General features: G+C 48.9%; 54 protein-coding genes and 4 tRNA genes (2 of these 58 cut by a window edge). 16 read left to right on the plus strand and 42 right to left on the minus strand.

All coding sequences use genetic code 11. The features are described from left to right. The 15 genes from ACTHTY_RS07715 to ACTHTY_RS07785 all read right to left on the minus strand — a co-directional run. Positions 1–281, minus strand: the 5' portion of a protein-coding gene (locus tag ACTHTY_RS07715) for a polysaccharide export protein (protein ID WP_440367105.1). Its footprint begins 847 nt before the window's first position; only the first 281 of its 1,128 coding nucleotides appear in the window; the start codon lies at positions 279–281; its stop codon lies off the left edge, out of view. 43 nt (positions 282–324) lie between these two features. Then, positions 325–2,226 (minus strand): polysaccharide biosynthesis protein, encoded by a 1,902-nt coding sequence (locus ACTHTY_RS07720; protein WP_070749491.1) that lies wholly within the window; start codon positions 2,224–2,226, stop codon positions 325–327. Between the two features lie 108 nt (positions 2,227–2,334). After that, positions 2,335–3,510, minus strand: coding sequence for a DegT/DnrJ/EryC1/StrS family aminotransferase (locus ACTHTY_RS07725; RefSeq protein ID WP_440367107.1), 1,176 nt, complete (start codon positions 3,508–3,510; stop codon positions 2,335–2,337). Further along, positions 3,503–4,282, minus strand: coding sequence for a methionyl-tRNA formyltransferase (locus ACTHTY_RS07730; RefSeq protein ID WP_440367108.1), 780 nt, complete (start codon positions 4,280–4,282; stop codon positions 3,503–3,505). The genes ACTHTY_RS07725 and ACTHTY_RS07730 overlap by 8 nt, the downstream gene beginning before the upstream one ends. A 13-nt stretch (positions 4,283–4,295) precedes the next feature. Further along, positions 4,296–4,988: an HAD family hydrolase gene (locus ACTHTY_RS07735; RefSeq protein ID WP_440367109.1), complete on the minus strand. Its 693-nt coding sequence runs from the start codon at positions 4,986–4,988 to the stop codon at positions 4,296–4,298. Further along, positions 4,981–5,955: an ATP-grasp domain-containing protein gene (locus tag ACTHTY_RS07740; protein WP_263338384.1), complete on the minus strand. Its 975-nt coding sequence runs from the start codon at positions 5,953–5,955 to the stop codon at positions 4,981–4,983. The genes ACTHTY_RS07735 and ACTHTY_RS07740 overlap by 8 nt, the downstream gene beginning before the upstream one ends. Then, complete coding sequence (locus tag ACTHTY_RS07745) at positions 5,942–6,559, minus strand: sugar transferase (RefSeq protein ID WP_036492790.1); 618 nt, start codon at positions 6,557–6,559, stop codon at positions 5,942–5,944. The genes ACTHTY_RS07740 and ACTHTY_RS07745 overlap by 14 nt, the downstream gene beginning before the upstream one ends. Continuing rightward, entirely contained in the window at positions 6,552–7,724 is a 1,173-nt protein-coding gene (locus ACTHTY_RS07750) for a glycosyltransferase (protein WP_440367111.1), read from the minus strand. Before ACTHTY_RS07750 ends, ACTHTY_RS07745 begins: the two co-directional genes overlap by 8 nt. Positions 7,725–7,737: 13 nt before the next feature. Further along, positions 7,738–8,808, minus strand: coding sequence for a glycosyltransferase family 4 protein (locus tag ACTHTY_RS07755; RefSeq protein ID WP_440367113.1), 1,071 nt, complete (start codon positions 8,806–8,808; stop codon positions 7,738–7,740). Then, the gene (locus tag ACTHTY_RS07760) at positions 8,805–10,115 is read right to left on the minus strand and encodes an O-antigen ligase family protein (protein WP_440367115.1); all 1,311 of its coding nucleotides are present in this window, start codon (positions 10,113–10,115) and stop codon (positions 8,805–8,807) included. Before ACTHTY_RS07760 ends, ACTHTY_RS07755 begins: the two co-directional genes overlap by 4 nt. Before the next feature lie 42 nt (positions 10,116–10,157). Then, the gene (locus ACTHTY_RS07765; RefSeq protein WP_440367117.1) at positions 10,158–11,585 is read right to left on the minus strand and encodes an oligosaccharide flippase family protein; all 1,428 of its coding nucleotides are present in this window, start codon (positions 11,583–11,585) and stop codon (positions 10,158–10,160) included. Positions 11,586–11,753: 168 nt separating this feature from the next. Continuing rightward, positions 11,754–13,061 carry a nucleotide sugar dehydrogenase gene (locus tag ACTHTY_RS07770; protein ID WP_036492804.1) on the minus strand — a complete coding sequence of 436 codons (1,308 nt, stop codon included), beginning with the start codon at positions 13,059–13,061 and terminating at the stop codon, positions 11,754–11,756. A 574-nt stretch (positions 13,062–13,635) separates the two neighbouring features. Continuing rightward, entirely contained in the window at positions 13,636–14,739 is a 1,104-nt protein-coding gene (ribD, locus tag ACTHTY_RS07775) for a bifunctional diaminohydroxyphosphoribosylaminopyrimidine deaminase/5-amino-6-(5-phosphoribosylamino)uracil reductase RibD (RefSeq protein ID WP_440367119.1), read from the minus strand. 14 nt (positions 14,740–14,753) lie between these two features. Further along, entirely contained in the window at positions 14,754–15,206 is a 453-nt protein-coding gene (gene nrdR, locus ACTHTY_RS07780; RefSeq protein ID WP_150540629.1) for a transcriptional regulator NrdR, read from the minus strand. Positions 15,207–15,406: 200 nt separating this feature from the next. Then, positions 15,407–16,249, minus strand: a complete 843-nt coding sequence (locus ACTHTY_RS07785) for a class II glutamine amidotransferase (RefSeq protein WP_070645319.1) — start codon at positions 16,247–16,249, stop codon at positions 15,407–15,409. A 283-nt stretch (positions 16,250–16,532) separates the two neighbouring features. Between ACTHTY_RS07785 and ACTHTY_RS07790 the strand changes: the two genes are divergently transcribed. The 3 genes from ACTHTY_RS07790 to ACTHTY_RS07800 all read left to right on the plus strand — a co-directional run bounded on the left by ACTHTY_RS07790 (position 16,533) and on the right by ACTHTY_RS07800 (position 19,827). Beyond that, positions 16,533–17,273, plus strand: coding sequence for a Slam-dependent surface lipoprotein (locus ACTHTY_RS07790; RefSeq protein WP_440367120.1), 741 nt, complete (start codon positions 16,533–16,535; stop codon positions 17,271–17,273). A gap of 107 nt (positions 17,274–17,380) precedes the next feature. Continuing rightward, a complete protein-coding gene (locus ACTHTY_RS07795) occupies positions 17,381–18,820 on the plus strand; it encodes a surface lipoprotein assembly modifier (RefSeq protein ID WP_440367122.1) in 1,440 nt (479 codons plus the stop codon). Between the two features lie 236 nt (positions 18,821–19,056). After that, a complete protein-coding gene (locus tag ACTHTY_RS07800) occupies positions 19,057–19,827 on the plus strand; it encodes a DUF6236 family protein (protein ID WP_440367124.1) in 771 nt (256 codons plus the stop codon). 235 nt (positions 19,828–20,062) lie between these two features. Here the strand turns inward: ACTHTY_RS07800 and ACTHTY_RS07805 are convergent, their stop codons facing one another. Continuing rightward, positions 20,063–20,899 (minus strand): PHP domain-containing protein, encoded by an 837-nt coding sequence (locus ACTHTY_RS07805; RefSeq protein WP_440367126.1) that lies wholly within the window; start codon positions 20,897–20,899, stop codon positions 20,063–20,065. A gap of 65 nt (positions 20,900–20,964) precedes the next feature. Beyond that, positions 20,965–23,361 (minus strand): penicillin-binding protein 1A, encoded by a 2,397-nt coding sequence (locus tag ACTHTY_RS07810; RefSeq protein ID WP_440367128.1) that lies wholly within the window; start codon positions 23,359–23,361, stop codon positions 20,965–20,967. 153 nt (positions 23,362–23,514) lie between these two features. On the opposite strand from ACTHTY_RS07810, the gene pilM reads away from it, so the two are divergent. The 7 genes from pilM (at position 23,515) to aroB (ending at position 30,362) form a co-directional block, all read left to right on the plus strand. Beyond that, positions 23,515–24,606: a type IV pilus assembly protein PilM gene (pilM, locus tag ACTHTY_RS07815; RefSeq protein ID WP_440367129.1), complete on the plus strand. Its 1,092-nt coding sequence runs from the start codon at positions 23,515–23,517 to the stop codon at positions 24,604–24,606. Between the two features lie 4 nt (positions 24,607–24,610). Then, positions 24,611–25,234: a PilN domain-containing protein gene (locus ACTHTY_RS07820; protein ID WP_440367130.1), complete on the plus strand. Its 624-nt coding sequence runs from the start codon at positions 24,611–24,613 to the stop codon at positions 25,232–25,234. Continuing rightward, entirely contained in the window at positions 25,234–25,905 is a 672-nt protein-coding gene (locus tag ACTHTY_RS07825) for a type 4a pilus biogenesis protein PilO (RefSeq protein WP_004520855.1), read from the plus strand. Before ACTHTY_RS07820 ends, ACTHTY_RS07825 begins: the two co-directional genes overlap by 1 nt. Positions 25,906–25,920: 15 nt before the next feature. Next, a complete protein-coding gene (locus ACTHTY_RS07830; RefSeq protein ID WP_003684527.1) occupies positions 25,921–26,463 on the plus strand; it encodes a pilus assembly protein PilP in 543 nt (180 codons plus the stop codon). Between the two features lie 20 nt (positions 26,464–26,483). Beyond that, positions 26,484–28,616 carry a type IV pilus secretin PilQ gene (gene pilQ / locus ACTHTY_RS07835; protein ID WP_440367132.1) on the plus strand — a complete coding sequence of 711 codons (2,133 nt, stop codon included), beginning with the start codon at positions 26,484–26,486 and terminating at the stop codon, positions 28,614–28,616. 122 nt (positions 28,617–28,738) lie between these two features. Then, entirely contained in the window at positions 28,739–29,260 is a 522-nt protein-coding gene (locus ACTHTY_RS07840; RefSeq protein ID WP_440367241.1) for a shikimate kinase, read from the plus strand. Between the two features lie 22 nt (positions 29,261–29,282). Then, on the plus strand, positions 29,283–30,362 hold the full coding sequence (gene aroB, locus ACTHTY_RS07845) for a 3-dehydroquinate synthase (protein ID WP_440367134.1): 1,080 nt from the start codon (positions 29,283–29,285) through the stop codon (positions 30,360–30,362). A gap of 130 nt (positions 30,363–30,492) precedes the next feature. Here the strand turns inward: aroB and ACTHTY_RS07850 are convergent, their stop codons facing one another. From ACTHTY_RS07850 to ACTHTY_RS07860, 3 genes are all read right to left on the minus strand, one after another. Next, positions 30,493–31,806, minus strand: coding sequence for an ATP-binding protein (locus tag ACTHTY_RS07850; protein WP_440367136.1), 1,314 nt, complete (start codon positions 31,804–31,806; stop codon positions 30,493–30,495). Between the two features lie 29 nt (positions 31,807–31,835). After that, positions 31,836–32,513 carry a response regulator gene (locus ACTHTY_RS07855; protein WP_440367137.1) on the minus strand — a complete coding sequence of 226 codons (678 nt, stop codon included), beginning with the start codon at positions 32,511–32,513 and terminating at the stop codon, positions 31,836–31,838. Positions 32,514–32,659: 146 nt separating this feature from the next. Beyond that, positions 32,660–33,226: an NADPH-dependent FMN reductase gene (locus tag ACTHTY_RS07860; RefSeq protein ID WP_440367139.1), complete on the minus strand. Its 567-nt coding sequence runs from the start codon at positions 33,224–33,226 to the stop codon at positions 32,660–32,662. Positions 33,227–33,362: 136 nt separating this feature from the next. Between ACTHTY_RS07860 and ACTHTY_RS07865 the strand changes: the two genes are divergently transcribed. Together ACTHTY_RS07865 and dacB are read left to right on the plus strand one after the other, a co-directional pair. Then, positions 33,363–34,790 carry an MFS transporter gene (locus ACTHTY_RS07865; protein ID WP_440367140.1) on the plus strand — a complete coding sequence of 476 codons (1,428 nt, stop codon included), beginning with the start codon at positions 33,363–33,365 and terminating at the stop codon, positions 34,788–34,790. Between the two features lie 70 nt (positions 34,791–34,860). Further along, entirely contained in the window at positions 34,861–36,273 is a 1,413-nt protein-coding gene (gene dacB, locus ACTHTY_RS07870; RefSeq protein WP_440367141.1) for a D-alanyl-D-alanine carboxypeptidase/D-alanyl-D-alanine endopeptidase, read from the plus strand. A 289-nt stretch (positions 36,274–36,562) separates the two neighbouring features. Here the strand turns inward: dacB and ACTHTY_RS07875 are convergent. The 16 genes from ACTHTY_RS07875 to ACTHTY_RS07950 form a co-directional block, all read right to left on the minus strand. Continuing rightward, a tRNA-Asp gene (locus ACTHTY_RS07875) sits at positions 36,563–36,639 on the minus strand. Between the two features lie 32 nt (positions 36,640–36,671). Next, positions 36,672–36,747: transfer RNA gene (locus ACTHTY_RS07880), tRNA-Val, on the minus strand. 39 nt (positions 36,748–36,786) lie between these two features. After that, a tRNA-Asp gene (locus tag ACTHTY_RS07885) sits at positions 36,787–36,863 on the minus strand. 33 nt (positions 36,864–36,896) lie between these two features. Further along, positions 36,897–36,972: transfer RNA gene (locus ACTHTY_RS07890), tRNA-Val, on the minus strand. Positions 36,973–37,041: 69 nt separating this feature from the next. Beyond that, on the minus strand, positions 37,042–39,024 hold the full coding sequence (locus ACTHTY_RS07895) for a cation:proton antiporter domain-containing protein (protein WP_440367142.1): 1,983 nt from the start codon (positions 39,022–39,024) through the stop codon (positions 37,042–37,044). 268 nt (positions 39,025–39,292) lie between these two features. Further along, the gene (gene fabG / locus ACTHTY_RS07900; protein ID WP_107857372.1) at positions 39,293–40,039 is read right to left on the minus strand and encodes a 3-oxoacyl-ACP reductase FabG; all 747 of its coding nucleotides are present in this window, start codon (positions 40,037–40,039) and stop codon (positions 39,293–39,295) included. 80 nt (positions 40,040–40,119) lie between these two features. Further along, positions 40,120–40,944, minus strand: a complete 825-nt coding sequence (locus tag ACTHTY_RS07905; protein ID WP_371509988.1) for a capsular polysaccharide synthesis protein — start codon at positions 40,942–40,944, stop codon at positions 40,120–40,122. Between the two features lie 6 nt (positions 40,945–40,950). Beyond that, positions 40,951–41,799 (minus strand): glycosyltransferase family 2 protein, encoded by an 849-nt coding sequence (locus ACTHTY_RS07910; protein WP_440367144.1) that lies wholly within the window; start codon positions 41,797–41,799, stop codon positions 40,951–40,953. 121 nt (positions 41,800–41,920) lie between these two features. Further along, positions 41,921–42,970 (minus strand): hypothetical protein, encoded by a 1,050-nt coding sequence (locus tag ACTHTY_RS07915; RefSeq protein WP_440367146.1) that lies wholly within the window; start codon positions 42,968–42,970, stop codon positions 41,921–41,923. Positions 42,971–43,318: 348 nt separating this feature from the next. Continuing rightward, on the minus strand, positions 43,319–44,245 hold the full coding sequence (gene fabD, locus ACTHTY_RS07920; protein ID WP_440367147.1) for an ACP S-malonyltransferase: 927 nt from the start codon (positions 44,243–44,245) through the stop codon (positions 43,319–43,321). 9 nt (positions 44,246–44,254) lie between these two features. Then, positions 44,255–44,602, minus strand: a complete 348-nt coding sequence (locus ACTHTY_RS07925; RefSeq protein ID WP_440367149.1) for a DUF1294 domain-containing protein — start codon at positions 44,600–44,602, stop codon at positions 44,255–44,257. Between the two features lie 51 nt (positions 44,603–44,653). Then, the gene (locus ACTHTY_RS07930) at positions 44,654–45,616 is read right to left on the minus strand and encodes a beta-ketoacyl-ACP synthase III (RefSeq protein ID WP_440367150.1); all 963 of its coding nucleotides are present in this window, start codon (positions 45,614–45,616) and stop codon (positions 44,654–44,656) included. A 152-nt stretch (positions 45,617–45,768) separates the two neighbouring features. Continuing rightward, complete coding sequence (plsX, locus tag ACTHTY_RS07935) at positions 45,769–46,839, minus strand: phosphate acyltransferase PlsX (RefSeq protein WP_440367152.1); 1,071 nt, start codon at positions 46,837–46,839, stop codon at positions 45,769–45,771. A 122-nt stretch (positions 46,840–46,961) separates the two neighbouring features. Further along, a complete protein-coding gene (locus ACTHTY_RS07940; RefSeq protein ID WP_440367154.1) occupies positions 46,962–47,486 on the minus strand; it encodes a phosphoribosyltransferase in 525 nt (174 codons plus the stop codon). A gap of 92 nt (positions 47,487–47,578) precedes the next feature. Continuing rightward, complete coding sequence (gene rpmF / locus ACTHTY_RS07945; protein WP_002240035.1) at positions 47,579–47,758, minus strand: 50S ribosomal protein L32; 180 nt, start codon at positions 47,756–47,758, stop codon at positions 47,579–47,581. A gap of 33 nt (positions 47,759–47,791) precedes the next feature. After that, entirely contained in the window at positions 47,792–48,295 is a 504-nt protein-coding gene (locus ACTHTY_RS07950; RefSeq protein WP_070836800.1) for a YceD family protein, read from the minus strand. A 55-nt stretch (positions 48,296–48,350) separates the two neighbouring features. Here ACTHTY_RS07950 and ACTHTY_RS07955 point away from each other — a divergent pair, with 55 nt between their 5' ends. Together ACTHTY_RS07955 and ACTHTY_RS07960 are read left to right on the plus strand one after the other, a co-directional pair. Continuing rightward, positions 48,351–48,941 (plus strand): Maf family protein, encoded by a 591-nt coding sequence (locus ACTHTY_RS07955; RefSeq protein WP_440367157.1) that lies wholly within the window; start codon positions 48,351–48,353, stop codon positions 48,939–48,941. A gap of 54 nt (positions 48,942–48,995) precedes the next feature. Next, positions 48,996–49,706 (plus strand): SAM-dependent methyltransferase, encoded by a 711-nt coding sequence (locus ACTHTY_RS07960; protein ID WP_440367158.1) that lies wholly within the window; start codon positions 48,996–48,998, stop codon positions 49,704–49,706. Positions 49,707–49,802: 96 nt separating this feature from the next. Here the strand turns inward: ACTHTY_RS07960 and yidC are convergent, their stop codons facing one another. From yidC to rpmH, 4 genes are all read right to left on the minus strand, one after another. After that, positions 49,803–51,449 (minus strand): membrane protein insertase YidC, encoded by a 1,647-nt coding sequence (yidC, locus tag ACTHTY_RS07965; protein ID WP_315115621.1) that lies wholly within the window; start codon positions 51,447–51,449, stop codon positions 49,803–49,805. A 118-nt stretch (positions 51,450–51,567) separates the two neighbouring features. Further along, a complete protein-coding gene (gene yidD / locus ACTHTY_RS07970) occupies positions 51,568–51,789 on the minus strand; it encodes a membrane protein insertion efficiency factor YidD (RefSeq protein WP_440367159.1) in 222 nt (73 codons plus the stop codon). Next, entirely contained in the window at positions 51,786–52,127 is a 342-nt protein-coding gene (gene rnpA, locus ACTHTY_RS07975; RefSeq protein ID WP_003748912.1) for a ribonuclease P protein component, read from the minus strand. The genes yidD and rnpA overlap by 4 nt, the downstream gene beginning before the upstream one ends. Positions 52,128–52,129: 2 nt before the next feature. Continuing rightward, positions 52,130–52,264: a 50S ribosomal protein L34 gene (gene rpmH / locus ACTHTY_RS07980; protein ID WP_002214728.1), complete on the minus strand. Its 135-nt coding sequence runs from the start codon at positions 52,262–52,264 to the stop codon at positions 52,130–52,132. A gap of 319 nt (positions 52,265–52,583) precedes the next feature. Here rpmH and dnaA point away from each other — a divergent pair, with 319 nt between their 5' ends. Together dnaA and dnaN are read left to right on the plus strand one after the other, a co-directional pair. Continuing rightward, entirely contained in the window at positions 52,584–54,152 is a 1,569-nt protein-coding gene (gene dnaA, locus ACTHTY_RS07985; protein ID WP_440367161.1) for a chromosomal replication initiator protein DnaA, read from the plus strand. Between the two features lie 105 nt (positions 54,153–54,257). After that, positions 54,258–55,361 (plus strand): DNA polymerase III subunit beta, encoded by a 1,104-nt coding sequence (dnaN, locus tag ACTHTY_RS07990; protein WP_004520410.1) that lies wholly within the window; start codon positions 54,258–54,260, stop codon positions 55,359–55,361. A 140-nt stretch (positions 55,362–55,501) separates the two neighbouring features. Here the strand turns inward: dnaN and ACTHTY_RS07995 are convergent, their stop codons facing one another. Further along, positions 55,502–55,864 (minus strand): ACP-like domain-containing protein, encoded by a 363-nt coding sequence (locus tag ACTHTY_RS07995; protein ID WP_003748906.1) that lies wholly within the window; start codon positions 55,862–55,864, stop codon positions 55,502–55,504. Between the two features lie 298 nt (positions 55,865–56,162). After that, on the minus strand, positions 56,163–56,981 hold the 3' portion of the coding sequence (locus ACTHTY_RS08000) for an L-lactate permease (RefSeq protein ID WP_049332627.1). 768 nt of this gene lie beyond the right edge of the window; the window shows 819 of its 1,587 coding nt (coding positions 769–1,587); the start codon falls outside the window, past its right edge; it ends in the stop codon at positions 56,163–56,165.

Consider the following 56,981-nt stretch of genomic DNA (forward strand, 5'->3'; position numbering starts at 1 on the left):
AGGACGTCGCCGCTGCCGATGCGGTAGCGGTAAGCGCTTTTGCTTTGCTCCAAGCCTTGGTTGGATTGGGAAAGTACGGGCGGCGTACGCATTTTTTCAATCAGGTTGGGCGTGATGGGGTAAACGGCAACGCGGCTGTCGAGGTTGGTATCGGCGGCGGTGTCGGTATCGGTGTAAACAATGGTTTTGGTTCTGGTTTTGATGGTTGAACCAGGAATGACTGTTGTGCTGTTACAGGCAGTCAGTGCGAATAGAGTAAGCAGGGAGAGCGTTTTTTTCATGTAGTAGTCCTTGCGGGATGGTGTCCGGGCCGTCTGAAAATGTTCAGACGGCCTTGTTGTTTTGTTGCCAAACCAAGTCGCAGATACCGTCTTTGGGTACAAAGCCTGTCGGTGCGCGCAACAGAAGCTGGCGCAGGCTGTTTTGGTCACTTTGGAGACAAGCGGTTTGGAGTTCCGACAGTATGTCAGATAATTGCGTCCATGGAAGCATTACTTCACTGGCGGTCATAATCCGGGGATGAGTGGTTTTTTGCACCTCGTCGCCGATGAGCAGTTCTTCATAAAGTTTCTCGCCCGGGCGCAGGCCGGTAATCTTGATTTCGATGTCGCCGTGCGGGTGTTGCTCGTCTTTGACTTTGAGTCCGCTGAGGACAATCATTTGACGGGCAAGGTCGATGATTTTGACGGATTCGCCCATATCGAGGACGAATACGTCGCCGCCTTTACCCATTGCACCGGCTTGGATAACCAGTTGCGCTGCTTCGGGAATGGTCATGAAGTAGCGGGTAATGTCTTGGTGGGTCAGGGTAATCGGGCCGCCTTCGGCAATTTGTTTTTCAAATACAGGGACAACGGAGCCGGACGAACCCAATACGTTGCCGAAACGCACCATGCAGAAGCGTGTTTTTTGTTCCGGCTCGGCGGCAAGGGCTTGTAGGCAGAGTTCGGCCATGCGTTTGCTGGCGCCCATGGTGTTGGTCGGACGGACGGCTTTGTCGGTGGAAATCAAAACAAAGGTGGAAACGCCTGCATCTACGGCAGCCTGCGCGCAGCAGAGTGTGCCGAACACGTTGTTTTGAATGCCTTCGATAGTGTTGAACTCTACCATTGGAACGTGTTTATAGGCTGCGGCATGATAGACGGTGTCGACGTGATAGGCCTTCATGATGCTGCTAAGGCGTTCTTTGTTTTGAACCGAGCCCAAAAGCGGTACGACTTCGACTTGGCTGCCTTGCGCGGCTTGGGTTTCGCGCAATTCTTTGTCTATGCTGTATAGGGCAAATTCGGACAATTCAAACAACAGCAGTTTGGTCGGACGGCAGTTGAGAATTTGACGGCAAAGTTCGGAGCCGATAGAGCCGCCTGCGCCGGTCACCATCACGACTTTGTCGCTGATGTCGGCACTCATTAATTCAGGGCGCGGTGCCACAGGGGCGCGGCCGAGCAAATCGACCACAGAGATTTTTTTCAATGAGCTGACGTTGATTTTGCCGTCGACCAAATCTTTCATGCCCGGAATGGTCAGGACTTCGCATTTGTATGCTTCGAGGCGGCGGATGATGTCTTTGCGTTCTTCCGGCGTAGAACTTGGAATCGCCAGCAGAATTTTGCGGACGCCGTAGCGGCTGATCAGCATCGGGATTTCGTTGGGGTTGTAGACGGCAAGGTCATAGATGACGGTGCGTTGGATTTTCGGGTTGTCATCGACAAAGGCGATGGCCGAATATTCGTTAACCTGTTTGATGGCTTCCAGTAACTGGCGGCCGGATTGGCCTGCACCGTAGATGATGACGGGCGTCATCTGTTTGCGGTGATGGTCGGTCAGGATCGCGCGCAGGATCATGCGTGAGCTGGTCACGCCGACCACCAAGACCAAGAAATAGACGATGGGCAGGGCAAGGTGTAGTTTTTGTTCAAAAATCAGGGTGGTCAGGCAGAACAAGACCGCTGAAATGATGCTGCCGAATGCGGCGGCGGTCAGGACGCGGATGCTGACGAAGCGCGTTACGGCGCGATAGAGGCCGATACGGATGAAAAGGATGATGGTCAGCACAGCGGTGCTGCCGAAAGCCAGCCAGTTGGCGATACTCAACCATTCGTCGGAATATTGTACTTTGAGGCTTTGGGCAAACCAAAACGCCACGAATATCATCAAGATATCGTGGATGACGAAGAAGGTTTTTTTTAGATTGCGCGGCAGAGCCAGCAGGGTTTCCAAGTTCATTTTATATTTCTTGTGTCTGAGTGTTGTAATGTGGCTTGGTACGGATTGTTTGAAGCAGGCTGTTTTATTTTTTCAGACGGCCTGAAGTTGCAGGCCGTCTGAAAATGATTATACCGTGGCTTCAGTCAATACGGCTTCGATGTTTTCTTTGCAGAACGCAATTTCTTCATCAGTCAGGGTTGGGTGCACCAAGAACATCAGGCTGGTGTCGCCCAACTCGACAGCGTTTTTCAAACGCTCTTTCGGACGCCAAGGCGTGTTGTCGAAGGCTTTTTCCAAATACACTTCGGAGCAGCTGCCTTGATAGCATGGGACTTTGCGCGCGTTCAGTTCATTGACGATGCGGTCGCGTGTCCAGCCGTCTTTCAGGTGTTCGGGTTTGACGAAAACGTAGAACTTGTATTGCGCGTGTTCGATGTAGTCGGCCACTTCAACCAAACGGATGCTGGCGAATTTGCCCAAGCTTTCAGCCAGTTTGGCGGCGTTTTCTTGGCGGCGCGCCGTCCATCCGGGCATGCGTTTGAGCTGGATGCGGCCGATGACCGCCTGCATTTCCAACATGCGCCAGTTGGTACCGAAGCTTTCGTGCAGCCAGCGGAAACCGGGTGCGTGTTCGCGGTGGTACACGGCATCGTAGCTTTTGCCGTGGTCTTTGTACGACCACATTTTGCTCCACAGCTCTTTGTCGTTGGTGGTCACCATGCCGCCTTCGCCGCCGGTGGTCATGATTTTGTCTTGGCAGAACGACCAAGCGCCGACGTGGCCGATAGAGCCGACGGATTTGCCTTTGTATTTCGCACCGTGCGCTTGGGCGCAGTCTTCGATAACCCACAAGTTATGTTCTTTGGTCAAAGCCATGATGTCGTCCATTTCGGCAGGCATGCCGGCAAGGTGAACCACGATGATGGCTTTAGTGTTTGGTGTCAGCGCGGCTTTGATGGTTTCGGCGCTGATGTTTTGGCTGTTTAAATCGACATCGGCGAAAACCGGATTGGCACCGGCGGTCACGATGCAGGACGCTGAAGCCAAGAAGGTGCGTGAAGTGACAATCACATCATCGCCTTGGCCGATGCCCATTGCTTTTAGGGCTACGTCCAAAGCCAACGTACCGTTGGAAAGGGCGACGGCGTATTGCGTGCCGACAAAGGCAGCAAATTCTTTTTCAAATTCGCGACATTCCGTACCTGTCCAGTAGTTGACTTTGTTGGACAGCAGGACTTTGGAAACGGCATTGGCTTCTTCTTGAGTAAAGCTTGGCCATGGGGAGAGTGATGTATTAAGCATTTGTTTTTCCTGCGAAAAGACTGGTTGAGCCTTTGGGGGCGATTTCTTCCAGCAGTTGGCGGTTGATCAGGGTGTATTTCTGACCGTTGATTTCGACGTATGCGCCGTCGTAAGGAGGGAACCAGAAGGCGCGGATTTTTTTCTCCACATCGTCGCCGTCGCGGATTTGCTTCATGGCTTCCATTTCGTCACGGCTGACGTAGCGGCCACCGATGTTTGGCGTGGTCGGCAATTTGGTTTTCGACTCGATGGCGCGGGTGATGATGCGTCGTGCGAAATCTTCCAATGCCTGCATGGTTTTGCGTTCGAGCGATTGGGCGGTTTCTGTTTCGGCGTCGATAGGGAAACGGTCCACTTCGATAATTTCACCGGTATCGATGGAAGCGTCGACGTAGTGGGCAGTATTGCCCCATTCGTTCAGCTCGTCCATGATGGCCAGGTTGTAGCCGCCCGTGCCTTTGTATTCGGGCAACAGCGCAGGGTGGAAGTTGATCGTGCCTAAAGTCGGAATGCTCAGGAATTCATCACGCAGCTTGCGCCAGTAAAGGACGGACAAGCCCAAATCGTATTTCAGACGGCCTTCTCGCATTGCTTCCAAAGCCGTATCGAAGGTGTACAGGGGCAAGCCCAATTCCTGCGCGGCGGCCGTAGTCGGCGAGCCTTGCAGATGGCTGTCGGTCAAGACACCGATGATTTCGATATGGTCTTGTTTGGTCAAAAAACGAAGCAGGTTGGCGGAAACCTGTTTACGACCCATAAATAAGATTTTCATGGAGAAATGTCCCTTATGCATTTGCTTTTTCGGTGGCGGAAGTTGTCAGTGTAGTCAGTTCTTCCAGGGTGTTTATCCAAAGGGTGGGCTGGTATTCACGACCGTATTGCTCGGGCTCGGCTTGATGAATATTGTGCGGCTTAGGCATAATGCCTATGGAGAGCCAACCCAGTTTGTTGGGTGCGACAAAATCTTTTTTGATGTTGTCGCCGATGTAGATGAAACGTTTTGCAGCCGGATATTTGTTTTGCAGGAAGACAAAACGCTTATCGTCGGGTTTTTCCGATTGCATGGCTTCTGAAATCAAAATGTCGTCAAACAAATCGGTCAACCCCAAGGCCTGTATTTTCAAACGCTGTGTCAGACTGCGGCCGTCTGTAATCAGGGCGCATGCGGCAAAAGGGCGCATCAGCTTCCGTAAAAAAGACGGTTCGACATAAGGTCGGATAACAGGCCTGTGTAGTCGATATTGCCACAAAAGTGATTGTTTCTCTAGTTCGTTTAATTTGCAATGATGACACAAATTGTCGAGCCAGTCTTTACTTTTATTGTCTGCAATTTCATTTAGTACGTCGGCATCGTGTTGTGGATAAAACGACGTAATTATCCCTACAACTGCCTGTATTCCGGAGCATTTGTAGTCGTACTCAGAGTAAAGCGTATCGTCAAGATCGAAGACGATGACGGATTCTTCCGGCTTAATCATGTTCTCTTACCAAAACTTTAGCATCGTAACGAAGCATGATTAAATTGTTTTCCCAGTCGTCGGAGAACGGGACGTCTTGGCTGCCGATATATTCTTGAATCAGCCAGCCCGGATAGTTGCCGCCTGCGGCGTAAGTCAGTGGAAAACCGCCGCCGAAGCGCGGGTTGATTTCCACACCGTAGGTTGTGCTGTCGGTTTTGCTGACGAAGAATTGCGCGGTAATGCAGCCGCGTGCGCCTTCCAATACGGCCATTTTTTCAACCAGCTCTTCATACAGGGCATTGCGTCGGGTTGCGCCTTTGCTGACTTCGCCGGTGCGCACTTCCAAACGTTCGCGAGGGATGGCGCATTTCAGACGGCCTTGACGGTCGTAATACATATCGACGGTAAACTCGGAGAAAGTATTCTCAATATCGATGTATTGGGCGAACATCATTTTCGGGTCTTCGGTAATGTCGACAGTCAAATCAGCCGGTGTGTTGATTTTTTTCGCACCGATGGCGCGGCTGCCGTCATAAGGCTTGGCAAAACATGGGAAAACCAAGCGGTCACGTTCGTAAATTTCAGGCGAACGGATGCCGTATTGTGCAAACAGGCCAGCGGTCAGGCGCTTGTCGCGGCACAGGGTAATCAGTTTTGCATCGGAAATGACAATATGTATTCCTTCAGCTTCAAAACGGTCACGTGCTTCGGCCAGTTTGAGCAGCTCGGTATCGATGGTTGGCACAATCAGACCGATGTCGTGTTGTTTGGCCAGCTCTAAAATGCTGTCAATGTATTCGGCTGCATCGATGCGCGGCACGCTGAAAGCGCGGTCGGCAACATGGCAGGCAGAAGACATGTGGGGGTTGAGGTCAGTGGCAAAAACGCCGATGCCGTCTGAAAAACGTGCGGCTTCGGTTTGGAAGTCCTGCACCAATTCGACACGGCGACCTGCCGACAGAATCAGTATGTTATTTTTTTTCATCAGTTTTATTACCCGTGAAATAAGGCATAGTGGCTTCTCCTTCGGCTGAGATGCCTTCTTTGACGAAGACTTTTTTAACCGTCAGGAACAAAATTTTAATATCCAGCCAGAAGCTGAAGTGGTCGATGTACCAAACATCGTGGGCGAACTTTTCGTCCCATGAAATAGCGTTGCGGCCATTGACTTGCGCCCAACCGGTTACGCCCGGTTTCATTTCGTGGCGGCGGTTTTGGAAGTCGTTGTACAACGGCAGGTAGTGCATCAGCAGCGGACGAGGGCCAACCAGACTCATCTCGCCTTTTAAGACATTCCATAATTCAGGAAGTTCGTCCAAACTGGTAGCACGTAATTTTTTGCCGAAATCGGTCAGGCGTTCGCTGTCCGGTAGCGGGTTGCCGTCTTTATCGATTGCATCGCGCATGGAGCGGAATTTAATCATTTTAAACGGCTTGCCATCCTTGCCCGGCCGCTCTTGGATGAAGAACACGGGCGAGCCTAGGTTTTTGCGGATGAGGTACACCAAAATCAAAAACACAGGCGACAGGATAATCAGCCCTGAGGCGGAGGCAACAATGTCAAACAGGCGTTTGAAAAATTTATTCATGAGCTAATCTTTCAATCAGGTTGACAATTTTTTGATAGGCAACGTCGCGTTTGAAGCGGCGGACGATTTCTTCGGACTGAACAGGATCGTTTTTGCGCTTCAGAATATCTTTGGCGGCTTGAACGAAACCGTCCACATCGCCGGAACGGTAGTTCGCATGCGGCAGCAGGGTAAGGACTTCGGCAACTTCGTCGTTGACCTGGCTGTTCAGAATCGGTTTTTGCAAAGCCATATAGTCGGACAGTTTGTTGGTAATCGACTGCATGGCGTAAGAGTGGATGGCGTTGACGGAAATATCGCAGCCTTTGGCGACCGACATCATTTCGGCGTAAGGAATGTAGCCGTAAAACTTGATGCCGTCGCAGGCATATTGTTTGAGCCTGTCCAAATCGGGGCCGCCGCCCATGATGTGCAATTCGACGTTTTCGCCGGCGTCCAACAGTTTGCGAACGCCTTTGCACACGGTTTCCACGTCATAGCTGTAACTGAGTGTGCCCAAGTAGAAAAAGCGGGTTTTATCGTCGCCAAAATCTTTGGCAGGTGCGGCATCGAGTTTGGGAAAATCCGCGCCAATATAAACGACTTCGCCAGGTACGTTCGGATTGGCTTCTTTGGCGCGGTCGAGATAAGTCTGCGATACGGCAACCAGCGCATCGGCGTAGCGGTAGGCTTGGTTGGCGCGTGAAGCAAAGGGCAGCAGGTTGTGCGGTACTTTTTTCAAAAAAGGTACGACTGAGGAGAAAGACTCCGGCCATACGTCCTGCACGTCGACAATCAGTTTGTAGCCCAAACGCGCTTTGTGTTTGCCCAACAGCAGGTTAGTGGCAATCAGCGGATAGGCGGAAAAGACGACATCTTGTTCGCTCGGACGGCAGTTTTCCAACCATTTTTCAAAATGTTTGACGAAGCGGTGATGGCTGGTCACGCGTCCCAAAGACACGTTTTTGCTGTATCCGCTTTCTTCCAACAGCATGACTTTCAGACGGCCTTGTGAGGCGGCCTCGGCATCTTCAGGCCGTCTGAAAGATTTGTCGTAGTGCTTGAAGTTGCTAGTAATCAGCAACACGTCATGCGACTGCGACAACAGCTCGGCCAGATACCAGAAGCGGTTGAAATGCGGCTCGGACGGCAGCGAGCAATAAGGGGCGACGATGGTAATGTTCATGTTTCAGACGGCCTTACATTTCGTACGCAGCCATGGTGGTGCGGTAGATTTCGTCGTCGGAGCATAAAGTTTCGACGTGTTTGTGCAGGGCTTTGCCCATTTGACCGCGCAACTCTGGATGCTTGATGAGTGTATCGACGGCTTCGATAAACGCTTCGTCATCGCCGAAAGGAATGCAGTAGCCGGTTTGGCCGGTGATGACCATTTCGGAAATGCCCGCCATGTTGTAGGTCACGACAGGTGTGTCGTAAAGGCCGGCTTCCAAAATATTGTTGCCGACACCTGCGCCGTGGTCGCCTACGCAACGCGGCGTGTTCACCAAAATATCGACTTCTTTGAAGTAGCCGGTCAAGTCGCGGACACCGCCGAGGAAGGTGACTTTGTCTTCAATGCCCAAACGTTTGGCTTGGGCTTTGAGGTTGTCCATTTCTTCGCCGATACCTGCAACGTTGAGGCGTACAGGCATGCCGCGGTCAACCATTTTCTTCAAAATATCCAACATCAGGTGTACGGCGCGGACGGTGTCCAAACGGGAAAGCGTGCCCAGTTGGACATAGTCTTTGACCGTTTTTTCAGGAACGAAATCTGCTTTGTGCAGGGCGTTGTAAGTGTAGGTGATGCGGTTGGCAGGGAAACCGTAACGGATGAGTTTTTCGCGTTCGTGTTTGCAGTTGCCGATGATGTACACGCCCAGCTTGTCGAAAAGCTTGGCAATTTTCGGATAAGTTTCCGGATCAAGGCCGCGCGCGTGGTAGAACACTTTGGTTTTCGGCGAGGCAAACTTGGCCGCAATGGCGCAGGCCGGAACGATACGCGCCATTTGGCAGTGAATCACATCAGGTTTCTCTTTTTTCAGCAGTTTCATATAGGCAAACATGCCTTTGACGTAACCCAATAATCCGCCTTGGTAAAAATCGATCGGCTGCCAACGGATGCCCAATGCTTGCGCTTCCTGAATCAAAGGGCCGTCTGAAGAGGCCAATACGATATCGTGTCCGCGTTGTTTGAGCAGGCGGCCGAGGCGGAAAGTGGCGTTTTCAGTGCCACCGAGGCCAGACATGGAGGTAGTCAGGATGATTTTCATGATGGTTTCTTCGTATCGTATAGTGTTTCGTTGTATGCGTAAGCGGCCATATCTTTCAGCTTGGGCGCAACAAATATGCTGTAAATAAAAATCAGCAGGCAGGGCAGCCAGATAAACGGCATACGCAAAATGGTGGACGGAATAAAACCGGCCAGCAGGAAAATGCCTAAGGCAACCCAAGCCAAAACGCGCGATTTGCCGGTTACTGCGCGGTTTGAGGCGGTGTAGAGGAAATAACACGCCACAAAGGCAATAAAGCCGAGTAAGGAAATCATGCCGAAACCCAGATACAGCTCGATGATGAAGCTGTGCGGGTTTTCAAAGCCCAAGCTGCCGCTCAAATGTCCGCCGAAATATTCGCGGAAGTTTTTAGGACCGTAGCCGGTCAGCAGCAGGGGCGGATTATTCCAGAAGTAGTTGTAAATCTCCTGACGGTAGGACACGGAATTGTCGCTGCCCAAGTCGTACAGGAAGAGGTACACGCGGCTGGAAAAGCGTTCCAAAAACTGGTTGCCGTTGAGTGAGAGCAAAAATTCCGCAATCGCGCGTGATGGAATCATCGACAACACCAACGCCAGCAAACCTGCGACGCCGACCGTAATAAAACCGTTTTTGCGATAGGCTGTATAAACCAACAAAATCAACAAGTAACAGCCGATGGCGGTACGCGATACGCTGGCGAAAATGGCCATGCCCAACAGCAGGAACAAGCCCCAGCCAAGTAGTTTTTCTTTGTGTTTTCGTCCTTGGAGTTGGAAGAAAAACAAAATGGCAGGCGCAAGGCAGACCGCGGTGGCGGCAAGGTTGTTCGGATTAAAGAACAAGCCTTTGAGCGAGCCTTCGTCAATAGCCAATTCATCGCTGGCACTCACAAACTGAATACCGGTGGCCAGCTCTGCAAAAGGCGGTACGGCGATAAACAGCGTAAATACGATGAGGAACTTCTGAATCGTTCCCAAAGGGTCGTCGGCGCGCTTCAATACTTGGTAAAACAAGTAGAAGAAAGCCGGAACAGCCATAAAAAACAAAATATCCATGTACTGCGTCGGCGTCAGCGACGTAATGCCCATGTGGATGGCAGGCCAGATGCACATGGCGGTCAGAGCGCAGAGCATGGCAAAAATCTTGCGCGGAATACGCTTGCTTTCCAGAAAAAATACGACAAAACCAAGCAGTACAAATATCAGGGTCAGCGGGTTGTCGATACGTGGCACGCCAACCTTAAAGGACAGCGCGGGCCCCAGCATATAGGCTGCGAGCATGATGTAGAGGATGTAAGTGTATAAGTTCAGACGTTTTATTTTCATAGTAGTGCTGTTGTTATCGTAGAGACGTGAATCTCAGGTTGGCTATTTTGCCGAACGGTTTAATTTGGCTTTGATTTTTTCGGTCGCGGCAAATAGTGCGTGTTTGTATTTTAGGAACAGGGAACCCAGTCCGACTGCCCATGCCAGCGCAAACCAAATATAGTTGTCGCGCGTACCCAGCCAAGTGTAGGCAAGGCAGATCATCAGGCAGAGCGTTGAGTTGGTATAAATCTTCAGGCGCGGCAAAGGTTGCCACAGGCGTGAAGAGAATTCGGTTTTCAAGATGAAAAACAGCCAAAAAGCTGTTGCGCTGGCCATAGCCGCACCTTTTGCACCGAATTTCGGCACCATCAGATAGAGCAGGGCGGTATTGGCGATAAAGGCAACGATGTTGATGGCGGTAATCAGCCAAGTCGAGCGGACGACGTTCAAACCGATGCCGCTGACTTCGGTCAGCGTGTAAAACAGGGGGAAGAGCATACACGAGAGCAGGATAAATTGAACCTGCGTGTATTTTTCCGGCAGTATCCAAGTCGCCATCGGCGAGAAAATCCCGATAAGGCAAATCATTGCGCTGATGAGGACGGTCATGGAAAGCGTGATGTCGCCGATTTTATCCAGATTGTTTTTTTCTTCTACCCATTTAAACACCAAAGGCGCCCAAATGGTGGAGAACACGCTTTGGAAAATCAGGGCGACGGCGCCAAAGCTGACCGCCATCGAATAAATACCCAACTCGTCCAAGCCCGAGATGTTTTTGAGGACAAAGCGGTCAATCGAAGTCAGACCCCAATAGGCCAAGTTGCCGAATGCCAGCGGCAGGCCGTAGCGCAGGCCGTCCCGATGCAGCTCTGACGACCATTTCGCATGGGAAACGGCTTGCAGGTCTTGGCGCAGTTGATAGATCAACAGCGCAACGGTCAGCACTTGGGCGGCGGTGTAGGCAAAAACCAGTGAAGTGGTATTGGCGGGCAGGCCGGAAGCGATCACGGCAAAAACCAACAACAAAATCAAGAATTTCGGCGCAAGCTGGCTGACGGAAAAAGCCAATGCCTGCTCTTTCATCCGCAAAATCAAGGCTAAAAAACGGATAATCAGCGTGGTGGCTAAGAAAATCAGGAAGAGAATCCCCAAATTCGCACTAGGGATGTCGAAAATGATTTCAGACGGCCATGATGCGTTTATCAGCAACACTAAAACCACAACCGCCACAGTCAGAATCAATGGCGATAAAAAAACGGATTTGAACAGCGCGGCCTTGTCTTTAACGGCGTAATAGTCGCGAATATAGGATTGGTCCAGCCCCAAGCCCAGCAACAGGATGCTCAATCCGGCAATGGTCTGCAAGAGTACGATACGGCCGATGTCTTCCGCAGGGAAGTACCATGAGATGAGCGGCAGGGAAAGCAGGCCGAAAGCAGCGCTTCCTATCGGGCCCAATGCGTAGCCGAGGATTTTTTTCGCGTTCATATTATTTGTTTTCAGACGGCCAGAAGTTCGAGCTGAGCGTTTTTCGTAAGAGATGCGTTGTTACCGTTGCCGGTTTGCCAAGGCCGTCTGAAAAACAAATGGCCTTGGGAAACCGGCCGCCGTCCCGATTGGGGAAACCGGAGGCAGCCGGATGCGTCTGAAGCAAGATTATGCTTTGATGACTTTAGGATTTTTCACTGGGAATTTGCCGCGTGTATCGACAATCAGCTTGGCATGTTCGGTGATCATGTCATAGTCGAATTTATCGTGATCGGTGGTCAGAACCACGCAGTCGTATTGGGCGACAGTTTCAGGGGTCAGCGCTTCACTCTTCAAGTCGAAGTAGTGGTGGCCGGGGATGTGTGGGAACTCTGGAACGTGCGGGTCGGAGTAGGAAACCACTGCGCCCAGTTTGTGCAGGCGGTCCATCACTTCCACAGACGGGCTTTCACGCATATCGTCTACGTTTTTCTTATAGGCGATACCCAATACCAAGATTTTGCTGTCTTTGATGGAACGGTTGTGGTCGTTCAAAGCCAGGCCGACTTTTTCGATAACGTAGTCGGGCATGTGGGAGTTCACTTCACCGGCCAGCTCGATGAAACGGGTGTTTACACCGTATTCTCGTGCTTTCCAAGTCAGGTAGAACGGGTCGATAGGGATACAGTGGCCGCCCAAGCCAGGGCCCGGGTAATAAGCGACGAAGCCGAACGGTTTGGTTGCAGCGGCATTGATGACTTCGTGAATGTCGATGCCCATTTTGTCGGCAACGATTTTCATCTCGTTCACCAGGCCGATGTTTACGGCGCGGTGGATGTTTTCCAAAAGTTTGGTCAGCTCGGCCGCTTTGGTGGAGCTTACTGGAACAACTTTATCGATGGCAGGTTGGTACAGCGCAAGGCCGACTTCCAGACACGCAGGGGTATGGCCGCCGATGACTTTTGGAATGGTACGGGTTTCAAAGTTAGGGTTGCCCGGGTCTTCACGCTCAGGAGAGTAAACCAAGAACACGTCTTGACCGACTTTCAAGCCGCCTTCTTCCATGCGTGGCAGCAATTCTTCTTCGGTAGTGCCGGGGTATGTGGTGGATTCCAAAGACAGCACTTGACCGGCGCGCAGGTAAGGTTTTACCGCATCGGTAGTGTCGATAACGAAGCTCATGTCCGGCTCACGGTATTTGTTCAGCGGAGTCGGTACGCACAAAATGACGGCTTCTACTTCGCCGATGCGGGAGAAGTCGGTCGTTGCTTCAAACAGGCTGTTGGAAGCGGCGGCAATTTTGTCGGAAGGAATATGCTCGATGTAGCTTTCGCCTTTGTTGAGCTTGTCAACTTTGGTTTTGTCGATGTCGAAACCCAAAACTTGGTAACCGATGTCCACATAGCGCAGCATCAGTGGTAAACCAACGTAGCCTAAGCCGACGATGCCGATTTTTGCGGTCTTATCGGCAAATTTTTGTATCGTAATGTTTTTCATGATGTCTTTCGTGTAATGAATGAGTAAATCGGGAGTGTTTGCCCGATGCCTGAGTTGTTTGCTGCAACCGCATAGCCATAGTCGGCTGCCGTATCGTGTGAAGCCTTAAAACCATACTTATAATTACATTAGACAAAATCATAAGCACTTATCTGATTCGTCTCAATCAAAAAAGTTTAACGGTCGTTCAGGCTGCCTATAAGGTATGAAAACGGTATTTTTGAATATTTAATTTTCAGAAGTTACGTTCAACTACATGTTTTGATTTTAGATATTGTTTTGTCAAATTCATGGTTCATGAAATGAAACTACCGTTTATGCCGTTTAAAACCCTTCTAGAATAAAAACTTTTAATAAATTTTCGTGGCTTAACTTATCTTAATAATCCATTATTTCGTGATGAAAAAAAGGAAAATCTGTCGACAATTCGCTTGAGGATAGTTAACTTAAGTCAAAGTTTTAAATTGGAATACGCTAAAGTCATTATAATATATTGACGAAAAAATTACATTTATTGCTATATAAATGATAGATATATTCTATTTACAATGGTTTAATTATTAAGTTGAGGCAATTAGACGGATTTTTTTCGGAGAACCCATTTAATGTCCTGCCCGATGATTTCTACCGATTGACTTTGCCAAAGGCCGTCTGAAAGTAGGGCGGCCGGATTTTCAGGGAGGGAGAAAAGAGGTTTGCCTGCGCCTAACAGTTTCGGTGCTTGGTAGAGGACGATTTCATCCACCAAGTCATCCTTCAGGAAGGCTGAAGCAAGTGTTGAGCCGGCTTCTACTAGAACTTCGCCAAAGCCAAGTTCTGCCAGTTGCGGCATGAGTGAAAGAAGATTGATGCGGCCGTTGATGTGTTCAGACGGCCTGATGATGCGGATATGTTCAAATGCACTTAGAACCTGTAAACGTTGTTCGTCTGAGGAAAGGGTAACGATAACGGTCGGGCTGTCGGTATCGGTAACGAGGTGGCAGTCCAAAGGGATTTGCAGTCGGCTGTCTAAGACGATGCGCGCAGGCTGGTGCAGGGTGGGGAAGCTGCGGACGTTGAGTTTCGGGTTGTCGGCAAGTACGGTACCGATACCGGTCAAAACGGCGCAACTTTCGGCACGGAGAATTTGTACGTCTTCGCGCGCCGCTTCGCCGGTAATCCAAAAGCTGCGGCCGTCTGAAAGGGCGGTTTTGCCGTCCAAACTGGCGGCGCATTTGAGGCGGATAAACGGTCTGCCGCGTTCGATACGCGACAGAAAGCCACGGTTGAGCTCGCGCGCCTGCGCTTCCAGTAAACCGCTCTCGGTACGGATTCCGGCGGCTTCCAGCATGGACAAACCTTTGCCTGCGACCAACGGGTTGGGGTCGGTCATGGCGGCGACCACGCGTGTTACGCCGGAATGAACGAGCGCTTCGGCACATGGCGGCGTGCGGCCGTAATGGCTGCAAGGTTCCAGCGTGACATAGGCTGTTGCGCCTTTTGCCGCCGCTCCGGCCTGCCTTAATGCGTGAACTTCAGCGTGCGGTTCGCCTGCTTTGACGTGGAAACCTTGTCCGACGATTTGGGCGCCGTGTGCAATTACGCAGCCGACGCGGGGATTGGGGGAAGTAGAAAACCGCCCAAGCTTGGCCAGCTCGAGGGCGGTTTGCATCATTTGGGTATCAAGTTCGGAAAACATGGTTTCAGACGGCCTTATTTGGCTTTGCATTCGGCGATGACTTGGGTGAATTCGGAAACGTCTTTAAAGCTTTTATAGACAGAAGCGAAACGGACATAAGCAACTTGGTCGATTTTTGCCAGCTCTTCCATCGCCATTTCGCCGACGATGCGCGAAGCGACTTCTTTTTTGCCCAAACGGTAGAGGCGTTGCTCGATAAGGGCAACGGTTTCATCGATTTGTTCTTGTGTGACAGGGCGTTTGTGCAGCGCGCGCTCAAGGCTGGTCTGCAGTTTGTGCGCATTGAAGGGAACCCGTGTGCCGTTGGATTTGATGACTTGCGGCATCCGCATTTCAACGGTTTCAAAAGTGCTGAAGCGTTGTCCGCATTCCAAGCATCTGCGACGGCGACGGATGCTGTTGGTGTCTTCCAGCCATCGCGAGTCGGTTACTTGTGTGTTGGGGTGTTGGCAAAACGGGCACTTCATCGGGTTTCCTTGTCATACGCTCGGCAAGGTCGCTAAGCAATTGAATTTATTGTTTGTGAACTATTATTGTAGCGGATTGCGTTATTTTCGTATAGTAAAGGCTTTTGCGTAGAATTTAGGTATAAAAAGGCCGTCTGAAAGGGCAACTTTGGCGAAGTTGGGCTTTTCAGACGGCCTTGAGTTTTTCAGTCAATCAAACGTCAAACCGATACGCCGACGGCACGGGCGATTTCCAAACCTTCTTCCGCACTCATGTAAACCGGATTGTTGGGGCGGTCGCTGAGGACAATGTCGCCGTCTTGAAACATCACCAATTCATTGACTGCCAATTGCGACCAGGTTTCATCTCGTGTCAGGGGCAGGGTGGCGATGACGGAAACTTTATCGTTCGGGGTGGTCACTTCTGAAAAATCAACCATGACATCATCGTCCAGCAAACGCGCTTTGCCAAACGGGGCTTTGCGCACGATGTAGTGCAGCAAGGTGCTGGCGTGGGCAAACAGGCAGTCGCCGTTGGACATGACGAAGTTGAACAAACCGTAGCGGCGGATTTCATGGGTCAGGCCAGCAATGGCGTCAAACAAAACTTCAGGTTCGGGTTTGGTAGCAAAGCGGCTGCGCAGGCGGTTGAGAATAAAGCAGAACGCGCGTTCGGAATCGGTCGTGCCGACGGCATGGTAGTACTCGCCCTGCTCGGGGTAAAAATCAATCAAATGGCCGTTGTGGGCAAACAGCCAATATTCGCCCCACATCTCGCGCATGAAGGGATGAGTGTTCGCTAATGAGGTCTGGCCTTGTGAGGCCTTGCGGATATGGGCGATAACGTTTTCAGATTTGATTTGGTAGGCGCGTACCAAGTCGGCAACGGGCGAGTTGGCGCTGGGCTTGTCGTCGTGAAACAAGCGTACGCCTTTGCCTTCAAAAAAGCCGATGCCGAAGCCGTCGGCATGGTGGTCGGTAATGCCGCCACGGCGGCGGAAGCCTTCAAAAGAAAACATGATGTCTGTGGGAGTGTTGCAATTCATGCCGAGCAGTTGGCACATGGCGTTAACCTTTTTTCCGAGTATTTATAGGGTCATTATGGTGTATCGGGCAGGCAGTTTCAATATATTCTTTGCCGTTTTAGGGTAGGTGATACAGGTTGTATCGAATTAAAAATAAAGAATTTCGCTTTGTAGGGGATTGTTAGGACATTTACTAATTCTGTGCTAACACTTCCCCTATAAAATACTTTGCAGAACAAAAAGACCTCCTCACATAACGATATGTTCTACTCACAACGAAACATAATTTTCCCCACCATCGTTTTACCTCAAGGAGTGTTCAATGAAACTGAATCTGCAAAAAACCACCGCTACTGTTTTGGCTGTTGTGTTCAGCGCAGGCGCATTTGCCGCCAACAATTACTACAACCCATTTGATTATGGTTACCAAAACTACAAATACGGCAAAAAATGGGGTAAGCCTGCATCTGAAGCCGAAGGCGAAAAAGTGATGAAGAATGCGGCATACCGTTCCGGCGTGTATTACACCAACGTAAACCATATTCCTGCAAAAGCAGACCGCAACGGTGTGAAAACCGTACAAGTTAACGATGCGTACACTCGTCAAAACCTCGGCCGTTATGCGTTTGATACCATTAAGAGCGGCGGTTCGGAAGTATATTACGGCGAGTGGGTCGGTAAAGAATACGCTAAAGGCACCAACCGCGGCGTTTACTACTCCGGTGACAAACGTGCCACCCAAATGCCGGTTTCCGGCGTAGCCAATTACGCGGTTAAAGGCATCAACAACTACACCGGCAATAATCCGCTGACCGGTACATTGCGTGCCGACTTCGGTCAAAAAGTCTTGACCGGTTCTATGAAAAATAACGCTGTACAGATGGATATCCATTCCCGCATCAAGCCATCTAGCGCATCATTTGAAGGCTACGCCCGCGCCAACGGCCACTTCGGTAAAACCGAAGGCCACTTCTTCGGCAACGGTGCAAGCGCGTTGGCCGGTGTTGCCAAATTTAAGACCGACCGCAATCTGGATACGGCATACGGCGGCGTAAAACGCTAAAATCCGTCTTTAAGTAAAATAAAGCCTGCCATCCGCAGGCTTTTTTAAACACTTGCCTCCAAATTTCTCAAGGTCGTCTGAAAACCGCCGACCGGAAAGCCGACACCATGTACAAACCGTCTGCCTGCCTGATTCTGCTTCTCTCCGCCCCCGTCCTTGCCGCGCCGCGTTCTGACTTTTCAGACGACCGTACCGCGCAACGCCTGTGGCAGGATACCCGCCACACCATGCAGGAGCAGGAACAAAAAGTACGCGAATATCATCTCGATATTTCTGCTCCGCATACCGGGCAGACAGCCGAGAGCGATTCCGAAGCCGACCAAGGCGAGGCACTGTTTAATGCCGTCAACCGCAGTGATTGGCAAACCGTTCGCCCTCTGCTGGAGCATTATATCCAGCAAAGCGAATACGATCCCGATATCGCTTCGTTTGCCCGTGCTTCTCTTGCACGAGGCGAAGGCAAGTGGAAAGCCGCCAAACAAGAATACGAAACCCTGCTGCAACGCCATCCCGACTTCACACGCGGACGGCTTGATTACGCACGCCTGCTTTTTGAAGGCCGTCTGAACCGCGAAGCCTCTTCTGAATTTGTACACCTTCAAAACGAAGACTTGCCCGAAGCCGTCAAAGAAAACATCGCCCATTTCCAAGATGCCTTGAAGCAACGACAAAGCTGGAAGGGCAGCCTTTCCGTCGGTGCCGTCCACAACAGCAACATTAACGAAGGCAGCGGCAAAGTGTGGTGTAAAACCGAAATCGACGGCGAATGCTGGGAAGAATTTTCAGGCGACAAACCCATTTCCGCCAACGGCATCAAATACGAAGCCGCCGCCGTCCGCCGTTGGCAGGTTAAAGGACACCACGGCATTGCCGCCCGCGCACTCGGCTATGGCCGCTCCTACCGCGACCATAAAGATTTCAACGAACACACGCTCAACCTCAGTGCAGGCTATCAGTTTGAAAACCAGCGCCACACTTTCGCCTTCGCACCACTTGTCGAATGGAATGGCAACGGCAGCAAAACCCTCAACCGCGCCTATGGTGTGCGCAGCGAATGGAACCTCGACAAGGGCAGCTGGATGTGGAATACGGAAGCCGAGTGGAAACACCTTTCTTATGCAGACAAAACCCGTTTGCTCGACGGCAGCCTCCTCTCCGTTTACAACACCCTGTCTTATTTCCCTCGTAGCGACCTGATGCTCTACGGCGGCATAGACTGGCAACAACGCAAAACGAAAGACCCTGTGGACAGCTATCGCCAAATTTCCGCACGGCTGGGTGCGGCAAAAATGTTTGAAGCCGGTTTCGATGCTTCGATTTCTGCGACTTTCGGTATCCGCAGCCATAGGGAAGAGAATGCCGTCCTCGAACAACGCCGCCGCGACAAAGAACAAACCTACCGCTTCAGCATAGGCGCTGACCGCTGGAAATTCGCCGGCCTTAAGCCCGTCCTCAGCTATAAACACCGCCGCGACAACGGCAACACCGACTGGCTGTACAGCTACAAACAAAACGAAGTCGGTTTGTCACTGGTGAGGTCGTTTTAATTTGCGGTAAAGAGAAATAAAAATGCACAGGCCGTCTGAAAGTATTTTCAGACGGCCTGTGCATTTTTATTTCTGTTGTTATGATTTTACTTAGAGAAGGGAGTATATTATAGTTATACAGTATTTTTATGTTATTTTTATTTATTGAAAATATGGATTTTATATCTAAATATTCAAAATTTGTTACTCTTTGAGTTAAATATTGGAGATAAGAAGTGAAGAAGCGTGGAATTATTATGGCACCTCCTGTCGAGGTTAATGGTAATACGATCATTGGGGGTGGAGTTGATTTAGAACAGGAAATTAGAATGGCACTGTTTTTTTGGGATAAAATCATTTTACCTAATAATAATATGTTCTATATGAGTTATTCCAATATAGGTGATGTTAATTTACTTCAAAATGAAAAAACTCTAACAATTGAAGAAGTATGGTTAACAGGAAGTTATTCGGTAAATGAAGATTTCTTCTTGAATATTCAAGAAGAAATTTTTAATAATTATAATCATAAAGGTACAGAGTATCTTTGGAGTTTGCAACAATTACATAAAGATTTGTCTTTTAAAGCTTCTAAAAACATAAGGAAAACTCTTCAAAGGACGATTGAATTTGAACTATATAAAGCTATTCCTATTCCACAAAGATCTATACCTCTTGAAGAAATTTTAAATTTCAAAGAAAAATATAATGATGAATTAATAATGTTGCGTTTATGCTTAAGTGCTATGTATGATGAAATAATTAGTTCTCCTGATCAAATATTTACTCAGAATACAAAGATGTTGCAACTAGAAAAAGCAATTTGTGATTTACATAAATCAATGGACTCACATAAGGTAATGAAAAACAAATGTCTGGCTAGTCATAAAATTGTATTAAGAACAGATTTTTCAGATTTGGTTGGATCCATCTCGGCAGCTTATGGATTCTATGAAGGGATGAAGAATCTTGGGGTATGGTATCTCAATATTTTTCTGCGTTTTTGGCGTCAGTGGGTGCCTTTATAAAAATAGGAATTAAAAGAAATGAAATAATTGAGGATATTCCTAATGAATTAAAAGATTATGCATATATTTCTAGAATAGAGAATGAGTTTGCCTAACAAATTGCTTAAAAAGGATAAATGTCAGTTTATGGGGTTTTATGAGGTATATTTGATTATTGAATTTACTTATGTAAATTGTGTAGATGCTGAGTCTCTGTTTATAGATAGATAAGCTATTTACAAAAATATGAAAAAATTCAGACGGCCTTAAAGCGTTTCCATACAGGACGGCATTGTTCGGGTAAGTCGGGACAGGCGCCGAGTATGCCGCCGCTGAAGTCGTTGGGGCGGTGGAAGTCGCTGCCTGCGCTGGCGAGAAAGTCGAAGCGGTCGGCAAGCAGGGCATAGTTGAGGCGGTCGTTTTTACAGCAGTTGCCGCTGTGCACTTCAATTCCTGCGCCGCCGAGATTTTTAAATTCTTGAAACAGGTTTCGTTTGGCGGTAGCGGATAATTCATAGCGCATCGGGTGGGCAATAATGGCCATGCCGTCTGCGTCTGTAATCGCGGCTACGCAGTCTTCCAGTGTGGCCCATTCATGTCTGACGGAACAGGATTTACCGTCGCCTAAATATTTGGTAAATGCCTGCTGTTTGTTTTTAACATAACCTTCGCGGATGAGGAATTCGGCAATATGGGTGCGGCTGGCCATTTCTTTGTTGGCGGCCAATGCCAGCGCACCTTCATACGCGCCCATTATGCCTTTTTTCTCCAGTTTGGCCGCGATGGCTTCCAATCGTTTCAGACGGCCTTTGCGGACTTCTGCAAGCAGGCTTTGCAGGGTTTCGTTGTGTTCGTCAAAGTCCAAGCCGACAACGTGGATGGTGCGGCCGCGCCAAGTGACGGATATTTCCACGCCGTTGACGAAGGGGAGGCCGAGGGTATTGGCTTCGGCGCGCGCTTCGGCAAGTCCGCCGGTATGGTCGTGGTCGGTCAGGGCGAGTAGGGTGCAACCGTTTTGACGGGCGAGTCGGACGACTTCGGTTGGGGAGAGCATGCCGTCTGAAACGGTCGAATGGCAGTGTAAATCAATCATGGTTTTGCTTTGAATTTTCTTAAAAAAGGCCGTCTGAACGTTTCAGACGGCCTTACTTTAGAACATTAGAACAGAGAGTCCAGTTGTTGTCTGTTATTGTTGCCGGTATTGCTTGGCAGAACTGGGGTTTCGTCTGATTCTTCACGGGCTGGCGCATTGCCGCTCTCGGTGCGGCGGCGGTTTTCATTCGGAACCGCGCGACGGGCAGGTTGAGCGGGACGCGGTGCAACGCCGCTGTTGTCCAAGGCCAGGTCGGAGCTGGTGGTCATGCGTTCGCGCATATACACTTCGCCGCCGTTCGAAACCACGCCCTCAGGGGCTTTCATCGGTTTGACGCTGGTGCCTTTCAGGGCGAAGCGCATGTATTCTACCCATACCGGTACGGCGATTGTACCACCGTAACCTGCACGACCCATGCTGCGCGGTTTGTCAAAGCCGATATAGACGGCAGTCACAACGCTAGGGTTGAAGCCGACAAACCATGCGTCTTTGTTGTCGTTGGTGGTACCGGTTTTACCGGCGATGTCGGAGCGGCCGAGCGCGGCTGCACCGCGTGCGGTACCGACACGGACAACGTCTTGCATGATTTTGTACATGATGTAGGCGTTGCGCGGGTCAATGGCCTGAGGTGCGTTCTCACCGGCTACCAAAGGCTGCATTTGCGCTCTCAGACGGCCTTGGCTATCGTAGATTTTGTCGATGACGTGGGCGGACACTTTGTAACCGCCGTTGGCAAAGACGCTGTAACCTTCTGCAATACGCAACGGCGTGGTTTCGCCTGTACCCAAAGCCATAGACAGGCTGGCAGGAATTTCAGACGGCTTGAAGCCGAAGCGTTGGATGTATTGTTGCGCGTAACCGATACCGATAGACATCAGGATGCGGATGGACACCATGTTTTTCGACGCGGTCAAAGCCTGACGCAGCGTGATGTAACCGGAATAGCGGCCGTCTGAATTTTTCGGGTTCCACGCTTTACCGTTTGTACCTTTGCCCGGCAGGGAAATCGGCGCATCGTTAATCATGGTGGAGGCAGTCATGCCTTTTGCCAAAGCGGCGGAATAAACGAACGGTTTAAACGTCGAGCCGGGTTGGCGCATGGCTTGAGTTGCGCGGTTGAAGGTTTTGCTGTGGTAGTCGTAGCCGCCGACCAATGCGCGGACTGCACCGGTTTTCGCATCTAAAGACACCAATGCGCCTTGCAGCAAAGGCTCTTGAACGACGGTAAAGGTATCGCCGCTGCCTTTAACACGGATGACGGAGCCGCGGCGGATGCGGTCTTCGCCCATTTTTTCGTTGTTGACGGCACGGGCGGCAAAGCCTAAAGCGTGGCTGTTCAGCGTCACTTTACGGCCGCTCGGCAACTGAATCTGTACACCTTTGCGTGAAGCTTCCAATACAACCGCCGGAATCATTTTATCGACGGTGTAAAGCGTAGAAAGGTATTGGCTGACAGTTTCTTCTACGTTGTCGCTTTTGCTCAGGTCAATGTAGTTTTCTGCACCGCGGTAGCTGCTGCCGCGGTCGAAATTGCGCAGGACTTTACGCAGGGCTTCTGTGGCCACGCGCTGGTGTGCGGTGTCGACGGTGGTGTATACCTTGAAGCCTTGCGTGTAGGCATCTTCGCCGTATTTCTCAAACAGCTCTTGACGCACCATTTCGGCAACGTACAGAGCGCTTTGATCGATGTTTTGTACAAAACGCTCGTAATGCAGCTCTTCTTTCAAAGCCTGATCGCGTTGCTGCAGGGTGATCATGCCTTCTTCCAGCATATTGTTCAGAATATAAGTCTGACGCAGTTTGGCACGCTCAGGGTTCACAATCGGGTTGTAGGCAGAAGGTGCTTTAGGCAAGCCGGCCAGCATGGCGGCTTCGGCCAATGTTAATTCATTAACATTTTTATTGAAATAAATTTGGGCGGCGGAGGCGAAACCATAAGCACGTTGACCCAAATAGATTTGGTTGAAGTACAGCTCCAAAATCTTGTCTTTGCTCAAAGACTGCTCGATTTTGTAGGCCAACAGGGCTTCGTTGAATTTACGGGTGAACGAACGCTCGCTGCTCAGGTAGAAGTTTTTAGCAACCTGTTGTGTAATCGTACTGGCACCGGATTGGACGCCGCCGGCCATGACGTTGCCGATCGCGGCGCGCGCCACACCCCAAACGTCCACGCCCCAGTGGTCGTAGAAGCGTTTATCTTCGGCGGCAATCACGGCATTTTTCAAAACTTTGGGAAAGTCACCGATTTTGGTGAATTCACGCCGTTGCTCGCCGTAAACGCCAATCACTTGGCCATCTGAAGAATAAATCGTCAGCGGCATTTTGGGTTTGTAGTGTTGTAAAGTGTCCAAAGACGGCAGCTTCGGATAGGTGACCAAAATTGCAATTGCAATCAGACCTACACCGAAAAGAGCCAGTCCCAATAAGAGACCCAGGCAGGTCGTTATAATCTTTTTAATCATGACTAAGTAATAATTTTGCCATTAATGGCGATAAATAAAGTAAAATGGGAAACGATTTCTATCAGCCACAGTCAATACTGTGTAAAGAATAAGAAGTCCTTTACGGATAACGAAACAGTTACTCACTCCTAAATGATACAGGGAAGTCAAATCATGCGCTTATTTAAAAGCACGAAAGATACCAAAACAGGCAAGGCTTCTAGCGGATTGAACAACCGCTCTGCCATCGGCGTCGACATCAGCCAACATGCCATTAAGATGGTACAACTGACAGGCCGTAGTTTAAACCAAATTCAGCTGGAAAAATACGTTATTACCAAATTGCCTAAAAATATTATCAAAGGCAACAAAATTCAAGACTACGATCAGCTTGCTACTTACATCCAACATACTTACACACAATTACGCAGTTCTTGCAAAAATATTGTTGCGGCCGTGCCACAAAATTTGGCGACAGTCGAGCAAATTATTTACAACCCGCGTGATACCGATTTGGACTTGGAAGAGTTTGTCGAAGCGGAAGTCGGCCAATTTGCGCCTATTGAAGAAATGAACTACGACTTTCAAGCCGAAGAAGTCGGTTCAGGCCAGCATGTTTTAGCTGTTGCCGCCAAAAAAGACGATGTCGAGCCACGCATTGAAATGTTTGAGAATGCGGGCTTGCCTTTGTCCGCTTTGGATTTAGACTTGCTGGCGCAACGCAATGCCTTTGTTCATTGGATGAATACGCATGCTCCCGAAATGGCAGATGAAAAAGTTGCCGTGTTCGGCATTCATGCGACGCAAATGTATGCCCTGATCCTGCAAAACGGCCGTATCCTCTACAAACAAGAAACGCCGGTCAGTACAGAGCAGCTCAATCAGCTGATTCAGCGTACTTATCAGGTAACTGAAGAAAAAGCCGCACAAATGATGGCTTCCCAAAACAAGCCTTCCGACTACCAGTCTCAGATTGCCGACCGTTTTAATGTGCAGGTTGCGCAGGAGGTTCAGCGTGTTTTGCAATTTTACTATACCACGCAGGCCACTGATTCTTTCTCCAATATCAAACACATCCTGCTGACCGGCTTTACCGCGCAGCAGGCAGGTTTGGCGGAAAGCATTTTCTCGCAAACCAATACGGCAACAGAATATCTGCATCCGATTTCATATGTGGAACGCAGTGCAAAAGTAGAATTGCCGCAGTTTCAAATTGATGCGCCTTCACTGACTTTGGCGTTCGGATTGGCATTAAGGGGACTTTGAGAACATGATCGAATTAACCAGAATCAACCTTCTTCCGTATCGGGAAGAAATTAAACAGCGCAAGCAGCAGCAATTCAAAATATTGATGCTTGGCGCTTTTGCAGTGGGTTTGGGCTTGGCGGCCGCTACCTATCTCGGTATTGACAGCGCCATCAGTAATCAAGAAGGGCGCAACAACTTTCTGCAAATCGAAATCGACAGGCTTGATAGAGAATTGGGCGAAATTGATAAACTTCAGCAAGAAAAAGAAGCCTTCTTGGCTAAAAAGCTGAAAGTTGAAGAGTTGCAGGAAAAACGCTATCAAGCGGCCTATATCCTTGATTCTTTGAATACGCTTACGCCCGATAATACTTATTTGACTGCGTTGGAAGCAGAAAGCCCGACCAGCTATAAAATCAGCGGCCATGCCATCAGTGACAATAAAATCGCCGTTATGATGCGCTCCCTGCCAAGTACAGGTATTTTCTTGCAGCCTGAATTGTTGAGCATTAAAAAAGTAGATAACTACCAAGAATTTACTTTGAAATCTTCAATCAACCAAGTGAATACGCCGGCTCCTGCACCGACTGCCCAAAGCAGCGGTGAAATGGCCGAATCTGTGGCAGAACCTGCTCCGGAGGCTCAATAATGGCATCTAAAAACTTAAAACAATTGGACGTACAAAACCTGTACCTGCTCAATATGCCTTCAAAACTTTTGCTGGCAGGTTTGTTGATTGTCGGTATGTTGGCTTTGGGCTATGTCGGCGTATTTAAAGATCAGATTGAAACCCTGAATACGCAGGAAGCCAAAGAGGAAGAGCTGAAGGAAACCTTTACGCGTAAAAGCATTCAGGCAGCAAGCTTGAATAATCTGAAGGCCGAATTGGCTTCGATCCGTTCTGCATTCGACGTTTTGTTGAAACAATTGCCGACCGACGCAGAAATTCCGAACCTGATTCAAGAATTGCATCAGGCAGGTTCAACCAACGGATTGCGTTTGGACAGCGTTGCACCGCTCCAACCTGAAAACGATGGTCCGATTCAAAAACTGCCGTATCAGATTTCCATCACAGGCAAATACTCTCAGATCAGCCAATTTACCCGTGATGTAGGCGATTTGTCGCGCATTATTACGTTAGATTCTTTAAAACTCGTGAACGCAGGCGAGGACAAAGAAGGCAAAGGTAATAAAGGCGAGTTGACATTGAGTGCGATTGCGACGACTTACAAAGCACGTCCGGCCGAAGAGATTGCTGCCGAATTGGCTGCGCAACAGGCACAAGAAGAAGGCAAACCTGCCGAGAATGAGCAAAAATAAAAGAATAGGGAAATCATGAAAAAAATCATCTTACTCTTAAGTCTTCTTCCCTTGGCAGCCTGTACGCAAAGCTATGAAGATTTGACTCAATGGATGACGCAAACCCGTCAGGAAGCAAAATCCAAGATTATTCCGTTTGAAGAGCCGACGGTTACATTGCCTAAGCCGTATAGCCCGCCGAACTTTAAAGGCATGAATGCGTTTGATTCCCGCCGTTTGGACACTGCCCCTAAAGGCGGTAATGCGCCGGATGTGAACCGTCCGAAAGAAACATTGGAAGCCTTCAGTTTGGAAAATATGGCCTTTGTCGGAACGCTGCAAAGCGGCGGCAAAGTTTCCGGATTTATCAAGGTCAACGACCATGTTTATACTGTTTATCCCGGAAACTACATCGGTCAGAATTACGGCAGAATCCAAAGTATTACCGAAGATAAAATTATCCTGACCGAGCAAGTTGAAGACAGCTACGGCAACTGGGTGTACCGGAAGGCCGAATTGCCATTGAGCAGTAAAGAGGCGGATTCTTCCAATAGCTCAGATAGTTCGAACTCAAATTAATTTAGGGGTCTCACTCAATTATGAAAACCAAGCACATGACAAAATTATTTGCCGGCTTCAGCGTTGCCCTCGCTGTTCAGACGGCCTTTGCAGGCAATATTACCGATATCAACGTTTCCACTTTGCCTGACAACCAAAAAATTATCAAAATCCGTTTCGACAAAGACGTCACTACACCTCATGGTTTTGTAACATCTACTCCGGCGCGTATCGCATTGGATTTTGCCAACACCAATATCCGTTTGCCTCAGCCTGTTTTGGAATATGCCGATCCATTGCTGAATCAAATTACTGCGGCACAAAACAATGACCGCGCACGCGTGGTTTTGGGTTTGAACAAAATCAGCCAATACAATACTGAGATTCGCGGCAACGAAGTTTGGGTGTTTGTAAACGAATCTACTGACCAAACCAATGCGGCCGTTGCAAATGACCGTGCGGCTACGCCGTCTACCGCGCGCGTTGCTCAGACTTATCAAGCCGTTTCGGCCGCCAATATCGATTTCCGCAAAGGCGCACGCAATTCCGGCATTATTGAATTGTCCGCCCCTGGTTTCAGCGGACAGCCGGACATCAAACAGCAGCGCGACCGCGTCGTTGTTACCTTGAAAAACCATACGCTGCCGACACAAGCGCAACGCAGTTTGGATGTAGCTGACTTCAATACCCCTGTACAAAACGTTACGCTCAAACGTATCGGCAATTCTACCCAGCTTATTATCCGCAATAATAATGCGAATTGGGACATCAATACCAAAGCTTCTTCCGGCCGTTTTGTATTTGAAGTATCGCCTAAAGCCGCCAATACCGAATTCGGCGGCTTGAACCACAATGCGAACAAATCGTTCAAAGGCCGTAAAATTTCTTTGGATTTCCAAGATGTAGAAGTTCGTACCATCTTGCAGATTCTGGCAAAAGAATCCGGTGTGAATATTGTTGCCAGCGATACTGTCAAAGGCACCATGACCCTGTCCTTGAAAGATGTACCTTGGGATCAGGCTTTAGACTTGGTCATGCAGGCGCGCAATTTGGATATGCGCCGTCAAGGCAACATCATTAATATTGCGCCTCGCGATGAATTGTTGGCAAAAGACAAAGCCTTCTTGCAGGCTGAGAAAGAGATTGCCGAATTGGGTCCGCTGTATTCTCAAACCTTCCAGTTGAAATACAAAAACGTGGAAGAATTCCGCAAAATTCTGCGTCTGGAAGAATACGATAGTAATAATTCCAATACCCGCAATACTCTGTTGAGCAACCGAGGCAGCGCCTTAATCGATCCGGCCACCAATACGCTGATCGTGACCGACAACCGCGGCGTGATTGAGAAATTCCGCAAACTGATTGATGAATTGGACGTTCCGACCCGTCAAGTGATGGTGGAAGCGCGTATTGTGGAAGCAGAAGATACCTTCTTCCGCAACTTGGGCGTTAAATTCGGTTCCGGTGGTGCAAGTGGCCGTAACGCATGGGGCAGCAATTGGAGCAATGCACAAACCAACTACAATACCAATGCCTCGTTTAACCGTGGCGACGTAGGCTACCGCACATGGACTTTGGATCCGAACGTCAGTCTGCCGACCGCAGCCGCAGTCAACAGCATTGCGCTGGTGCGCGCGTTCTCGTCTGGCGCATTGGGCTTGGAAATCAGCGCGTCTGAAGAGCAAGGTAAGAGCAAAACCATTTCCAATCCGCGCGTGCTGACACAAGACCGCAAAGAAGCCAAAATTGAATCCGGTACGGAAATTCCTTACCAAGAGGCTTCTTCCAGCGGTGCGACTTCAATTACCTTCAAGAAAGCTGTTTTGGGCTTGACCGTAACGCCGAATATTACGCCTGACGGTCAAATCATCATGACTGTGAAGATTAATCGCGATACCCCGATCGACTGTACCGTGGATTCTCTGACAACCAAGTGTATCAACACCAAACACTTGAATACCCAAGCCATGGTTGAAGATGGCGGCACGCTGATTGTCGGCGGTATTTACGAAGAAGAAAGCACCAATGCAGTGAACAAAGTACCTATTTTGGGCGATATTCCTGTTGTCGGCAATCTGTTCAAATCACGCGGCAAACGTGAAAACCGCCGTGAGCTGTTGATCTTTATCACGCCGCGCATTATGGATAATGTGGGTAACAATCTGCGTTACTGATTTTTAAAATGACAAACAGGCATATCTGCAAAGGTATGCCTGTTTTGGTTTTCAGACGGCCTGAGATGAAAGGCTGTCTGAAAAACGACGAACTTTTCCACGAAACCACCATATCGTATAAAATGACCCACATGGAAAAAATCAACGGCAATTTAATTTTAATCGGGCTGATGGGCGCGGGCAAAACCACTTTGGGCAAGCAGCTTGCCCAAATGTTTGAATGCCCGTTTTACGACAGCGACTACGAAATCTGCACTTCTTCGGGCGTATCCATTCCGACCATTTTTGAGATGGAAGGGGAGGAAGGCTTCCGCAACCGCGAAACCAATATGCTGAAGAAGCTCACTTCCCGGCGCAACATTGTTTTATCGACCGGTGGCGGCTCTGTATTACGCAGTGAAAACAGACAGATTTTGCGCCAAAACGGCACGGTTGTTTATCTGCATGCCAGCCCCGAAACCTTGCTGGAGCGTACCCGTTACGACAGCAACCGGCCGCTGTTGCAAGTTGCCAACCCTTTGGCCAAACTGCAAGAGCTGTATGACCAACGCGATACGCTGTACCGTCAAACCGCCCATCTTGTCATTGAATCCGACAGCTGTCACAAAACGCTCAAACGCCTGATACAGGCTTTAGGCGAATAAGTACGCTTTGCAAAGGAATACTATGCGCACACTGACTGTCCAAACCCCGTCCCATCAATACCCCATCTTTATCGGGCATAAGCTGATTGAGCAGGCAGATACGCTGCTTCAGCCCTATCTAGGTAAAAAAGCAGCCATCATTACCAACGAAACCGTTGCGCCGCTTTATCTCAAGCAGCTTCAGACGGCCTTAGACAGAGTGGGCGTGCCGCATTTCAGCATCATCCTTCCCGACGGCGAAGAATATAAAAACTGGCAGACGCTCAACCTGATTTACGATGGCCTGATGCAAAACCGTGCCGAACGCAAAACCACTTTAATCGCTTTGGGCGGCGGCGTGATAGGCGATATGGTCGGTTTCGCCGCAGCAACTTATCAGCGTGGCGCACCTTTTATTCAAGTGCCGACCACCTTGCTCAGCCAGGTTGATTCCTCGGTCGGCGGTAAAACCGCTATCAACCATCCGCTCGGTAAAAACATGATTGGCGCGTTCTACCAGCCGCAAGCTGTTCTGGCCGATTTGACCGCTTTGCAAACGCTGCCGCAACGCGAACTTTCCGCAGGCATGGCCGAAGTCATCAAATACGGCGCATTGGGCGATGCCGAATTTTTTGCTTGGTTGGAAGAAAATATGGCTGACCTGATGGCGCAACATCAAGAAAAAATGGCGGAAGCCGTTTACCATTGCTGCCAAATGAAGGCCGATATTGTTGCCCAAGACGAAACTGAGCAGGGCATCCGCGCATGGCTTAATCTCGGCCACACTTTCGGCCATGCCATCGAAGCCGAAATGGGCTACGGCGTATGGCTGCACGGCGAAGCCGTTGCCGCCGGTTGCGTCCTCGCTTCTCGTTTGTCGCAAATTTTGGGCAAAACCCAACAAGCCGATACCGACCGCATTGCCGCTTTAATGGAAGCCGCCTCCCTCCCGTCTGCACCGCCTGTTTTCTCCTTTGAAAAATGGATTGAACACATGAGCCACGACAAAAAAGTCAGCAGCGGCATCATGCGTTTTGTCGGCTTGGAATACTTGGGCAAAGCCAATATTACCGAAATTACCGATATGGAAATCCTCCGCCAAACCTTGCAGCCGTATTTGTGAAGAATGAATGAGGTTTGCTTTAAAATATAAAAAGGCCGTCTGAAAGTCATTTTCAGACGGCCTTTAGTTTTTTAAGCGTTTTGATTCATCGGCTTAAAGTTAGATAAACCAATTTGGGCGGGTCAATCATTTAAAGCGTCTTTTTATCCAACTCGGCGATAATCAACAAGCCGCTGTCAAAGCGTCGGCTGTCGGCCAGTTTCAGACGGCCTTGATGGTGTTTGACAATGGTGTTTGCGATGGAAAGCCCCAAGCCGGTGCCTTGTTGTTCGGTACCGAGAATACGGTAGAAGGGGTCGATAACGCGTTGGCGTTCGCTTGGGGGAATGCCGGGGCCGTCGTCTTCCACCCAGATGTTGAGGTATTCGGCGGTTTCGTCAAAGCCCAAATCGATGCGGCCGCCTTTGGGGGTGTAGCGGATGGCGTTGTCGGTAAAGGTTTTGATGAGGGTGTAGATTTCAGTGTCGTCGGCGTGGATTTGGCAGTCGTTTTCAACGGCGACGCCGATGTCTTGACCTTTGGCCAGCGCCAGCGGCATGAGTTCCTGCAAGACACGGCGGAACTGGTTTTGCAGGCTGATCAAGGTTCTAGGGCGTTGGGTTTCGGGTGCTTGGGCGCGTGCGAGGGAAAGGAGTTGCTCGAGCAGATGGCGGTTGCGCTGTATGCTTTGTTGCAACAGGGCGGACTGCTCGCGCGCTTCGGCGGACAGTTGCATATTGTTGAGCCGCTCTGCCTGAAGGGAAAGGGCGGTCATGGGGCTGCGCAATTCATGTGCGGCATCGGCGATAAAGCGTTGCTGTTGGCGGACGTTTTCGTCGGTACGTTGCAACAGGTTGTTGATGGCGACGACAAAGCCTTGGATTTCGCTGGGAATGTTTTGCGTGTCCATCGGCGAGAGGTCGTTGATTTTGCGCTGTTCCAAATCGTTGGACAGGGTTTTGACGGAACGCATGGCGCGGTGGGTAATCCAGACGGTGAGCAGGATAATCAGGGGCAGGGCGAGGAGCGTGGGGAGGATGCTCTGCACGGCGGCCATTTCGGCCAGCTCTTCGCGGTAGTCGCTTTCCTGCATGACGGCGATGCGGCCTTGCTTGGTGGTGCGGGTATAAACGCGGTAGTAATCGTCGTCGTCATCGGCCTGAATGGTGTGCAGGCCGTCTGAAATCTTCTCAGGCAGGCTGACAATGGGGTTGGGCGTATTGGGAAATTGAACGGAAATTTTGTTGTCGTTGTCGAGCGAATGATTCTCGTCATCGGCATCGCTCGGGTCGAGATAGTTCGCGACTTGGCGCAACAGGTCGTCTTGAACCTCTTGGGTCTCGTGATAAGTATCGTAATATGAAAATATGCCTGCAAGAATGGAGAGGGGCAGGAGCATGCAGATCAGGGCGAGGCTGATCTTGACTTGCAGGGATTGTTTGATGGTGTGGATAAGGCGTTGCATGGTTTGTATGTTGATATTGTTGTGGTTTTTCAGACGGCCTGGTTGTTTTGTGCAACCAGCCAGCCGACCCCGCGGACGTTTTGAATCGCTTCTTTGCCGAGTTTTTTGCGTAAGGCGTGAATCAGGAAGTCAACGGCGTTGCTTTCGACTTCTTCACCCCAGCCGTAAATTTTGTCTTCCAAATCGCTGCGTGACAGAATCATGCCCGGACGCAGCAGCAGGGCTTGGAGGACGGCAAATTCTTTGTTGCTGAGCATGATGGCCTGTTCCTGCCCGACCACTTCTGCCTGATGGGTGGAAGGGTTGAGTGTGATGATGCCGTTGCTCAGCAGCGTTTGCGCCTGTCCGCCGTGTCGGCGCAATACGGCGCGCATACGGGCTTGCAGTTCCGCCATGTCGAAAGGTTTGACGATGTAGTCGTCTGCGCCGCCGTCCAGGCCGTTGAGGCGGCTGTGCAAATCGTCGCGTGCGGTCACGATTAAGACGGGAACGGTACAGCCGTCGTTGCGGATTTGCGCCAATACGTCCAAACCGTCTTTGCCGGGCAAGCCCAAATCCAAGAGCAGCAAATCGTATGCTTGCGCCGCCACTGCTGCGGCAACTTCCGAACCGCGGTTGACCCAATCGACAGCGTAGCCGGTGTCTTTCAGGTTGGCACTGACGGCTTGGGCAATCATGGCATCGTCTTCAACCAATAATACGCGCATGGAAGTTCTCCAGAGGATGGGTGGATAGTGATTATACCTGCACTCAATTAGTAAAAATTTAGGAAGGGTTGAAAAACTGATTTTTTGCAAAAGATGAGGCCGTCTGAAATTTCGTTTTTCAGACGGCCTGTATGCTTCAATCCCGATTATTTAGGGTTTTTCTCAATCAAGGCAACCAATTGGCCGATATAGCCTTGAACAAATCCGCGTGCGGATTCGATGAGCTGGCCGTTGTCGTCAAACAGGGTAGGCGAGTTGCCGAGGAATACTTCCGGCTGGCCGGTCAATGGCATATCGAAATACGAAAGGGCAAGGCGCAGATTTTTTTGCGCGCTATAACCGCCCATTTTGCCGACAGAATGACTGATGATGCCGGCAGGTGTTTTTTTCCAGGCAACATCGGCATTGGGTTTGGAACCGATGTCGATGGCGTTTTTCAGGCAGGCGGGGACGGTACGGTTGTTTTCGGAAGTCACGAACAATACGCCGGCAGAGGCTTTGATGGTTTCACGGAACTCGGTATAGCTGGATGGAGTGGGGAAGTCGGTAACGGCAGGATCGTCGTAGTCGAAGTTGTATAAAGGTAAATGGCCGATTTCGACGATTTGCGCTTCGTAGCCTTCGGGGAACATGGGAATGACGTTTTGTGCGATTTTTCGTGCAAACGAGCCTTTACGCAGACTGCCGACCAAGATGCTGACTTTCTTTGACATGTTTTTCTCCTGTTTAATAATAAAAATGAAAACAATTCTAAATTTTAGTGTTATCTGTGGAAGCGGTCAAGGTTTCAGACGGCCTGTCAAAATGGTTTATGCTAAAATAACGGTTTCGCTGATATTTCAAATTATTATGCACGCTTCTGATTCGCAAGAGGACGCAACGGCACACGAATACTATGCCGACAATCCCGACTTTCCAGCTAAAACCATTGTCGCCACCTTATTCATCGGCGCATTTTTCGGCTATCTCAACGACACGCTGCTGAATGTCGCGCTTACGCCGATTATGAAAGATTTTGGTGTCGATAAGACCACGGTTCAATGGCTGACAACGGGCTTTTTGCTGGTCATGGGGGCATTTACGCCGATTACGGCAGGCGTGATTCAATGGTTTGAAACGCGCAAAATGGTGCTGTTTACGCAGGCAACGTTTTTAGCAGGATCGCTGATTTGCGCGTTTGCACCGACGTTTGGCGTATTGGTGGTCGGTCGGATGGTGCAGGCAGTGTCTGCCGCGTTTTTTGTCCCGCTTCTGTTTAACGGCGTGTTGTCGATTTTCCCTCCCAACAGGCGCGGAACGGCGATGGGTGTGATTACCATGATGTTTACCGCCGCGCCTGCAATGGGGCCTACGCTGTCGGGCATCATCATCGACCATACGCATTGGCGCGTGCTGTTCGGCTTTACCGCGCCGTTTATGTTGGCGGCAATGGTGCTGGTGGGTAAATATTTGACGGTCAATTTGAGTAACATCAGCCGTCCGAAAATCGATATGTTGTCGGCTGTGCTGTCGATTGCAGGCTTCGGCGGGCTGGTTTATGCGAGCAGTAATTTTGCCCATATGCCGCTGGTGGAATTTATCCTGCTCTTTGCCGCTTCCATTGTGCTGGTGGGTTGGTTTGCGCACCGTCAGTTCCGTTTGGCTACGCCGTTGTTGAACCTTCGTGCGTTTGAATACAAACAGTTCAGATATTGCGTTGTGATTTTGGCCGGTGCGGTATTCCTGTTCTTGGGCTTGGAGCTGATGGTGCCGATGTACACGCAGCAAGTGTTGATGCTGACCGGTACGGCAACCGGCCTGATCCTGATGCCTGCCAGTATTGCCCAAGCGGTTGCCGCGCCGTTGTTCGGCAAATTGTTGGACAAAAAGGGCGGCCGCTTCGTCATCTTACCTGCAACAGTGATGCTGGTGGTGTCACTGGCGGTATTGTGGCTGTTTTTGCGGATTGATACGCAAGTGGTGATGTTGACGGCGATGTTTACGCTGTTGGCGCTTTCCGTGTCAGCTTGTGTAACCGGCGAAACCCATGGTCTGAATGCGTTGCCGAAAACGCTCAATCCGCACGGTGCGGCGATTCTGACCACCATTAATCCGATTGCCGGTGCCATCGGCGTGGCGTTTTTTGTTGGTGCGACCAATATCGGTGAGAAACTTTCCAGCGCAGATATGCCGCAACAGGCAATGTTGGACGGTATCCATTTGGCGATGGGTTGCGCTTTGGTTGTCGGTGTTGTGGTCGTCATGTTTGCTTTACGTTTGAAAGCGCATCAGAAATAAAGAAAAAGGCCGTCTGAAACGTTCAGACGGCCTAAGCACCTCGTAAGAATTTATAAGATTTTGTAACACAATGAAGTTAAAATGTATTTTATCAATCGGCCTGATGATGGCGGTTTGTCCGTCATGGGCTTTGGATTTCGGGCGTATCCCTGAAAATGAGATTTCTGTTTATGTGCAGGAATTGGACAGCGGCAAAGTGATTGCCGAACACCGTGCCGATGAATTGCGTAATCCTGCTTCGACCATGAAGCTGGTAACGGCGTTTACCGCGTTTCGTATGTTGGGCGGCGATTATCGTTGGAAAACCGAGTTTAAAACCAACGGCCCAATCAAAGGCGATACGCTAAAAGGCAATGTGTATTGGGTGGGGAGCGGCGATCCTGTGTTTGACCAACATGATTTGGTGCAAATGCAGCAACAGATGCGCGATAAGGGCATACGCCATATTGACGGACATCTGATACTCGACCGCAGCTTGTGGGGCGATGTGAAGAATCCGGATGATTTTGCTTCCGATTCTGCCGAAAGCTTTATGACACCGCCTGATCCTAATATGTTGGCGTATAAAACCGTTGAACTGCGTGCTGAAAAAGAAGAAGACGGAAGCTTAGTCATCCGTACCAATCCGCCGCTGCCGAATCTGAACATTCAAAACAAATTGACGCTTGAGAATAAAGAAGGGAAGTGCAGTGTTTTAAAAAACCACATGAAGACTTCCTATAAAAACAATACGCTGACCGTATCGGGCAAGCTGCCGGAAAGCTGCTTGGGCAAAGAGCTGTATCTGAATATGTACAGCATGAAAGAATATGTCGGCAAAAGTTTTGTCAACCAATGGCGCCAACAAGACGGTACAGTTTCAGACAGCCTGACGACAGGTGTTGCGCCTCATGATGCATATGTGTTGGCAAGCCATCAATCCAAACCGCTTACCGATATCCTCACCGATATGAACAAGCATTCTAATAATCTGATTGCCCGTTCGGTTTTCCTTAAATTTGCCGGAAATATGTCTGATTACAAGCTGGCGCAGACTAAGGCCGCTTCTATCGTAAAAAGCGAGCTGGCGGTTGCCGGTATCAATACGGAAGGGCTGGTGTTGGAAAACGGCTCAGGCCTGTCCCGCGTAGAACGGCTTAATGCGCGAATGATGGCGCAAATGTTGGAAAAAGCCTACTTCAGCCCGTTTAAAAACGAGTTTATCAGTACGCTGCCGATTGCCGGTAAAGACGGCACGCTTAAAACACGCTTGAAGCAGCCAGGTGAAAACCTGCGCCTCAAAACCGGTACGCTTAAAGATGTCCGCGCGTTGGCTGGGTATTGGTTGGGCGAAAAGCCGTTACTGGTTGTCGTTATTATCAACAGCCAAAAATCGACCGATTATTTACGCGACTTGGATAAGCTGGTGTCTAAAATTGTTCAGCCGGGAGGAGATCATTGGATTGATGCTAAGGCCTCCTGCATGATTAGGTATCAGGCTTGATAAGCTAAAAAAGGCCGTCTGAAAATGTATTGACGTTTTCAGACGGCCTTTGTGTAAGAAGGGGAGGTAAGTATCTATGTCTATTTTGGAAGATGATTTAGGGATTGGATGAATAAGCGTTTGGTGTGAATCCGCTTGAGATGGATGGTCTTTCAGGATTTAAACCATATGTCTGCTTTATTGTGTTGTCCTGTTTATATTATTTAAATAGCTGGATTTTTTATAAAAAGGCATAGGGTGCAGACGAAAAAATACCGGTAAAAACCGGTATTTTTTATTTTTAACTTGATGGCGCGGCGGACGGGGCTCGAACCCGCGACCCCCGGCGTGACAGGCCGGTACTCTAACCAACTGAGCTACCACCGCGCATCCATTGTCAAAGACAATGAAAAGGAAAGTGGTGGGTGATGACGGAGTCGAACCGCCGACATTCTGCTTGTAAGGCAGACGCTCTACCAACTGAGCTAATCACCCGAAAAAGGGAGATACTGAAGAATCAGTATTTTTAAATAATGGCGCGGCGGACGGGGCTCGAACCCGCGACCCCCGGCGTGACAGGCCGGTACTCTAACCAACTGAGCTACCACCGCGCATTCACTGTCAAAGACAATGAAAAATAAACTTGGTGGGTGATGACGGAGTCGAACCGCCGACATTCTGCTTGTAAGGCAGACGCTCTACCAACTGAGCTAATCACCCATGCGCAAAATTGCGAAGACGCTATTAAACCAAAAAATCCTGATGCGCGCAAGATTTATTTGCTGATAATTAGATATCTCCCTGCAAACACCAGTTTTCAAAGGAAATAATTTCTTCCTGCTTGCCTGCAACAACCAAAATGTCGCCGGTTTCCAGAACGAAATCAGGGTCAAGGTCTTGGATTTTCCCGGTATTGCGGCGGATAAACAATAGTTTCAGATAATGCGCTGCCAATGGCAATTCACGGATGGTTTTGCCGATGGCATGTGCCTCGCCTTGCAATGGGAAGGCATGGCGGCAGACGGCCTTGCTGTCTTCATCGGAGAAGCTGTCATCATCACTGCCGACAAACAAGTCTTGCAAAGATGCATAGCGGCTGTGACGGATGTGGGTTATGGTTTGATAAACATGGTTGTAGGAAAGGCCGTGGCCCAACATGGCATAGCTTGCCAGCACCAGGCTGGTTTCTTTGGTATCGGAGACGGTTTCTTCCGCACCCATTTCGGTAAAGGTTTTGACGTAATCGTCATTGGTGGCTCGAACATAAACCGGCATGCTCGGATGCATGGACATGATGTTGCCGAGAACATGTTGGGTCTCGTGCATATTGTTCAGTGTGATGACCACCATTTTGGCGCGTCCCAAGCCAGCGGCTTCCAAGACTTCACGGCGTTTGGCATCGCCAAAGGAAACCGGCTCGCCTGCGTTGCGTGCCACTTGTACGCGGGCAATATCCAAGTCAAGGGCAAAGTAGGGGATGCCTTCTTGCGCCAATACACGGGCAACCGATTGACCGCCGCGTCCGAAACCGATAATCAGGACGTGTTCGGATTTGCTCATGGTTTCCACCAACATGGAGTGCAAGTCCAAGGCTTTCATGTCCCAGTCGGATTTAACGAAGCGGCTGACGATGGCATCGCTGCTGCCCAAGATAAATGGAGCGGCAATCATGGAAAGCAAGACGGCAGCAGTGGCCGCTTGTTCCAATTCGGGCGAAACCATATTGATTTTGCTGGAAATAGCCAGCATCACGAAACCGAACTCGCCGCCTTGCGCCAAATAAAGCGCACTTTTGAGGCTGTCGCTCGTAGGGTTTTTCATGCGCAAAGCGATGATGAAGACGACCAGTGCTTTCAAGACCAACAGGATTGCCAACAAAATCAGGATTTGCTGCCAGTTGCCGATCAGCGCCTGAATATCGAGCTTCATACCGACGGTAATGAAGAAGAAGCCCAGTAGGATGTCGCGGAATGGACGGATGTCGTCTTCTACCTGAATACGGTATTCGGTTTCGGAAAGCAACATACCGGCGACGAATGCGCCCAATGCCATAGACAGGCCTTCAAGCTCTGTCAGATAGGCCACGCCCAAAGTAACCAGCAAAACGTTGATCATGAATAGTTCGGACGATTTGCGTTTGGCAACCAGTCTGAACCAGCGCGACATCACACGGCTGCCGACAACGAATAAAATGCCCAAGGTCAGCAACATTTTCAAACCGGCCAAGCCCAGCTCTACCCACAAGTTGCCTTCGCTACCGCCGGCAAGTGCCGGAATCAGAATCATCAGCGGTACAACGGCAATATCTTGCATCAGCAAAACACCCATGGCCATTTGACCATGCGGCTGACCCAGCTCGGTTTTCTCCGACAGAATGCGGCTGACAATGGCGGTGGACGACATGGTCAGTGCGCCCGCAGTGGCAAACGCCCAGTTAAACGGCGTGCCCATTGCTATCAAAATGCCCATAATCGAGAGCATGGTGATGATGACTTGCAAACCGCCCAAGCCGAATACGAGGCGGCGCATGGCTTTGAGTTTGGGCAGGGAGAATTCGAGACCGATGCTGAACATCAAGAACACAATGCCGATTTCGCCCAAATAGTCGGTAGCATGGCTTTGCGGAATCAGTTTGAACATACCCGGACCGGCAATAAAACCGACCAAAAGATAACCGAGCATGGAAGGAATGTTGAATTTGCGACAGCAGATAACCGTAATGACGGAGACCAACAGGACAATGACAATGGGACCGAGGGAGAATTCGTGCATAGAGTGGGCGGCCTTTCGTTAAAAGTAGCTATTGTTATATAGGCCGTCTGAAACACGTCGAAAACTGACAGCAAACCCAAATAAAAACGCACAGAATGAACTTCATTTCTGCAATTTGATTTCCCGTATCATGCTTATTTGGACTTACTGTTTCGAGCGTTATCTAACGGATTATTAAGATTATATCAAGATAGAATGTAAAGTAGTGTTTTGATTGACAAAAAGGGCCGTCTGAAATATTCAGACGGCCTTTAAATAAACAAACGGTTTAAGGCATCAACATGCCGCCGTTGACATGAAGTGTCTGACCGGTAATGTATTTTGCCTGATCAGAAGCCAAGAACAAGACTGCATCGGCAATATCTTGCGCTTCACCGAATTTGCCCAAAGAAGTTTGCGCTTCAAAGGTCTTGCGGGTTTCTTCCGGCAGGGCGCGGGTCATATCGGTGTCGATAAAGCCGGGGGCGACGCAGTTGACGGTAATGCCGCGACTGCCGACTTCACGCGCCATAGATTTGGAGAAGCCGATTAAGCCTGCTTTTGCAGCCGCATAGTTGGTTTGGCCGGCATTGCCCATCACGCCGACAACGGATGTGATGTTGATGATGCGGCCGGCACGCAGTTTCATCATGCCGCGCAATACGGCTTTGGAGGCGCGGAACACGGATTTGAGGTTAACCTGCATGATGTCATCCCACTCTTCCTCTTTCATGCGCATCAGGAGGTTGTCACGGGTAATACCGGCGTTGTTGACCAGAATATCCAGTTTGCCGAATTCTTTTTCGATGTCGGCAATCAGATTTTCGATGGTTTCAGGTTCGGCAGAATTCAATGCACGGCCTTCGCCGCCCCATTGTGCCAAGCGTTCTCCGATTGCAGCCGCACCGCTCTCACTGGTGGCTGTACCGATAACTTTTGCACCGGCCGCAGCCAAAGTATCGGCAATCGCTGCACCAATACCGCGAGAAGCGCCGGTTACCAAAGCGATTTTGCCGCTCAAATCTTGTGTACTCATGTTGTTTCCTTTTGATACTATTTATATTACATGCTGTATAAATAGTAATTAAATGTTTAGATGTTAACCACGCTATTAATTTAACGATAGTTTTCCAAATTTGGACGTAAAGTATTATCAAGGAGAATTTTATCAGTATATTTCAAGCATAAAGGGTGAAATATATCTCCTAATATATTTGTCCAAGGGATAGGGTATCCAGGGTTATTGCCTAGAACGTTACCAGGATTATTCTCCAGTTGCTCAGCGTAATTATCCATTCTATTTAATAGTTCGTTATACCATTCTTGAGTAAAAGGGGTTTGTTTGCGAAAAATATAGGCGCCATTTCCAGCTATGATACTAAAGTAACATTGCATATCTTCGCCAATCTTGCCTTCAACAGGTGCTAAGTCTTCTACTTTAATCTCAGGATAGCCAATAAAATATGCATTACTACAATCTAAAGTGTCAAAAACAGGACTCCAATTGTATTGAGCAGCTTTAATATCACTATAACCTCCACCGTAATGATGCATAAAATAGCAACGTAGATAATCAGCTTTATGTACTAAGGATAAGTATTTAAATGCGTGGTGCAGTGGATACTCAGGTAAAATATATTCTGATAAATTATTTGGAGTAATCAATACCACTTCTACTCCTGCAACTAGTTTCAGAAGCTCAAAATGCGATTGACGGGATTCTGACATAGGATTGTTACCAGTCCAAAAAGTGTAAATTTTTCTAGGAACGGGATTCTTGTCAATTATGAATGTTGTTTGCTTAATAACCTTACTTAGAAAACTATCTGGATAGTTTTCTGACTTATATATATAAGGATTACTTGAAATAAAGTGATAATTTGCTTGAAGCTGACGTTGTATTTTCCAAGTATGAAATATTTTTTTTAATATTCGTTTCATTTGTTACTATTCCAAGTAGGGTTGGATTTTTTGATATCTTCTGGGGTTAAACCATTTATAAAAATATTTTCTCAAAGGATTGTTATATTTTTTTCGTTTTAATTCATATTGTTTTAGTGTGTATGAAGTTAAAAGTTGTAGGAAAATCCCGTTTTCTTTGTAAAAATCATAGTGTTTATTATAAATTTTTAGTAGGTTGTCTGAGACTTTTATATCAGAGGCTAAATTACTCACTGATGATTCGTCGAGTCGTTGTCGGTAGTAAAATAAAGGCTGATGAATCCGTTTGACTTTTCCACCATTTTTAATGATGGAAATAAACAGTTCCCAATCTTCAATAAAAGTCATGTTGCTATCAAAGCCACCCACTGCATCGTAATCTTTTTTTCGGATTAAGGCAGTAATATAGATGCAGTTTTGCAGTAAAAAGTCTGGTAAGGCAAATTTAGGTAACTTCCATGGTTCATTTCTCGCACCAAAAAGAAAGGCATCGGTATATACAATTGCTAATTTCTTATCAGCTTCAGCTGCATCTACACATACTTTCAAATAGTCTATTCCCAAAAGATCATCTGAATCTAGACAAACAAGATAATCACCACGGGCATGTTGAATAGCATGAATACGAGCTTTAACGCAGTAAGTATTTTCTTGTGAAAGTACTTTTAATCTAGATTCTTTTTTTGCTTCTTCATATAGAATTTCTAAGGTATTGTCGTTTGATCCATCATCAATAGCTATAATTTCAAAGTTTTGATAAGACTGGTGATAAATACTTGATAAAGTTTCCTTGATGTAAATAGCTGAGTTATAGCATGGAATAATAATGGATATAAGAGGTTGATGTTTATGCATTTTCGCCCTATTTTTAGTCTTCAGTTAAATTATAAGTTTAATTTTCATATTAATAGAAATTTAAAAGACATTTATCCAAAAATATGATAGTGAGTTTTTGATTTCTTATATGGGGCTATCATTATGGTCTGACTTTTATATCCTCTATTGGATTTGGAAGCTTTATTTCTTCATATGGTTGAATTTGTAGTATATAACTAATCCAATTCTTAAAGCTGTACTTTTGTCGAATTTTCTCATCAATATCAACGTAGGGTTTTGCTAAAAACTCATCTAGCTGTGCAAAATCATATCCATCCCAAACTAGGAAATTATTAGGGTGATAGAAATCATAGTATTTTACTTGTGTATTTGTGGTAATAAGCTTTTGTTTATTTCCTAGTGCTTCGAAAGTGCGAAAAGATAAGCCATTATGCTTATCAATAACAAAGTCAATTAATACTTTTGCATGTTGGGCGCGTTTAATATTTTCCTCAAAGCTGATTGTTTTATCAATAAGTGTAATGCTCTCATCAGGGTATATTTTTCTGCCATCTGCGTATCTTTTCCAAAATATATTTATGTCAGTACTCTTATTCCTTGTTTTTGCATAGCGTCCAAAATTAGCAATTACTTTTGCTCGGGAGTCCATATGAACACCTGTGAAGTAGAAATCTACTGTTCTTTTGGGAAGGTTATCTAGCTCATAGTCAAAATAGAAATTTGTTGCAGGAAAGAGACGGTACTCTGAATTATATAAATCATTTGAATCAAAAACATAACATCTATTAAATTCATTTATTAAAGAGTAAATTGAAGGAAATCGATGTAAACCGTCAAATTGATAATTAACTACACCATTTTGACTTATTTTATTAAGAAATTGAATAAAATCATTATTGTATATGTCGCCACTAATTAATAAAGCATAGTCTAATTCGCCAATGTTCTTAATTTTCTCTGTAATAATATTCTGTAATGTTGAACATTTTAAATTTCTTTTAGCAGATATATCTTTGTAAATAAATTTTCTCCATTTTACTTTTAGCCAACTAGAAATAGAAGGATAATGGAAGTTTTCAAAGTCTTCTGTAATATTAATAACTTTAAAACCATGGTATTTCAAATTCTTATCAATTAGTTTATACAATCCAGATACAGTAGGCATTCCAAATAATATTGTTTTACTCATATAACTATTTCTTATATTGATTAGGACTTGTTAAAGGTGTTTTCGTAATCAAGTTGCCATAAGTTAGACGACTTAATTCTAGTATTTACAATTGTGATATTTATATTCATTCTATGACAATTTTCAATTATTAGTAAATATCATACTATATTTTCCTGTAGGCAGGAGTCTGGCAAAGTTACTTGGTTTGAAATATGCATTAAAACGGTTATTAAGATGAACCTTCTTGTAATTTGTGCCTATGTTTTCTGATTTAGAATTTCTTCCCCATCTTTTCTGTTGTTATTTTACTGGTTTATATTCAAGAATTAAAGACGGCCTTTTTGAGAAAGGCCGTCTGAAAACATTTTAGTGGGCTTCGATAAATGCAGCCACTTGGTCGGCATTGGTCAATGCGCTGCACGCTGCTTCTTTGTTGATGCGTTTGGCAAGGCCTGCGAGGACTTTGCCAGGGCCGCATTCGGCGGATTCGGTAATGCCTTCGGAAACAAGTGCGTTGACTGTTTCTGTCCAGTGCACCGGGCTGTACAGTTGGCGTACTAGGGCATCTTTGATTTTGTCGGCATCATCGTAAGAGGCAACATTGGCGTTATGAATAACGCGGATTTGCGGTTGTTTGATGGTGATGTCTTTCAGTGCTTCGGCAAGTTTTTCCGCTGCAGGCTTCATGAGGCTGCAATGTGAAGGAACGGAAACAGGCAGCGGCAGGGCGCGTTTGGCTCCGGCTTCTTTGGCGGCGGCCATGGCGCGTTCGACTGCGGCAGTGTTGCCGGCAATCACGACTTGGCCTGGTGAGTTGAAGTTGACGGCTTCAACGACTTCGCCTTGTACAGCTTCGGCACAAATGGCTTTGACTTGTTCGTCTTCCAAACCCAAAATAGCGGCCATTGCGCCTACGCCTTGAGGTACGGCAGATTGCATGAGCTCGGCGCGCAGACGAACCAGTTTGACCGCGTCTGCGAAATCTAATGCGCCGGCAGCGACGAGGGCGGTGTATTCGCCGAGGCTGTGGCCTGCAACGACTGAAGGGATTTTACCTCCGGCTTCCAAGTAGGCGCGGTAGGTGGCAATGCCGGCAGCCAGCATGATGGGCTGGGTGTTGACGGTTTGTCCGATTAATTCGGCATCTTCGCCGTTAATCATTGCCCACAGGTCTTGACCCAATACGGCGGAAGCTTCGTCAAATGTGGCTTTAACGATGGCTTGCTCGGCAAAGCCGTTCATCATGCCTAGGCTTTGTGAGCCTTGTCCGGGGAAGAAGAATGCGAAAGACATGGTAATTCCTTATTGGTTTGAATATTTGAGGGTGTCCGCCAGCAGAAGGAGGGTGGCGACAGTATTGGTTGCGGCACTCAGCCGGAAGGTGCGGACAAACTTGGGTTTGCTGGTTTTGTGCCGGAATGCGAGGCTGCCGCAATAACCGCCCGGCCAGCCGCCAAGCAGGTTGAGCAGGTGCAATTTTGCTTCGGGTATGCGTCCGCCGTGGTTGCGTGCGCGCTGTTTGTCTAGGTAGTAAAGCAGGAAAACGTATGTACTCAGTGCGAGATAGGCGATTGCCAGTTTGGGCAATATTACAGCCGTTATGCTTAAAAACAGGCTGCTGATGCAGAGTGCAAACGTTAGGGATTTCATGGGTTTTAGCAGAATAGGCCGTCTGAAAGGGATGTTCAGACGGCACAATCGTTAGTATTTCACCAAAACCGCACCCCAGGCAAAACCGCCGCCGATGCCTTCGAGCAAGAGGTTTTGTCCGCGTTTAATTTGGCCGTTTTTAATGCCGACATCCAGTGCCAGAGGAATGGAGGCTGCGGAAGTGTTGCCGTGGTCTTGGACGGTCAAGATCACTTTGTCCATGCTCAAGCCCAAGTGTTTGGCGGTAGAGTCGATAATGCGCTTATTGGCTTGGTGCGGTACAAGCCAATCGATTTGATCGGTGGTGTAACCGGCTTCTTCGATAACGTCATCTGCAATTTTTGCCAGCATTTTGACGGCAAACTTGAATACACCGGGGCCATCCATACTGATGTAGGGCGAACCGCAAATCTGGCCGTTGGCGATTTGTCCGGGGACGTTCAAAAGGTTGAGGTAGTTGCCGTCGGCTTTGAGTTTGCCGTGGATGATGCCCGGTTCGTCAGATGCGCTTAAGACAACCGCGCCCGCACCGTCACCAAAGAGGACGCAGGTGGTGCGGTCGTTCCAATCGACGATGCGGCTGAAGGTTTCTGCGCCGATAACCAAAGCGTTTTTCGCCATGCCGCTTTTGATATAGGCATTGGCAGTGGTCATGGCATACATAAAACCGGCGCACACGGCTTGGACGTCAAAGGCGGGGCAGCCGTTGGTAATGCCCAATTTTTGCTGCACGATGGTTGCCGTAGAAGGGAACTGCATATCGGGAGTGGCTGTGGCGACGATAATCAGGTCGATATCGTCAGCCTGCAAACCGGCATCTGCCAAGGCGCGGCGCGCTGACTCGGTGGCCAAGTCGCTGGTTTTTTCGCTGTCGTCTGCAATATGGCGAAATTTGATACCTGTACGCGTGGTAATCCACTCGTCGGAAGTGTCCACTTTTTTGGCAAGGTCGTCATTGCTGACGCGGTTGGCAGGAAGGTAGCTGCCTGTACCGGAAATTTTGGCATATTGCATGAGAACGGCCTTTTTAGAGAGTTGATTCAGATAGTCGGGTATTGTAAGCGAAAATGGGAAAATTCCCAATATTAAGAATGAAGTCGGTGATTAAAGATAAAAACAGGCCGTCTGAACATTTTGAAGTTTCAGACGGCCTGTATATATCAGCCTTAAGCTTCCGTTGTTGGAGTAGCGGTTTCTTCCAGTTCGGCTGCTGCTTTGGCGGCTTCCAAAGCAGCTAACTGGGTGGCTACGCCTTGTTCGATTTGAGCGAGGCCGGCGGATTTGGCTTCGTGGTAGGCTTCTTCCAAAGCATAACGGAAGCCGACTTCGTCGGTTCCGCCGTGGCTCTTAATCACGATACCGCGTAGGCCAAGTAGGATGGCGCCGTTAAATTTGCGCGGATCCAGTTTGCCTTTCAAACCTTTGAGCGCGGGCAGGGCGGCAATGGCGGCAAGTTTGTTGAACAGGGTGCTTTGGAATTCACGGCGGATGGCGCCGCTCATGAATTTAACCGCGCCTTCGATGGTTTTGAGCATAACGTTGCCGACAAACCCGTCAGCGACAACGACATCGGCTTCGCCATACAAAACGCTGTTGCTTTCGATATTGCCGATGAAGTTGAGTTTGCTGCTGCCCAACAGTTTAAAGGTTTGTTTGACGGCATCCGTACCTTTGATGTCTTCTGTACCGACGTTCAAAAGGGCGACGCGCGGGCTGCCTTTTTCAGGGTGCAGCGCGTGTACCAGCTCGCTGCCGATGATGGCAAATTGAACCAGTTGTTCGGGAGTGCAGTCAACGTTGGCACCCAAATCCAAAGCTAGGGTAACGTGTTCGCTGTCGGAAGGCAGGAATTTGGCGATGGCAGGGCGCTCAATGCCGGGAATGGTTTTGAGGACGAATCGGGCGGTCGCCATCAGTGCGCCGGTATTGCCTGCCGATACGGCGGCTTGCGCGTTGCCTTCTTTAACTTGGTTGATGGCGATGCGCATGGATGATTCTTTTTTGTTTTTCAGCGCGGATTGCGGCGCTTCATCCATTTCAACAACTTGTGCTGCATGGCAGACGGTAATGCGATCCATAGGCGCGCCAGCAGAGCTTAATGCTTGGCGGACTGCTGCTTCATCTCCGACCATAATCAGGTGTACGTCGGATTGCTGTTTCAGGAAATCCACTGCACCGGGGACGGTAATCGCAAGGCCTGCATCTCCGCCCATGGCATCTACGGCCAGTGTAATCATGTTGTTCTCCGGTTTGTGTGTTTCAGACGGCCTCAAACAATCGGACAAGCACGCTCATCTGATTTTCAGGAGATTGAATTGAAAATCAGATGAAAAGGCTTGTTGCGACGGTCGTGCCAGATTTATTGGTTTTGTGCGGCCAATTTGTTGTGTTCGTCGATGTCCAGCGCGTCCCAAGGATAGTTGATCCACCAGTCTTCCACGGTAATGCCGCTGAAATAAGGGATGCCTTCGGGAATCTTGCCGACTTTGGCTTTGATTTTTTCATGCAATACTGCCACGCCGATGGTGCCGAAATCTTCTTTCAACAATTCGTTCAGGCAGAATTCCATGGTAACGCGGCTGTCGTCCACTTCGTCGACGACCAGTACGTTTTTGCCTTTCAGGGCATCTGGAACGGGGTCAAGCCATTGGACTTTTTTTACTTCCTCGGTCACTTGACCTTCGTGATCGTTGTCGTAGTAGGCTGTGGTCACGGCGTAAATCGGGATTTCCAAGAAGCAGCGCAACATGCGGGCAGGGATGAAACCGCCGCCGCCAATGGCAATCATGGCATCGTATTTGGTGCCGGAGTTTTGGATTTTTTCCGCCAATCCTTTGATTACGCGGTGGATGTCGTCGTAGGTGTACCAGATTTTACGTTTCATGGTGTGCTTCCGAAGAGGAAAATACAGGGTGCAATGCAAAAAAGCCAGTCATTGCATGGCAATATTCTGGCTTTTTCAGTCAGACGAACGGATTATTCGCCTTTAGCTTTTACCACTTTACGGCCACGGTACATACCGTTTGGAGAAATGTGGTGTGGACGATGCACTTCGCCGGTTGCGCTGTCGACAGACAGAGAAGGCGCAGTCAGAGCGTCGTGTGAACGGTGCATACCGCGTTTAGAAGGGGATTTTTTGTTTTGTTGAACGGCCATTTCAAGCTCCTAAATAAATAAACTGTGTCCTAATTAACTGCTTTTCAAACCTGCTAAAACAGCGAAGGGGTTTGGTTTGTCCCGATTGACTTCTTCCAGTGTCCCATTGTTGCCGCAGTCTTCGTGTCGAGGGGAGAAAGGGAGCGACATCAGGATTTGGTCTTCGACCAGAGTTCGTACGTCTAGCTCTTTTTCGAGCAGCATACCTTCCAATTCTTCATCGGCAAGCATGGCTTCGTCCAAACTCTCTTCATCGGCAAACAAGACGATACGGCTGGTTTCATCGAGCAGAAACGGCATGGGCGTAATGCAGCGCTGGCAAATCAGGGGCATGTCGGCTTTGACGTTCAAATCGAGAAACAGACGTTGCAGCCGGTCGCGGCCGCCTTGCAGCGTAAACGACACGCGCGTCTGTTTGTCGGCCGGATAATCGTGCGAACTGACTCGTTCATCCAATTCTTCGAGCAGGAAGCTGCCTTGCAGATTCTGCCCTTCGGCGGCGAAAACTTCTGGGTCAATCAAATTAGGGTATGACATAAACGGAGTATGATATAATTTCGGCGGTCTAACGTCAATGTTTTTAAGTAAAAATATGGAAGTAAAACTGCCTTTGGTTTTAGGGTCGAGTTCGGTTTTCCGCTGCGGACAGCTTCGCCGTTTTGGTATTGATTTTCAGACGGCATCGCCCGATTTTGACGAAACGCCTATTGCCGGCGAGCATGCGGGCGAAACGGCGCTGCGTTTGGCTAAAGGCAAAGCCCGTTCATTGGCGGCAGCTTTTCCTGCCGCGCTGATTATCGGCGCAGACCAAGTCGCATGGTGCGAAGGACGTCAATTGGGCAAGCCGATGAACGTCGCAAATGCACAACAGATGCTGGCGGACTTGAGCGGAAAACGGATTGAATTTTACAGCGCAATCGTGCTTTTGAATACTGCTACGGGCAAGGTTCAGCATCATGTCGATCATACGGTGGTTACCATGCGCCAGTTGTCGCAGGAACAAATCAGCCGATATTTGGAACGCGAGCCGGATGCGGTTTATTGTGCCGGTGCGGCGAAGAGCGAGGGTTTGGGCGCCGCTTTGTTGGAGCGTATTGAAAGTACGGACCCGAATGCTTTGATCGGCCTTCCGATTTTCCGTCTGATTGATTTTTTGAAAAACGAAGGTGTGGAAGTTTTATAGTTTGAGGCCGTCTGAATGTGTTCAGACGGCCTGAGATTTTTGGGAGCTGCAAGAATGAAACCGATTTTGTATTTGATTCCTACCCCTTTGGGTGCGCCTGATACGCCATGCCTGTTGCCGCATGAGCAACAGGCGATTGTCGGGCTGACGGATTTTGTTGTGGAAGCGGAAAAAACAGCGCGCTTGCATTTGAAACATTTGGGCGTGACTACGCCTATCCGCGAGCTGAATCTGCAAACGCTGAATGAACATACGGATTTGAAGACTTTGCCGGAATTATTGAAACCTTTGCAAGAAGGGCGCAGTATGGGTATTGTCAGCGAGGCAGGTTGTCCGGCTGTTGCCGATCCGGGCGCGAATTTGGTGGCGTTGGCGCATAAACACGGTTTTGAAGTACGGCCTTTGGTCGGGCCGTCCAGTTTGCTGCTGGCGCTGATGGCTTCGGGTGCGAATGGTCAGAACTTTGCATTTAAGGGTTATTTGCCGTCTGAAAAAAATGAGCGGATTCAGCGTTTGAAGGCTTTGGAACAACGTTCGCGCCAGCAGAATGAAACGCAGCTGTTTATCGAAACGCCGTATCGCAACGATGCGTTGTTGGCTGATGCGGTGGAAAACCTGCATCCTGAAACGCGATTATGCGTGGCCACGGACTTAACCTTACCGACACAGGAAATCATCAGCCAGACGATTGCGCAGTGGCGGAAAAGAAAAGAAATGCCGAATTTGAAAAAACGCCCGACGATTTTTGTGTTGCATGCCGCTTAAAACCGGATTGGATTCAATCTCAAACTGTATTTGTTTGGGGAAATAAAAAAAAGGCCGTCTGAACAACAGACGGCCTTTGCGTTGCCTAAGCTTTTATCAAGAAACGACTTCGCCTTGGGCGCGTTGTTTTTCGATGCTGCGGTTGATGTGCCATTGTTGGGCGATGGTCAAGAGATTGTTGACTACCCAGTATAGAACCAAACCGGCAGGGAAGAAGAAGAACATGATGGAGAAAATCAAAGGCATGACTTTCATCATTTTCGCCTGCATAGGGTCGGTTGACGGCGGATTCAGATAAGTTTGTGCAAACATGGTTGCCGCCATAATCAAAGGCAGGATGTAGAAAGGATCCGGGCGGCTCAAGTCGGTAATCCAACCCAACCAAGGCGCTTGGCGCAATTCTACGGAGGCGAACAATGCCCAGTACAGGCCGATGAAGACGGGGATTTGCAACAGCATAGGCAGACAGCCGCCCAGCGGATTGATTTTCTCGTCTTTATAAAGCTGCATCATGGCTTGTTGTTGCGCCATGCGGTCATCGCCGTATTTCTCTTTGATGGCTTGCAATTTAGGTGCGGCGGCGCGCATTTTTGCCATAGAGCGGTAAGAGGCGTTGGTCAACGGGTACAGCACGGCTTTGACGATGATGGTCAAAACGATGATTGCCCAGCCCCAGTTGCCGATGATGTTGTGCAGTTGGTTCAGGAGCCAGAAGAGGGGGGAGGCGAACCAGTGCACTTTGCCGTAGTCTTTGGCCAGTTGCAGTTTGTCGGCGATATTGGCGATAACGGAAGTGGTTTGCGGACCGGCATACAGATTGATGGCGGTTTCGGCTTTCGCGCCGGCTTGAATGGCGGCTAAAGGCACGCTGACGCTTGCGCTGTACAGGTTGTCGTTGCGGCGTTTGATGTCGATACGGCAGTCGCCTGCGGTGCATACGCTTTGGCCGTCTTTAGGCTGCAAAATCCAAGTGGACATGAAATGGTGTTCAATCATACCGAGCCAGCCGGTCGGCGTTTTGCGGATGTATTCGGCTTCGGATTTGCCGGATTTGGCATCGTCATCCAAATCAGAGAAGCTGACTTTTTGGAAGCCGCCTTCAGGGGAGTAAACCACCGGGCCGACGTAAGAGCGGGTGAAGTAGCCTTGGCCTTCGGGTTCGCTGTGGTCGCGGACGATGCGGTAGTCTGCGCTCAGGTTCACGGGTTGGCCTTTGCTGTTGGTAATGTCGAAACGGACGTTAACCAAGTAGCTGCCTTTGGTGAAAGTATAAACTTTGTCGATTTTCAGGCCGTTGGTTTCAGGCGCGCTCAGGCGGACTTCGACTTTGTCGCCTTCCAAACTGTATTGTTTTTGCGGAGCGCTAAAGCTGATGCCTTTCAGAACGTTGTTGCCTTGTGCGTCCAAAAGCTCGGATTGGGCAACGTAGGTGTATTCTTTGCCGTCGTTAAACAGGACGAAAGGTTTGTGTTCGTCGCCGGTTGCTTTGTATTGCAAGAGGGTCAGCTGACGCAGGTCGCCGCTTTTCTCATCGATGACGGCTTTAACCGTGTCTGTGGTAACGGTAATGGGGGTAGCTGGAGCAAGCGCGGCTTCGGCAGCGGCTTTTGCCGGAGCGGCGGCCGTTTGCTGTTGCGCAGCTTGTTGCGCCGGATTAGGTTTGGGGCTGGGGAAGAAATGTTCCCAGCCGGCAAAAATTGCCAGCGAGATGGCAAAAAATGCCACAAGTCTTTTAAAATCCATAAGAGATTCCTGGAATTGACGGATAGGTAATCGAGATGAAAACTGCTTCAGACGGCATTATATAGAAACCGACGGGAAATTAAAGGAAATCGTGTTCTTTAAATGGTTGACAGCAGCATTATGGAACAGGGTCGTGTCCGTGTCCGCCGAAAGGATGGCATCGTGCGATGCGTTTGATGGCCAGCCATCCGCCTTTGAATGCGCCGTGTTTTTTAACGGCTTCGACTGCGTATTGTGAACAGGTCGGGGTATAGCGGCAGCGCGGCGGAATGAGGGGGCTGATGCAGTATTGGTAAAAGCGGATGAGTGCAAGGAGGAGCTTGGAAAGCAGGGTGTTCATCGGCGTTTTTTCATCAACTGGGCAAGTTGGTTTCGGGCTTCCGGGGCAGTTTCCCGATTAAACGCCTGACGTACGCGCACAACAAAATCATGCGGCGGTAGCTGGTGTTGATTCAGCCTGAACCAGTCGCGGATGACGCGCTTCATATAATTGCGGTCATGGGCGCGTTTGGCGGTCTTTTTGCTGACGACCAAACCAAGGCGCGGATGGCCGAGCGCGTTGTCTGCGGACTGGGAGACTTGCAGCAAATCGCGGCTGCGTCGGTTTTTCAACGCAAAAACGGATGAAAAATCATCCGTTTTTAATAAGCGATACTGCTTCGAGAAGCCGTAATTCAAAATTATACAGCCAGGCGTTTGCGGCCTTTGGCGCGACGGGCAGCCAATACTGCGCGACCACCGCGAGTTTTGGAGCGAACCAAGAAGCCGTGGGTGCGTTTGCGTTTGGTAACGGAAGGTTGATAAGTGCGTTTCATGATGTTTCCTAAAAATTGGTAGATAATTAAACCGTGAATTACACTCCAATTTGCCGCTTTTGTCAATCAATATAAAAACTTTTCGTTGGCCAAAGTGTGACAACGGGTTTTATGCATTGATAGAATTTGTGGATAAAATTTTGCGGCGGTTGTGGATAAAAAAGAGCGGAATGGGTATAATCGCCCAACCTTGCTTTTCTCTGTGCGCAAGGCCGTCTGAAAGCAGCGGGAGTATCGTAAAAATTTGATTTTTATCGGATTGCCTGTCTGCTCTGCCTTCTTGTATTTCCCAAATCTTCCATTTTCCGAGCTTAATCTCATGACGTTAGCTGAATTTTGGCCGCTGTGCCTTTGCCGCCTTCACGAAATGTTGCCTGCCGGGCAGTTTGCGCAATGGATTGCGCCTTTGACCGTGGGCGAAGAAAACGGCGTATGGGTGGTGTATGGTAAAAACCAATTTGCCTGCAATATGCTCAAAAGCCAGTTTGCCGCCAAAATTGACGCCGTGCGTGCCGAATTGGTGCCTCAGCAGGCTGCTTTCGCGTTTAAGCCGGGCGTAGGTACGCATTATGAAATGGCGGCTCAGACTGTTGCGCCGGTGCAAGTGCAAGAAGTCATTGAAGTTGAAGAATTTGTAGAGCCTGTTCAAATGCCTTTGCAAACTGCTGCGCCAATGGAAGAAGATAGGCCGTCTGAAACGGTTTCTAAACCTGCCGCTGCCATGACGGCTGCCGAGATTTTGGCGCAACGCATGAAAAACCTGCCGCATGAGCCTCAAGTGCAAACTGCCGCTCCGGCTGAATCTAAAGCAGTTGCCAAAGCCAAAACCGACGCGCAACACGATGCGGAAGAAGCGCGCTACGAGCAGACCAATCTGTCGCGCGACTATACATTTGAAACTTTGGTGGAAGGTAAGGGCAACCGCCTTGCCGCCGCAGCCGCCCAAGCGATTGCTGAAAATCCGGGGCAGGGCTACAACCCGTTTTTCTTATACGGCAGTACCGGTTTGGGTAAAACCCACTTGGTGCAAGCCATCGGCAACGAATTGCTGAAAAACCGTCCTGATGCCAAAGTGCGCTATATGCACTCGGACGACTATATCCGCAGCTTTATGAAGGCTGTGCGCAACAACACTTATGATGTGTTCAAGCAACAATACAAACAATATGACCTGCTGATTATCGACGATATTCAGTTCATTAAAGGCAAAGACCGTACGATGGAAGAGTTCTTCTATCTGTACAACCATTTCCACAACGAGAAAAAACAACTGATCCTGACGTGCGACGTATTGCCTGCCAAAATCGAGGGTATGGACGACCGTCTCAAATCCCGTTTCTCATGGGGTTTGACTTTGGAACTCGAACCGCCCGAATTGGAAATGCGCGTGGCGATTTTGCAGAAAAAGGCAGAAGCAGCCGGTATCAGTATCGAAGACGAAGCCGCTCTGTTTATCGCCAATCTGATCCGCTCCAATGTGCGTGAGCTGGAAGGCGCGTTCAACCGTGTCAGTGCAAGCAGCCGTTTTATGAACCGTCCTGTCATCGATATGGATTTGGCGCGTACGGCTTTACAGGATATTATTGCCGAAAAACACAAAGTCATTACCGCTGACATCATCATCGATGCGACAGCCAAATACTACCGTATTAAAATCAGCGATATATTGGGCAAAAAACGCACGCGCAATATTGCCCGTCCGCGCCAAGTTGCCATGAGCCTGACCAAAGAGCTGACCACGCTCAGCCTGCCTTCTATCGGCGATGCCTTTGGCGGCCGCGACCACACGACTGTGATGCACGGCGTCAAAGCGGTGGCGAAACTGCGTGAAGAAGACCCTGAATTGGCGCAAGACTACGAAAAACTGCTGATTCTGATTCAGAACTGACCCAATGCGATTTCAGACGGCCTGATGTCAATATGAGGCCGTCTGAAAACAAAAAATATTTTAAAATACCCAAATCAACCGATTTCAAATTCAAAGGAATGGAACATGCTTATTTTACAAGCCGATCGCGACAGTCTGCTCAAGCCGTTGCAAGCCGTTACCGGTATTGTCGAACGTCGCCATACTCTGCCGATTTTGTCTAATGTGTTGCTGGAAAGCAAAGACGGACAAACCAAACTTTTGGCAACCGACTTGGAAATCCAAATCAATACCGCCGGCCCTGAAAGTCAGGCAGGTGATTTCCGTATTACGACCAACGCTAAAAAATTCCAAGACATTTTGCGCGCCCTGCCTGACAGTGCGCTGGTATCTTTGGATTGGGCAGACAACCGCTTGACTTTGCGCGCGGGCAAATCCCGTTTTGCCCTGCAAACCTTGCCTGCTGAAGACTTTCCGTTGATGAACGTCGGCAGCGACGTCAGCGCGACTTTCTCGCTGACTCAAGAAACCTTCAAAACCATGCTTTCGCAAGTGCAATACAGCATGGCGGTTCAAGATATCCGCTATTATCTCAACGGCTTGCTGATGCAGGTTGAAGGAAACCAACTGCGCCTTGTTGCAACCGACGGCCACCGCCTTGCTTATGCGGCCAGCCAAATTGAAGCAGAACTGCCGAAAACGGAAGTAATCCTGCCGCGCAAAACGGTATTGGAACTCTTCAAGCTGTTGAACAATCCGTCCGAGTCCATCACCGTTGAGCTTTTGGACAATCAAGTACGCTTCCAATGCAATGGTACGACTATTGTCAGCAAAGTCATTGACGGTAAATTCCCTGACTTTAACCGCGTGATTCCTTTGGATAACGACAAGATTTTCCTCGTATCCCGTACCCAGCTTTTGGGTGCGCTCGAGCGTGCCGCCATTCTTGCCAATGAAAAATTCCGCGGCGCGCGACTGTTCCTACAGCCTGGTTTGCTGAGTGTTGTATGTAGCAACAACGAGCAGGAAGAAGCGCGCGAAGAGCTGGAAATCGCTTATCAAGGCGGAGAACTTGAAGTCGGTTTCAACATTGGCTACCTGATGGATGTGTTGCGTAACATCCACTCCGACGATATGCAGCTTGCTTTTGGTGATGCCAACCGTTCAACGCTGTTTACCGTGCCAAACAATCCGAATTTCAAATACATCGTGATGCCGATGCGTATTTAATTGGTGTGCGAACAAACAAAAAGAGCGTGTACGGTACACGCTCTTTTTTATAGGCTTAAATCAAAAGGCCGTCTGAAAATTGTTTTTCAGACGGCCTTTCTATCAAACCGGGATGATTCGGTTAAATAGGAAAACTGGGATTAACGTGGACGTGGTTCGCAGTTTTTCACCAGGAATGAGCCGTTAGGGGCGTTCACACCGACAACTTCAGAAGTAGTGTGGGTGTTTTTGTCGATGAAACCGGCAGACATTACATAGCCGCGACGGTTGGTGAAAGTAGTGCCAGTGCTGTCAGAACGTTTTTTGTCGACAACCAAAGAGGCTTTTTTGCCACCGGCGTTTACGTCAGCAGTAACTGCACGGCCGCTACGGTCAAAGCCGTACATCACGTTCAGTGATTTGCCACCGTCACAACGGTAAGAAACGAAGCCGGCAGGTGCAGCGGCAGCAGAGAAGGAAACAGTAGCCAATGCGGCTGCAGTGATAACAGAAAGTAATTTCATGATCTAAGCTCCATATGAGGGTTGTGTGTTATCTTGCAAAGTGAGAAAGGGTTTCCGTTTGCAGATGAAGCGTATTTTAGGCGTTTTGTCGGTAGTGGCAATTAGGTAAATTGCAAAACAGTGTTTACTTATGATTACCCGATTGTTTATTAATAGAAAGTTGTTTGTGATTTGGTGTTGCAAAGTAGTTATGTGGGTTGTTGCGGAATATATACATTAATGATTCTTTAAGAAATATAGCGAAAGAATACAAAAAAAGGCCGTCTGAATGTTCAGACAGCCTTTGATATGAAGCGGTTTACAAGAAGAAAATTGCAGCCACAGTCACGGCGATGATGCCGTAGATGGTCATTGGGATGACAGTTTTCTTGATGATCGCACCTTCGGCGTTGTTCACGTTCAACACGCTGCACACGGCGATGATGTTGTTGATGCAGACCATGTTGCCCATTGCACCGCCGACAGATTGTAGGGCGAGGATGAGGGTAACGGACAGGCCGGTATCAAGCGCGATTTGTTGTTGAATCGGACCAAAGGTCAGGTTGGATACAGTGTTGGAGCCGGAGAAGAATGCACCGATTGCGCCAAGGTATGGGGAGAAGTACACCCAGTGTTCGCCTGCCATCGCGGCAAATTCTTTACCGATGATTTTCACCATGGAGTCATCGCCGCCAACCATCATCAGTTGAACCATAATCAGCGCACCCATCAGGGCAAGCAGAGGTTTTTTGGTTTGGTTGAAGGTTGCAGCGTAGAAAGACCATGCATCTTTGAATTTAGTTTTGTACAGCAGGATGCAAATCCAAACGGTGAAGACAAACGGAATCCAAGCCGGAACGTAGAGGGTTTGATAGGAAGCGTTTACGCCTTGGCCGAAGATATTGCCGAAGGTGATGGTCAGGGAGTCGCTGACGGTGATTTTGGACAAATCAAACGGCAGTTGGAAGCTGAACCATTCTTCTTTGCTGGTCAACAGGCCTTTAATGCCCAGCTGTTTGATACGGGTGACCACCAGCATGCCGATCAGCATACCCAAAGGAGCCAGTGCTTTGGCAACTTGTGCGAAAGGTACTTTTTCTGCATTCGGGTCTTTGGCGTAATCTTTGCTCAAGCCCCA

It is taken from the genome of Neisseria sp. P0019.S002, assembly GCF_051957155.1.
GTDB classification, from domain to species: domain Bacteria; phylum Pseudomonadota; class Gammaproteobacteria; order Burkholderiales; family Neisseriaceae; genus Neisseria; species Neisseria perflava.

Coding starts and splice junctions, on each gene's coding strand:
- ACTHTY_RS07720 (WP_070749491.1), bottom strand. CDS start 2,226: ATGAACTTGGAAACCCTGCTGGCTCTGCCGCGCAATCTAAAAAAAACC.
- ACTHTY_RS07725 (WP_440367107.1), bottom strand. CDS start 3,510: ATGCTTAATACATCACTCTCCCCATGGCCAAGCTTTACTCAAGAAGAA.
- ACTHTY_RS07730 (WP_440367108.1), bottom strand. CDS start 4,282: ATGAAAATCTTATTTATGGGTCGTAAACAGGTTTCCGCCAACCTGCTT.
- ACTHTY_RS07735 (WP_440367109.1), bottom strand. CDS start 4,988: ATGATTAAGCCGGAAGAATCCGTCATCGTCTTCGATCTTGACGATACG.
- ACTHTY_RS07740 (WP_263338384.1), bottom strand. CDS start 5,955: ATGAAAAAAAATAACATACTGATTCTGTCGGCAGGTCGCCGTGTCGAA.
- ACTHTY_RS07745 (WP_036492790.1), bottom strand. CDS start 6,559: ATGAATAAATTTTTCAAACGCCTGTTTGACATTGTTGCCTCCGCCTCA.
- ACTHTY_RS07750 (WP_440367111.1), bottom strand. CDS start 7,724: ATGAACATTACCATCGTCGCCCCTTATTGCTCGCTGCCGTCCGAGCCG.
- ACTHTY_RS07755 (WP_440367113.1), bottom strand. CDS start 8,808: ATGAAAATCATCCTGACTACCTCCATGTCTGGCCTCGGTGGCACTGAA.
- ACTHTY_RS07760 (WP_440367115.1), bottom strand. CDS start 10,115: ATGAAAATAAAACGTCTGAACTTATACACTTACATCCTCTACATCATG.
- ACTHTY_RS07765 (WP_440367117.1), bottom strand. CDS start 11,585: ATGAACGCGAAAAAAATCCTCGGCTACGCATTGGGCCCGATAGGAAGC.
- ACTHTY_RS07770 (WP_036492804.1), bottom strand. CDS start 13,061: ATGAAAAACATTACGATACAAAAATTTGCCGATAAGACCGCAAAAATC.
- ribD (WP_440367119.1), bottom strand. CDS start 14,739: ATGTTTTCCGAACTTGATACCCAAATGATGCAAACCGCCCTCGAGCTG.
- nrdR (WP_150540629.1), bottom strand. CDS start 15,206: ATGAAGTGCCCGTTTTGCCAACACCCCAACACACAAGTAACCGACTCG.
- ACTHTY_RS07785 (WP_070645319.1), bottom strand. CDS start 16,249: ATGTGCCAACTGCTCGGCATGAATTGCAACACTCCCACAGACATCATG.
- ACTHTY_RS07790 (WP_440367120.1), top strand. CDS start 16,533: ATGAAACTGAATCTGCAAAAAACCACCGCTACTGTTTTGGCTGTTGTG.
- ACTHTY_RS07795 (WP_440367122.1), top strand. CDS start 17,381: ATGTACAAACCGTCTGCCTGCCTGATTCTGCTTCTCTCCGCCCCCGTC.
- ACTHTY_RS07800 (WP_440367124.1), top strand. CDS start 19,057: ATGGCACCTCCTGTCGAGGTTAATGGTAATACGATCATTGGGGGTGGA.
- ACTHTY_RS07805 (WP_440367126.1), bottom strand. CDS start 20,899: ATGATTGATTTACACTGCCATTCGACCGTTTCAGACGGCATGCTCTCC.
- ACTHTY_RS07810 (WP_440367128.1), bottom strand. CDS start 23,361: ATGATTAAAAAGATTATAACGACCTGCCTGGGTCTCTTATTGGGACTG.
- pilM (WP_440367129.1), top strand. CDS start 23,515: ATGCGCTTATTTAAAAGCACGAAAGATACCAAAACAGGCAAGGCTTCT.
- ACTHTY_RS07820 (WP_440367130.1), top strand. CDS start 24,611: ATGATCGAATTAACCAGAATCAACCTTCTTCCGTATCGGGAAGAAATT.
- ACTHTY_RS07825 (WP_004520855.1), top strand. CDS start 25,234: ATGGCATCTAAAAACTTAAAACAATTGGACGTACAAAACCTGTACCTG.
- ACTHTY_RS07830 (WP_003684527.1), top strand. CDS start 25,921: ATGAAAAAAATCATCTTACTCTTAAGTCTTCTTCCCTTGGCAGCCTGT.
- pilQ (WP_440367132.1), top strand. CDS start 26,484: ATGAAAACCAAGCACATGACAAAATTATTTGCCGGCTTCAGCGTTGCC.
- ACTHTY_RS07840 (WP_440367241.1), top strand. CDS start 28,739: ATGACCCACATGGAAAAAATCAACGGCAATTTAATTTTAATCGGGCTG.
- aroB (WP_440367134.1), top strand. CDS start 29,283: ATGCGCACACTGACTGTCCAAACCCCGTCCCATCAATACCCCATCTTT.
- ACTHTY_RS07850 (WP_440367136.1), bottom strand. CDS start 31,806: ATGCAACGCCTTATCCACACCATCAAACAATCCCTGCAAGTCAAGATC.
- ACTHTY_RS07855 (WP_440367137.1), bottom strand. CDS start 32,513: ATGCGCGTATTATTGGTTGAAGACGATGCCATGATTGCCCAAGCCGTC.
- ACTHTY_RS07860 (WP_440367139.1), bottom strand. CDS start 33,226: ATGTCAAAGAAAGTCAGCATCTTGGTCGGCAGTCTGCGTAAAGGCTCG.
- ACTHTY_RS07865 (WP_440367140.1), top strand. CDS start 33,363: ATGCACGCTTCTGATTCGCAAGAGGACGCAACGGCACACGAATACTAT.
- dacB (WP_440367141.1), top strand. CDS start 34,861: ATGAAGTTAAAATGTATTTTATCAATCGGCCTGATGATGGCGGTTTGT.
- ACTHTY_RS07895 (WP_440367142.1), bottom strand. CDS start 39,024: ATGCACGAATTCTCCCTCGGTCCCATTGTCATTGTCCTGTTGGTCTCC.
- fabG (WP_107857372.1), bottom strand. CDS start 40,039: ATGAGTACACAAGATTTGAGCGGCAAAATCGCTTTGGTAACCGGCGCT.
- ACTHTY_RS07905 (WP_371509988.1), bottom strand. CDS start 40,944: ATGAAACGAATATTAAAAAAAATATTTCATACTTGGAAAATACAACGT.
- ACTHTY_RS07910 (WP_440367144.1), bottom strand. CDS start 41,799: ATGCATAAACATCAACCTCTTATATCCATTATTATTCCATGCTATAAC.
- ACTHTY_RS07915 (WP_440367146.1), bottom strand. CDS start 42,970: ATGAGTAAAACAATATTATTTGGAATGCCTACTGTATCTGGATTGTAT.
- fabD (WP_440367147.1), bottom strand. CDS start 44,245: ATGTCTTTCGCATTCTTCTTCCCCGGACAAGGCTCACAAAGCCTAGGC.
- ACTHTY_RS07925 (WP_440367149.1), bottom strand. CDS start 44,602: ATGAAATCCCTAACGTTTGCACTCTGCATCAGCAGCCTGTTTTTAAGC.
- ACTHTY_RS07930 (WP_440367150.1), bottom strand. CDS start 45,616: ATGCAATATGCCAAAATTTCCGGTACAGGCAGCTACCTTCCTGCCAAC.
- plsX (WP_440367152.1), bottom strand. CDS start 46,839: ATGATTACACTGGCCGTAGATGCCATGGGCGGAGATGCAGGCCTTGCG.
- ACTHTY_RS07940 (WP_440367154.1), bottom strand. CDS start 47,486: ATGAAACGTAAAATCTGGTACACCTACGACGACATCCACCGCGTAATC.
- rpmF (WP_002240035.1), bottom strand. CDS start 47,758: ATGGCCGTTCAACAAAACAAAAAATCCCCTTCTAAACGCGGTATGCAC.
- ACTHTY_RS07950 (WP_070836800.1), bottom strand. CDS start 48,295: ATGTCATACCCTAATTTGATTGACCCAGAAGTTTTCGCCGCCGAAGGG.
- ACTHTY_RS07955 (WP_440367157.1), top strand. CDS start 48,351: ATGGAAGTAAAACTGCCTTTGGTTTTAGGGTCGAGTTCGGTTTTCCGC.
- ACTHTY_RS07960 (WP_440367158.1), top strand. CDS start 48,996: ATGAAACCGATTTTGTATTTGATTCCTACCCCTTTGGGTGCGCCTGAT.
- yidC (WP_315115621.1), bottom strand. CDS start 51,449: ATGGATTTTAAAAGACTTGTGGCATTTTTTGCCATCTCGCTGGCAATT.
- yidD (WP_440367159.1), bottom strand. CDS start 51,789: ATGAACACCCTGCTTTCCAAGCTCCTCCTTGCACTCATCCGCTTTTAC.
- rpmH (WP_002214728.1), bottom strand. CDS start 52,264: ATGAAACGCACTTATCAACCTTCCGTTACCAAACGCAAACGCACCCAC.
- dnaA (WP_440367161.1), top strand. CDS start 52,584: ATGACGTTAGCTGAATTTTGGCCGCTGTGCCTTTGCCGCCTTCACGAA.
- dnaN (WP_004520410.1), top strand. CDS start 54,258: ATGCTTATTTTACAAGCCGATCGCGACAGTCTGCTCAAGCCGTTGCAA.
- ACTHTY_RS07995 (WP_003748906.1), bottom strand. CDS start 55,864: ATGAAATTACTTTCTGTTATCACTGCAGCCGCATTGGCTACTGTTTCC.